Origin of the sequence: Achromobacter agilis (genome assembly GCF_900496965.1) — a bacterium.
In the GTDB taxonomy this organism is placed as follows: Bacteria; Pseudomonadota; Gammaproteobacteria; order Burkholderiales; family Burkholderiaceae_B; genus Achromobacter; species Achromobacter agilis.
The window spans coordinates 1-51,827 of the sequence record NZ_UFQB01000037.1; the positions used below are offsets into that span (position 1 = coordinate 1).

The window sequence follows — 51,827 nt, forward strand, 5'->3', positions numbered from 1 at the left end:
GGTTCGCTTGATCCTTGATTCCAATTGACTCTCCTTTTTTCTCTCAAAAAGGTGTCAACCAAATTCAGGACGGGTCAGCGAAGTAAAAAAAGCCCCCCACGCTGAGCGAGCTTCGCTTGCTTGCTGCCCCCCTCCCCCCGCCGAAGGGGCGCTTTTTTGTCTTGGGTGACCCGGCGACAAAAAAAGCCCCCGCGCAGCGCCTGTTGCGGCGGCGCCGTGGAGGCGCGCGCGGCTCGATGCCGCCCTTCACTTCACGTTTTCATCCAGAAACGCCCGAATGGCCGCCCCGATTTCTACGCCGTGCGTCTCCAGCGCCAGGTGGCCGGTGTCGTAGAAGCGCACGTCGGCGCCTGGGATGTCGCGCTTCCAGGCCTCGGCGCCAGCGGGCAGGAAGAACGGATCGTTCTTGCCCCAGACCGCCAGCAGAGGCGGCTGGTGCTTGCGGAAGTAGGCTTGAAATTCCGGATACTTTTCCACGTTGGACGCGTAGTCCAGGAGCAGATCGAGCTGAACCTCGGCATTGCCCGGCCGGGTCACCAGAAAGCTTTCCAGCTCGATGGCATCGGGCGCGACCAGGCTTGCATCCGGAACGCCTTCGAGATACTGCCACTTGATGGAGGCGGGAGCGGAAAAATCGCGCAGCGCGTCGCGGTTCGCTTGCGACGGCTCCTTCCAATACCTTTGGATCGGCGCCCAGCCCGGCCCCAATCCTTCCTCGTAGGCGTTCCCATTCTGCGAAACAATGGCACTCACGCGGGACGGATTCGCGATCGCAAGGCGCCAGCCCACCGGAGCGCCGTAGTCGAAGACTTGCAGCGCGTAGCGCTCCAGCCGCAACTGCTCGGTGAACTGGCCGATGGTCCTGGCAAGCTGATCGAACGTGTAGGCATACTGTCCGCGAGCGGGCGCCTCGGTAAATCCGAAGCCCGGCAGGTCCGGCGCGATGACGTAGTACCTGTCCGCAAGAAGCGGAATGAGGTTGCGGTACATGAACGACGAAGCCGCGTACCCGTGCAGCAACAGCACCGCCGGCGCCTCGCGGTCGCCCGCCACACGATAGAACACCTTCACGTCCCCCACCTGCTCGAAGCGATGGTGGACCTGGCGGCCGGGCGCCAGCGCTCCGCCCGTCAGCGAACCCGCAGCCGCGCCGGCTGCTCCCTTCAATTCATTCGTAGCCATAGCCAAATCTCCGCGTAACCTAATAAATTGGCTTTAAAGGTTACATGACACATGGGTAACTGGTAAACCTTTTTTTTTGGGTTACATTAACGAAATGGCAGAGAATGCAACGACCCAGAAATCGCCTCTGTTCGTGGGGGACGACCTCGCGCTCGACTTCATCAATAGCGAATTCGGCGTAGGGGCGGCGCATCACGAATGTTTCACCGACGACGACGCCGTGCTGGCATGGTTGAACCTGGCCGGCGTGCTTCCCGACGGCATCGAGGCGCCTCCCGAAGGCCTGATGACGCTCGCCCTTCAATTGCGTGAAGCCGCAAAATCCTTGCTGAACGCGGCCAGGCTGGGAAGAGAGGCTGACGCCAGCGTCGTTAACCACGTTCTCGAGGCCGGCCGTCGATCCAAGGAATTGAAGTGGGACACTGCGAACAACGCTTTCAAGGTGGTGAGGCGGCGTCTCCAGGAAAGCGCGGCCAGCCTGCTTGAACCTCTTGCTCAAGCCGTCGTCACGCTGCTGACCGACGCGCAGCTGGACCTTGTCCGGCAATGCGAAGCGCATGACTGCACGCTCATGTTTCATGACAAGACGAAGGCGCATCGGCGCCGCTGGTGCAGCATGGCGGTGTGCGGCAACCGGATGAAAGTGGCGGCGTTCCGGTCGCGCAAGAAGGGATAGCAGCACGCACTGGCGCAATGTGCCTAGGGCTCGACTGCGATCGCGATTTTTCCCTGGATACCGTTGTTGGAGCGCTCCAGCCGAGCATGGGCAAGCGGAATGTCGGCAAGCGAATAGACTGCGCCAACATGTGGCCGCAACTGGCCGCGCGCCACCAATGCGCTCAACTCATCGAGCTTGCCGCGGTTCTGTCTTGTGAACACGAAGTGATAACTCGCGTTCTTGCCCCAGGCCTGAAGCACGTTTTGTGGCTGTGCGATATCCACGATCGTAACGACGCGGCCTAGCTGCGCAAGCGCGTCCGGGCTGCGCGACAAGGCGTTGCCGCCAATGGTGTCGAACACGACATCCACTCCGTGGCCCCCGGTTTCCCGCAGGATGGCGTCGACATAATCTTCCTTTTCATAGTCGATGACGACATCGGCACCCACACTCCGGGCGAATTCGATGTTTGCCTCGCGCACGGTGGTGAACACCCTTGCTCCCATGGCTTTTGCGAGCTGGATCGCCACGTGGCCGACGCCTCCCGCGCCGCCGTGCACCAGAATGCGCTCCCCTACCCTCAGCGCCGCGCGCACGACAAGCGCTTCCCACGCCGTCCCGCCGACCAGGGTCAGGCTCGCCGCCTCAAGATGGCTCAGCGCGGGAGGCTTCTTCCCGACGATGCTTTCGGCAGCGATGTGGTACTCGGCATAACTTCCCGGCCCGTCGAATATTTGCGGGGTGTACCAGACTTCGTCTCCTGGCGAGAAGGCCGTAACACCCGGCCCGACCGCCTCGACAACGCCGGATACGTCGTGGCCGGTAATGGCCGGCAGCGGCACCAGGTCGGGATAATCGCCACGCCGGACCTGGTAATCCAAGGGATTGATGGAAGTGGCATGCACCCGGACCAGAACTTGTCCCGGCTGCGGCACGGGCTTGGGCACGTCGCAAAGCTCGAACGAATCCGGGCCGCCAAATGATTTCAGTACGATCGCTTTCATTGCACATCCTAATTTCGATAAAAAGGGATATCGGGAATTCTAGATATATAAGAACAAAAAATTTACAGCTCTTTCCCGATGATCTCGGCAAGAGCGCTGATGGTCGCCTCGTTCCGCTTGTAGTAGGTCCACTGGCCGATGCGTCTGGCCTCGACCAGGCCCGCCCGTTGCAGCGTTGCAAGGTAATCAGACACCGTCGACTGTGATAGCCCGACGCCTTCCTGGATGCTGCTGACACACACGCCCACCGTCAGCACGTCACCTTCGTCCTGCGGTGGGAAACTGTTCACGGGATCCTTCAACCCTTTCAGGATTTCAAGGCGCGTGCGGTTCGAGAGGGCTTTGAATATGTCGAGCAATTCCATGGCGTGATGATATCGAAATTTCCCGATATGTCAATTTTCCTTGGCTCCATCGGGTTTTTTCGCTCTGGGCCGGCCCAACAGCAAAAAAAAAGGGCGGGCCGCATGCGGTGACCGCCCTTCAAAGCACAGGAGAAAACCGGGCTGCCATGGCGGCAACCCCCTACCAACATCGGTACGCACCAGGCCGCTGTCGGCGGCCCAGCCATTCGCTGAATGGCATGAACTGTTCTCGATTCTTCTTCACCCGCTCTTGCGCAACAAGCTTATGCGTGTAAACCCTCGTATCAGACGCGGGGGCTTGCCCGCAGAGTCCGGCAGCCTGCCGACACACCGCCGAGCGCCCTGCGTTTTGATGCAAGAGCCGCATACCACAAGGCTGAGCGGCCTGTTCCCGATTTACCTGGGTCATGAAAATTAGGGGCATATGCAGATATGAATCGCAATACTGGCAGCATCAATTCGCAACACATGCCGAGCTTGAAACATATTTGGTTTCATCTAATGAACACTCGGCGGACGCACCACATTGAGCAACTCCCTGGTGCATGACGCACCGAATTGGTGCTGGCAGGCACAACTTGTGGGCCTTTCGTCTTTCCTTCCGGCGCTGCGCAACATGGCATGGAATTTGCTTGATACCGAGTGCCAACGTGCAACCATGAGAGGAAATGCCATGAAACTCATCATCGCCATCATCAAGCCCTTCAAGCTCGACGAAGTGCGGGTGGCTCTATCCGGGATCGGCGTCCAGGGCCTGACCGTTACCGAAGTCAAGGGGTTCGGCCGCCAGAAAGGCCACACCGAGCTGTATCGCGGCGCGGAATACGCCGTCGACTTCCTGCCCAAGCTGCGTGTCGAGGCCGCGGTGCCCGACCACCTCGTCGACCAAGTCATCGAGGCGATCGAAATGGCCGCGCGCACCGGCAAGATCGGCGACGGCAAGATCTTCGCCGCGCCGTTGGAACAAGTGATCCGGATCAGAACAGGCGAAGCCGGCGAAGCGGCGCTCTGAACAAATAAATAAAGACTCAATGGAGCCTGAAAATGGATAAAGCGGATATCTCCTGGTTGCTCGTCTCTACCCTGCTTGTATTGATGATGGCCGTACCCGGTCTGGCGATGTTCTATGGCGGCCTGGTACGCAGCAAGAACGTGCTGTCCGTACTGCTGCAAGTGCTGTGCACGTTCGTGCTGGGCCTGGTTCTCTGGTTCATCTACGGATATTCCCTCGCATTCACCGAGGGCAACGCCTTCTTCGGCGGCCTGTCCCGCGCCTTCTTCTCGGGCATCTTCAACCCGGCCGACGGCGCCTACGCCATGTCGAACACCCTGACGGAGCTGCTCTTCGCCTCGTTCCAGGCCACCTTCGCCGGCATCACCTGCGCGCTGATCGTCGGCAGCTTCGCCGAACGCGCACGCTTCTCGGCGGTGCTGGTGTTCACCGTGATCTGGTTCACGTTCGCCTACGTGCCTATCGCCCACATGGTGTGGTTTGCGTCCGAAACGGCGCCCGGGCTGCTCAACGCCAAGGGCGCGCTGGACTTCGCCGGCGGCACCGTGGTGCACATCAACGCGGGCGTGGCCGGCCTGGTGGGCGCCTATGTGGTGGGCAAGCGCGTGGGCTACGGCCGCGAAGCGATGCAGCCGCACAACCTGCCCATGACCTTCGTCGGCGCCGCCCTGCTGTGGGTGGGCTGGTTCGGATTCAACGCGGGTTCGGCGCTGGCCGCGAACGAAAACGCCACCCTGGCCTTCTTCAACACCATGATCGCCACCGCTGGCGCCGTGCTGGCCTGGCTGTTCACGGAATGGGCCGTCAAGGGCAAGCCCTCCATGCTGGGCGCCGCTTCCGGCGCGGTTGCCGGCCTGGTCGGCATCACCCCTGGAGCCGGCCTGGTCGGTCCGGTCGGCGCGCTGGTCATCGGCGTGGTCGCGGGTGCGATCTGCGTCTGGGGCGTGAACGGCTTGAAGCGCCTGCTGCGTGCCGACGATGCGCTGGACGTGTTCGGCGTGCACGGTGTGGGCGGCATCGTCGGCGCCCTGCTGACTGGCGTGTTCAACGCGCAGGTCCTCGGCGGGCCCGGCCTGGCCGAGCCCGGCATGATCGGCCATCAGCTGTGGGTCCAGCTGGAAGGCGTGCTGCTGACCATCGTCTGGTCCGGCGTCGTTGCCTGGATCGCCTACAAGATCGCCAACGCCCTATGCGGCATGCGCGTGCCGGAAGATCAGGAACGCGAAGGCCTGGACGTCACGAGCCACGGCGAATCGGCCTACCATAGTTAGGCCCGCCCCCGAGGCGCTTTGCGCCTCCCCCTCAAGGGGGCGCGGCGGATGGACCGGCGGAGCCGGATCCATCGCCGCCTCGATCGGGTCGGCAGCACTTGCTTGATTGCGGAATGGCAAAAGCCCGGACCTTGCGGTTCCGGGCTTTTCTTCGAGTGGGGCGAAGCCGTTCTTAGCCCGGGCCCAGGGCGTCCAGATCGACCGGCAAGGCGCGGTTCAGGGCCGTGGCCACCTTGACCCTCAGGGCATTGGAATGGGCCCGCCGCACCTCGCGTTTTACGTCCAGCAATTGCTGCGGGTGCATGGAGAACTCCGTCAGCCCCAAGCCCAGCAACAGCCGCGTCATGCGCGAGTCGCCCGCCATTTCGCCGCAGACGGCAACGGGCTTGCCTGCCCGTTCGCCGGCGTTGATGGTGTGCGCGACCAGGCGCAGTACGGCCGGATGCAGCGGGTCGTACAGGGCCGCCACGTCGTGGTCGCCCCGGTCGATCGCCAGCGTGTACTGGATCAGGTCGTTAGTGCCGATGGAAAGGAAATCCAGCGCCTGCGCGAACGGCTCGATGGCGATGGCGATGGCGGGTACCTCGACCATCGCGCCCACCTCCATGTGCGGCGCATAGGCCTGGCCGCGGGCGTCGAGCTCGCGGCGGGCCGATTCGATGGCAGCCTTGGTGGCCACGACCTCGTGCATGTGGGCGATCATGGGAATCAGCAGGCGCACCGGCCCATGGGCCGACGCCCGCAAGATGGCGCGCAGCTGGGTCGCGAACATTTCCGGGCGCGCCAGGCAATAGCGGATGGCACGCTGCCCCAACGCGGGGTTGGTGGCCACGGTGGCTTCGCCGTCCAGCGTCTTGTCCGAGCCGATGTCCAGCGTCCGGATCGTCACGGGACGGCCGGCCATCACTTTCACGACGGACGAATAGGCCTCGTACTGCTCTTCCTCGCCCGGCAAGTCCGGACGCCCCATGAACAGGAATTCGCTGCGGAACAACCCGATGCCGTGCGCGCCCGAGGCCAGCGCCAGGGCGGCCTCTTCCGGAAGTTCGATATTCGCGTGCAGGACGATGTCGATGCCGTCCAGCGTGACCGACGGTTCATCGCGCAGCAGGCTGAGCTCGGCGCGCTCGTCCGCGTAGGCGGCCTGGCGGCGGCGGTATTCCTGCAGAATGCGGTCGGACGGGTTCACGATCACCGCGCCGGCCGCGCCGTCGATGATCAGCATGTCGCCGTCACGGACCAGTTCGCGCACGTTGCCCATGGCCACGACGGCGGGCACGCCCATGCTGCGCGCCACGATCGCGGTATGCGAGGTGGGGCCGCCCAGGTCGGTCACGAAGGCCGCGAAACGCCCCCCACGCAGGCGCAGCATGTCGGCGGGCGAGATATCGTGCGCCACGACCACCAGCGCATCGTCTCCGCCCATATGGGACATGTCGGGCAGGATCGCTGAAGAGCCCGCCAGCACGTGCAGCACCCGTTCGATGACCTGGCGCACGTCGGCCCCGCGCTCGCGCAGGTACTCGTCCTCCATCGCATCGAACTGCTGCCCCAGGATCTGGCCCTGGGTCGTCAGCGCCCATTCGGCGTTGTAGTGGCGTTCGGCGATCAGGGCCAGCGTCTGCTCCGCCAGCAGCGGATCGCCCAACAGCAGGCCGTGCACGTTCAGCATGGCGCCCAGCTCGCGCGGCGCGTCGGCCGGCAAGGTGTCGGCCAGCTGCAGCAGTTCCCGTTGCGCCGAAGCCAGGGCGTCGGTCAGCCGGCTGCTTTCGGCCGGCACGTCCTCGGGCGAAATGCGGTAATGCGCCACCTCCAGCGCCGCGGCGCCCATGACGACGGCGCGCCCGATGGCATATCCCTTGGCGACACCTTTGCCATATAGACACACGACGGGGCTGGCAGAGCCAGCCCCGTCGTGTGTGGTGTCCATCAGGGTCGTAGACGAGCCGGCCTGGGCTGCGCTCAGGCCGGCCGATTCAGAAGAAGTTCTATTCCTGCTCACCGAATTTGCTGTCGAACAGTGTTTCAATTTCGGAAAGGGCTTGCTCGGCATCGTTGCCCGAAGCCTCCAGCCTGACCGTCACGCCCAGCCCGGCCGCCAGCATCATGACGCCCATGATGCTCTTGGCGTTCACGCGCTGCGCACCGCGCGAGATGAAGATCTCGCTTGAGAATTTGCTGGCCAGTTGCGTCAGTTTGGCGGCCGCCCGGGCGTGCAGGCCCAGTTTATTGCTGATGACGATGTCTGTATTAGGCATAGGAAATATTATGACCGCGGCTGGGCGCCCCGGTGTGGATTGCAGCAAAACGTCGAACCGGTCATCGGCCTGAAAAATATTAGCCGACATAATAGGGCAAATTTCCGCCCGTCAGTCTACACGCAAGACGCCCTGCACTCCCCCGGCCAGCGCCTTTTCGCGCGTTTCCGCCAAAGGCAGGCTGCGATAGGTCAAGGCCCGCAGCAGCATCGGGGTATTCAGCCCGGCCAGCACGCAGCACTGGATTCCCTGCGCCTGGGCGTCGGCGACGGCCCGCTTGGCGATGTTCGCGGGGGTGGCGCCGATCAGGTCGGTCAGCACCAGCACCCCGGCGCCGTGCTCTTGTTCCAGGATGTCCTTCAGGACGTCCGGCGCCAGATCGTCCGGCCGGTCTTCCGGCTGGATATCGTGAATGGCCAGCATGCCGTCGAGGTTGCCCATGACATGGCTGGCGCATTCGCGCATCGCCGCGCCCAGAGGCGCGTGCACGACGATGACAATACCCGTGGTCATGGCGGAGCGTCCTGGAGCTCAGGCCGCGGCGTTGGCCGCCACGGCTTTTTCCAGCGCCGAGACGAACATGCCCGCGACATCGAAGCCGGTCTGTTCTGCGATTTCCACGAAACAGGTGGGGCTAGTGACGTTGACTTCGGTGACGTAGTCGCCGATGACGTCCAGGCCGACCAGCAGCAAGCCGCGCGCGGCAAGCTTGGGCGCCACGGCCTCGGCGATTTCCCGGTCGCGCGGCGACAGTTCCTGGGCCACCCCGCGCCCGCCGGCTGCCAGGTTGCCGCGGGTTTCGCCGGCCAGCGGAATGCGGGCCAGCGAATACGGCACCGGCTCGCCGCCGATCAGCAGGATGCGCTTATCGCCCTTGACGATGTCGGGGATATAGCGCTGCGCCATGATGGTGCGCGTGCCGTTGTCGGTCAGCGTTTCCAGGATGGCGTTCAGGTTCGGGTCCTTGGGTTGGAGCCGGAACACGCCCGTGCCGCCCATGCCGTCCAGCGGCTTCACGATGACGTCGTGATGCGCGTCGTGGAACGCCTTGAGGCGGGCCATGTTGCGGGTCACGAGCGTGGGCGCCGTGAACTCGCTGATTTCGGTGATGGCCAGCTTTTCCGGATGATTGCGGATCGCCGCCCCGCCGTTGAACACCCGGGCGCCCTGCGCCTCGGCGTATTCGAGCAGATGCGTGGAATACACGTATTCCATGTCAAACGGCGGATCCTTGCGCATGACCACTGCGCCGAAATCGGCCAGCGGCAGATCCCGGGCGGCAGATTCGCGCCACCAGTCGTGGCCATGCAGATCGGCATCCGCGACCAGTTCGATGGGCGTGGTGACGGCCTTGACCGTGCCGGCCTCGATATAGAGATCGCCCTGCATGGCCACGCTAAGCGTATGGCCGCGCGCCACAAAGGCACGCATCATGGCGACTGAGCTGTCCTTGTACGCCTTCAGCAGCGGCAAGGGATCCAAAACGAACAAAACGTGCATCGCGACACCCTGAACGGACGCCGCCTTCCCTCGCGGGAAGGCGGCTTTATGACATCGTAGCGCAGAGCCGCCCAATAAGCGAACCCGCCGGTCCACGGAGCGGACGGCGGGTTGAATGAGCGGCTTGGCCTCGCGGGAGGCCAAGGCTGGAGCTCAGGCCGCCGATTCAGGCTTGCCCGCAGGCACGGCCTTCTTCTTGGGCGCCAGCACCATGACCATCTGACGGCCTTCGAGCTTCGGCATGGCTTCGACCTGGGCAAGTTCCAGCAGATCGTCGCGCACACGTTCAAGCACCCGCATGCCGAGTTCCTGGTGAGCCATTTCACGGCCACGGAAACGCAGCGTCACCTTGGCCTTGTCGCCTTCCTCGAGGAAGCGACGCAGGTTGCGCAGCTTGACCTGGTAGTCGCCCTCGTCGGTGGCCGGACGGAATTTGACTTCCTTGACCTGGATGACCTTCTGCTTGGAACGAGCTTCGGCTTGGCGCTTCTGCTCTTGGTACTTGAATTTGCCGTAGTCCATCAAACGGCAGACCGGCGGCTCGGCGTTCGGCGCGATTTCCACCAGATCCACGTCGTTTTGCTCGGAAAGACGGAAGGCGTCGGCGATCTTGACGATGCCAAGCTGTTCTCCGTCCAGACCTATCAGGCGCACCTCGGGGACGCGGATTTCACCGTTGATGCGATTGGCTTTTTCAGTGGCGATGTTGAAAGCTCCTAGAAATGTTAAGCAGCGCTGCTATCGGGTTGATTGACGTCGCGACGGGTGGAGACGTCCTCGGCCAATCGCGCGACGAACTCGTCGTATGCGATGGCGCCGAGGTCCAGGCCACCCAGTCCGCGTACGGCTACGGTGCCGTTTTGCTTCTCTTTGTCGCCGACGACAAGGATGTACGGCACCTTTTGCAGGCTGTGCTCCCGAATTTTACGAGTGATTTTTTCACCACGCAAATCGGACTCTACTCTAAAGCCTTGTTTTTTCAGGCTTTGCGTGATTTCAGCCGCATAATCGGCCGAAGGTTCGGAAATGCAGCATACGACGGCCTGCACCGGGGCGAGCCAGGGAGGCATCGCGCCGGCGTGGTTTTCGATCAACATGCCGATAAAACGCTCCAGCGAACCGAGGATCGCGCGGTGCAGCATGACCGGCGGACGGCGCTGGTCGTTCTGGTCCACGTACTCGGCGCCCAGGCGCACGGGCATGGAAAAATCGACCTGGATCGTGCCGCACTGCCAGTGGCGGCCAATGGCGTCCTTCAGGGTGTATTCCACCTTGGGGCCGTAGAAAGCGCCCTCGCCCGGCGAGATTTCGAATTCGCAACCGGTGCGGCGCAGGCTTTCCATCAGGGCGGCTTCGGCCGTATCCCAGACTTCGTCCGAGCCGATGCGTTTTTCGGGACGCGTCGCGACCTTGTACAGCACCTCGGTGAAGCCGAAAGCGCGGTAGACCTTCTGCAGCAGCGCCGTGAAGTCGGCGCATTCGTCCTGGAGCTGGTCTTCGGTACAGAAAATGTGGCCGTCGTCCTGCGTAAAGCCGCGCACGCGCATCATGCCGTGCAGCGACCCCGAGGGCTCGTTGCGGTGGCATTGGCCGAATTCGCCGTAACGCAGCGGCAGTTCGCGGTAGGAATGCAGGCCGGCGTTGAAGATCTGCACGTGGCCTGGGCAGTTCATCGGCTTCAGGCCGTAGACACGGTTCTCGGACTCGGTCGTGAACATGTTTTCACGGTAGTTGTCCCAGTGGCCGGTCTTCTTCCAGAGCGAAATGTCGAGGATCTGCGGCGCCTTTACTTCCTGGTAGCCGTTGTCGCGGTAGATGGAGCGCATGTACTGCTCCACCTGCTGCCACAGGGCCCAGCCCTTGGGGTGCCAGAAAATCAGGCCCGGGGCCTCGTCCTGGAAATGGAACAGGTCGAGTTCGCGGCCGATCTTGCGGTGGTCGCGGCGCTCGGCCTCTTCCAGCATGTGCAGATAGGCTTCCTGCTCTTCCTTGGTCGCCCAGGCGGTGCCGTAAATGCGCTGGAGCATCTCGTTCTTGCTGTCGCCGCGCCAGTAGGCGCCAGCCACCTTCATCAGCTTGAAGACCTTCAGCTTGCCCGTGGACGGCACGTGGGGGCCGCGGCAGAGGTCGATGAAATCGCCTTCGCGGTACAGGCTGAGGGTTTCGTTCGACGGGATCGAGGCGATGATCTCGGCCTTGTACTTTTCGCCGATGCCCTTGAAGAATTCGACGGCGTCGTCGCGCGACCACTCCTCGCGCGTGACGGCTTCGTCCTTCTTGGCCAGTTCGGCCATTTTCTTTTCGATGGCGGCCAGGTCTTCGGGCGTGAACGGGCGCTTGTACGAGAAGTCGTAGTAGAAGCCGTTATCGATCACCGGGCCGATGGTTACCTGGGCGTCCGGAAACAGCTCCTTGACGGCATAGGCCAGCAAGTGGGCCGTAGAGTGGCGGATCAGGTCCAGGCCGTCGGCGTCCTTGGCGGTCACGATCGCCAGACGCGCATCGCCTTCGATGCGGAAGCTGGTGTCGACCAGCCGGGATGCCGCGCCTTCAAACGTGACGCGCCCGCCCAGGGCGGCCTTGGCCAAGCCCGTGCCGATCGACTGCGCCACTTCGGCGACCGTTACCGGCCCCGGGAATTGGCGCTGCGAACCATCGGGCAATGTGATCTGTACCATCGGGAGTATTTCCTGGGAGGTTCTTGGAACTGAAAATCAAAAAACGAAAACGAAAAACGCGGCTTTGAAGCCGCGTTCTTTTGATTGTCTTGCTGAGTTCTGCCGCTGACCTGACACGGAGAAACCCGACGCACGAAAAAACTAACGCGACATAGGGCGAAAGTTCCGGGTCGTAGTTCGTGCCAGCGGGAAAAACATGGTGTGGGGCCTGTCCGGGACGCGCCTTGGGCGGCGCGAATCAAAATGGCGATATGCGCGGCTTGAGCGCGCAACAAAAGTTGCGTTTATCGTCTGCGATTGTAGCACTATTTACGTCTTGCTGTGGCGAAAGCGCGACAGTCCGGCGCAGCTACCTTATCCCGGGCTGCGGCTGCCGGCAAGGGCCGCCAGCGCATGGGCGACACCGTCTTGCCAGGGCGGCGCGTGGATGCCGAACACGCGGGCGAGCCGCCGGGTATCCAGACAGGAATTCAGGGGCCGGCGCGCCGCCGCCGGGTATTGGCCCGAGGACACCGCCTGGATGTCCTCCGGCCTCAGGTTGACCGGCAGCCCTGCGCGCCTGGCCTGCCCCGCGATGAAACAGGCGTATTCATGCCAGCTGGCCACCCCCGCCGCCGCCAGATGATAGAGGCCGAACGGAAAGCCGTCCCTGCCGTTCGCCAGGTAACGCGCCACCACCAGCGCCGTCGCATCGGCAATGAAAGACGCGCCCGTCGGCGCGCCGCGCTGGTCGTCCACGACGCGCAATGCCTCGGCCCGGCGCAGCGCCATCAGCACCGTCTTCAGGAAGTTGTCGCCGAACACCCCGTAGATCCATGAGGTCCGGAACACCAGGTGGGCGGGATTCATGGCCACGACCGCCCGCTCTCCCGCCAGCTTGCTGCGGCCGTACGCATTCAGCGGCGCGGGCGCGTCGGCCTCAGTGTAGGGGCCGGGCTTGTCGCCGTCGAATACGTAGTCGGACGAATAATGCACGATCAGCGCGCCGCGGCAGGCGGCAAGCGCGGAAAGCTCGCCTGCCGCCTCGCCATTGATCCGCATGGCGCGCACTGGATCCTCTTCGGCGCGTTCGACGGCGGTGAACCCCGCCGCATTGACGACGACGTCCGGTTTTTCCCGGCGGATCAGCCGCGCCAGTTGCAAAGGCTGGGTCAGATCTCCGTCGCGCCTGCCTGCGGCCATGACCACGCCCAGGGGCGCAAGGCTGCGCCGCAGCTCGAAACCCAGCTGGCCCTCCCTGCCCAACAGCAGAATCTTCCTGGTCATATGTCCCGCTCGCTTGCCGGCCAAGGGTGCAACAGTCTGATTTTGGCGCATTTCCTGTGCAGATCGTCCGATGAAAACGTAATCTGCCCACTCGATTCTAGGACCGATGGCGAATCTCAGCGCGGCGCCCGCCACCGGCACTCCGCCCAACCCGATCATGGAAGCACCGATGAAACCTGTCTCAGCGCCCTACACCGAGGCGCTTCCCTCTTCGACCACCGCGCGCTCCGAAGCAGGCGGCTATCCTGGCGTACGCCAGCACCTGCTCCTGTCGCGCACGCAACCCATCGTCAATGTCGCCATCCTGGACGACCACCCGGTGATCACCGTGGGCGTGGGCGCCTATCTGGAAAGCCGGTCCGGCTTCCGGGTTCTGCACCGGGAAACCTCCTCGCGAGGATTTATCGAGAAGCTGTCGCAGTCGCCCTGCGACGTTGCGCTGGTCGATTTCTACCTGCCGCAGGATCCCTGGGACGGCGTGAGCTACCTGCGGCGCCTGCGCCGCCATTACCCCCACATGCCCATCATCACGTTCTCGGCCGGCAACCGCCAGGAAACCCAGTACGCTGCCTATCGCGCAGGCGCGAACGGCTATCTGGCCAAGCAATGGGGCATGGGCCTGCTGCCGGAAATGATCCGGGGCGTGCTGAGCGGCAAGCACAGGTTCCTGTCGGTGCGCGACGGCAAGGTCATCGCCCAGGAGCCCACCGCCCCGCAGGCGGCGCTCACGGCGTCGGAAGTGGAAATACTGCGCCACATCAGCCTGGGCTTTTCGGTGACGCAGATCGCGGCGCGGCTGGTGCGCAGCAAGAAGACCATCAGCACGCACAAGCGCTGCGCCATGCAGAAGCTGCAGCTTTCCGACGACCTCTCACTGGCACTGTACCTGCGCGAGAAATTCGCGAACGAATGAAGGCGTGCGCCGGCCCGCGCCGCCGCGCGCGCCTAGATAATGCGCGAGTAGCTGGCTGCGCTGGCCGCCGATTGCAGATAACCGTCGAACGCCATGGCGACGGCGCGCACGAAGTACCAGCCCAGGCCGGTCACGTGCAGCTCGCCCGGCCGCAACTCGACCAGGCCCAGTTCGGCCAGGTTGGTCATCTGCTGCAGTTCCCGGCTGAAGTATTCGCCGAACCGCAGCTTGTGGCGCGCCTCGATCCGCGCAAAATCCACCCGCCCCTGGCACATGACGTCCATGATGACCTCGCGCCGCACCAGGTCGTCCGCGCTCAGCGCCAACCCTCTCTCGACGGCGAAGCGGCCCGCTTCGACGGCGGCGTAGTACTCGTCCAGCCCCTTGGCGTTCTGGCTGTAGGTGTCGCCGATGCGTCCGATGGCCGATACGCCCAGGGCGACCAGATCGCGGTCGGGCTGGGTGCTGTAGCCCTGGAAGTTGCGATGCAATTCACCGCGCTGCTTGGCGATCGCCAGCGTATCGGTGTCCAGGGCGAAGTGGTCCATGCCGATATAGGTGTACCCCTGCTTCAGGAAACCCTCGATCGCGGCGCCCAGCAGGCCGACCCGCGTGGCGCGCTCCGGCAGATCCGCCTCGTTGATGCGGCGCTGCGGCTTGAAGCGCGAAGGTAGATGGGCATAGGCGTAAAGCGCGATGCGGTCGGGGCGCAGCTCGATGACCTGCGCGATGGTGCGGGCAAAGGATTCCATGGTCTGCAAGGGCAGGCCGTAGATCAAGTCCACGTTGACCGAGGCGTAGTCCAGTTCCCTGGCGCTGCGCACCAGCGCCTGCACGTCCTCGAAGGACTGCACGCGATGCACGGCCACCTGCACGCGCGCGTCGAAATCCTGGACCCCGAAACTCAGGCGGTTGAAGCCCAGCCGGCGCAGGTAGGCCAGCCGTTCGGGCGTGGCCGTACGCGGATCCACCTCGATCGACAATTCCGCGTCGGGCTGGAACCGGAATGCGCGGCGCAGATCCCCCATCAGGCGATCGAGCTCGGCGTCGGATAGGAACGTGGGCGTGCCGCCGCCGAAATGCAGTTGCGAGACCGGCACGCCGTCGCCCAGTTCCTGCACGTGCAGGCCGATCTCGGCAGCGAGCGCGTCCAGGTAGCGGGCGGCGCGGTCATGGTGACGGGTCACCACCTTGTTACAGGCGCAGTAATAACAGACCGATTCGCAGAACGGGATGTGCACGTAGAGCGACAGCGGCTCGTCGGGACTGGCCGCTCGCCGTTGCCTCAGGGCCAGCCGGTAGTCCAGTTCGCCGAAGCCGGCGTGATACCGGTCCGCGGTGGGATAGGAGGTATACCGGGGCCCGTTCTTGTCCAGCCTTGCCAGCAGCTGGGGCGGGAAAAAGGGCTTGGCGACCGCGGGCGCCTGGGCTTCTGACGGTAAAGGACGTAGAGCGGCTTGCATACCCCGAATTATTCGCCTGTGCCGGCCTCCCCCATTTGATCTTGCGCAAACCTTGGCCCGTAAAATAAGGCCATTCAAGCCACACGACGAGGAAACCACAATGGGCACAGAACTGGATGGCCGCCTCCTGGCCATGCGCCAGGCCGTGGCGATCGCCATCGCCCTGTCCACCCGCAGCAGTCCCCAGGCCACCGGCATGGCGCTGGAGCTGCTCAACGACCTGAAGGCCGGCCTGGACGACGCCCCGTCGGACAGCCCCTTCGAGACACCCGAATGGGTGGTTGGCGCGCACGACGAACTCGACGGCATTGCCCGCCTGGTCCGCGCCTTCACCCAGACTCCCGAGCCGGACGGCGAAGCGCAGTAGGCCGCAACCGGGCGTAGCCGGCCTGGCCGGCGCGCCCATCCTCCCATTTCCCCTGCCGGATCACCCTGGCCCTAGCTGGCCTGACCACCCCTGCGAAAGAGGTGGAATCCCTGTGATCGTTTTCCCTCGAAGCGCGAAATTTCCCTTCTTATTCAATGAGGGGATGCCTATATTGGTGGCCTGACCACTGGCATGCGTTCTCGCTACCCCGACAGATGAGCACCTTCCAAGCCGTTGCCATCACCCGCCTCTATCGCGTGATTGCCGACCAGATCGCCGGCCGCATCCGGGCGGGCGAATTCCCTCGCGGCGGCAGGCTACCGTCCGAACGGGAATTGGCCGAGCAGCTCCAGGTGAGCCGTGCATCCATCCGGGAAGCCCTGATCGCGCTCGAAATCGAAGGCTACGTCGAAGTGCGGGTCGGCACGGGGGTTTTCGTCACCCGTGACGGCGCCGGATTTCCGGCCGCGCCCGGCGCCCCGGGCCCCGGACATGCCGCGCAGGAACACGACGACATCGGCCCGTTCGACCCGCTGGAAGCGCGCATGCTGATCGAACCCGAATGCGCCGGCATGGCCGCGCAGCAGGCCTCCCCAGCCCAGATCGCGGCCATCCGCGACGCCCATGAAGGCATGTCGCTGACCGACTCCCCCGGCCGCCACGATCGCGACTTCCACAACGCCATCGCGGCCGGCTGCGGCAATGCCGCGGTCGCGGCCGCCGTGGCCCGGCTGTGGGAACTGACACAGGCCAGCTCCGTGTACAGCCGCATGCAGGATTACTTCGTCAACACCAAAGTCTGGGCGGCGGCCCATGCCGAGCACCAGCGGATCCTGATCGCCATCCAGGCGCGCGACCCGATCCGCGCGCGCCACGCCATGCATGCGCACCTGCTCGGCATCCTGGCGCGCCTGCGGGAAGACTTCGGCGACGACAACCCCCACCGGTAACGCCCTTTCCACCCCCACGAGGTCATCGCCATGCCGCAGCGGATCCTTGACATTGTTGTAGCGGCTCCACCCGAAGTACCCCTGAAAACGCAGGTGGCATGAGGTTTGCTTGCCGGACATGGCATCCGCCGCGCACCGGCAGACACCTGTCACACCCTTTCCAGCCCGGAGGCTCGCAGTGAAATCACAAAAATGGTTCTCCCTGAAACTCGGCGCACTGGTCCTTGCGGCCGCGCTGCCCGCCACGCAGGCCCTGGCCCAGACCAAAGGCGGCACGCTGAACATGATCGTGCAGCCCGAACCGCCCGTGATCGTCACGGCCATCAACCAGCAGGGCCCGACGCAATTCGTCGCGGGCAAAATCTACGAAAGCCTGCTGACCTATTCAACCGAGCTGAAGCCGCAGCCCGGCCTCGCCAAATCCTGGGAGGCCTCGGCGGACGGCCTGACCTACACCTTCCACCTGCAAGAAAACGTCAAGTGGCACGACGGCAAGCCGTTCACCTCCGAAGACGTCGTGTTTTCGCTGGCGGACATGCTGCCCAAGACCCATGCCCGCGCCCGCGTGATCCTGAACAAGTTCGTGGATTCGGTGCAGGCGCCGGACGCGAAGACCGTCGTCGTCAAGCTGAAGTCGCCCTTCCCCGCCTTCATGCTGATGTTCGAACCGGGCTTTGCCCCCATCATGCCCAAGCATCTCTACGCGGGCACCGACTACATGACCAACCCCGCCAACCAGAAGCCGGTCGGCACGGGCCCCTTCATGTTCAAGGAGTGGAAGCGCGGCGAATACATCAAGCTGACCCGCAACCCCGACTACTGGAAGCCGGGCAAGCCCTATCTGGATGAACTGGTGTTCAACGTCATCCCCGATTCGGCCTCTCGCGCCGTGGCGTTCGAGCGCGGCAGCGTGGACGTGCTGCGCGGCGGCGACGTGGACAACGTCGACATCAAGCGCCTGCGCGCCTTGCCCAAGGTGGAATACACCACGGCCGGCTGGGAGATGTTTTCGCCGCAGGCCTACCTGATCTTCAACATGCGCAAGCCGCCCTTCGACAATCTGAAGGTACGCCAGGCCGTCATGGCGGCGATCAACCGCAAGATGATCGTCAACAACATCTTCTTCGGCCTGGGCAAGGTCTCCACCAGCCCCTTCGTCACCACCGAGATGTTCTACGACAAGAACATGCCGGCCCTGCCCTTCGACATGAAGAAGGCGCGCGCGTTGATCAAGGAATCCGGCATCAAGCCCGAGGACTACACGATCCGCCAGTTGAGCTTCCCCTATGGCTCCACCTGGGACCGGCTGGGCGAGTACACCAAGCAGGCCCTCGAGCAGCTGGGCTTCAAGGTGAACGTGGAGTCCACCGACGCGGGCGGCTGGGCCAGCCGCACCGGCAACTGGGACTTCGACATGACGACCACCTACACGTACCAGTACGGCGACCCCGCGCTGGGCGTGCAGCGGCTCTACATCACGTCGAACATCGTCAAGGGTTCGCCCTTCGCCAACGTGCAGGGCTACAGCAACCCCGAGACCGACAAGCTCTGGGAAGCAGCGGCCTCGGAAGTAGATCCCGCCAAGCGCCAGGAGATCTACACCACGCTGCAGACCACGCTGGTCAATGAGATCGCCAACGGCTTCCTGGTCGACATGGAGTTCCCCACGCTGTACCGCAACAACGTGAAGAATCTCGTCAAGACCGCGATCGGCCTGAACGAGACCTTCGACGACGTGTACATCGAGAAGTAAGCGCCGCGGGGAGCCGCCGTGGCGGCTCCCCATCGGCTGCGCGACGGACGCACGCCCCCCGCCCGTTCACGGAGGAGCCCAAGCATGAAATTCCTGTCTTTCCTCTTGTCCCGCGTCGGCAAGGCCCTGGTGGTCGTGCTGGGCGTGGTGATCATCAATTTCTTCCTGATCCGCCTGGCGCCCGGCGACCCCGCCGCCGTGCTGGCGGGCCAGGCCGGGGCCGGCGACGCCGCCTACGTCGAACAGTTGCGCGTCGCCTTCGGGCTGGACAAGCCCGTCCTGACCCAGCTGCTGCTGTACCTGAAAGGCGTGGCCCAACTGGACCTGGGCTTCTCGTACCGGAACCACGTCCCGGTGCTGGACCTGATCGTCGAGCGCCTGCCCGCCACGTTCCTGCTGATGTCCTGCGCCTTCGTGTTTTCCATCGTGCTGGGCGTCTTCCTGGGCGTCGTGGCGGCCAAGGCCCGCTACCGCAACAAGCGCCGCTGGATCGACAGCTCGGTCATGACGGGCGCCCTGCTGCTCTATGCCACGCCGCTCTTCTGGCTGTCGCTGATGGGTATCCTGCTGTTCTCTGTGGTGCTGGGCTGGCTGCCGGCCTTCGGCATGGAAACCGTGGGCGCCGGGCTGTCCGGATGGGCCCGCGCCGGCGACATCGCCCAGCACCTCATCCTGCCGACGGTGACGCTGGGCTGCTTCTTCATGGCCGTTTACGTGCGGCTGACCCGCGCCTCCATGCTGGAAGTGATCGGCATGGACTTCGTCAAGACGGCCCGCGCCAAGGGCGTGAGCCCCGGCCGCGTGATCCGCGCCCACGTGCTGCGCAACGCACTGCTGCCCGTCATTACGTTCGCCGGCATCCAGCTGGGCCAGATGGCCGGCGGAGCGGTGCTGACCGAGACCGTCTTCGCGTGGCCCGGCATCGGCCGGCTGATGTTCGACGCGCTGCTGCAGCGCGACTACCAGCTGCTGCTGGGCATTTTCCTGGTCACGTCGATCATGGTGGTGGTGTTCAACCTGCTGACCGACGTGCTTTACCGCCTCATCGATCCGCGCATCGCCGCGGGCGCGCAGCAAGGAGCCGCCGCATGAAGGCATTCGCCCAACGATATATGCGCAACTACGGCGCGGTGGCCGGCCTGGCCATCGTGCTGCTCGTGATCATCATGGCTCTGGCCGCGCCGCTGCTGTATGAAGAGTCGTCATGGATGATGGTGGCCGATCCGCTGATCCCGCCCTTCACCAACGCCGACTACCCCTTTGGCACCGACATGCTGGGCCGCGACATCACGGCCGGCCTGGTCTGGGGTGCCCGCGTATCGCTGATGGTGGGCTTGCTGTCGACCGCCGTGGCCCTGGTCTTCGGCATCCTGGTGGGCGCGGTCGCGGGCTACTGCGGCGGCCGGGTGGACGATGCGCTGATGCGCTTCACCGAATTCTTCCAGACCATCCCGCAGCTCGCCATGGCCGTCGTGCTGGTCGCCATTCTTAGCCCGTCCGTCTATTCGATCATGGGCGCCATCGCGATCGTATCGTGGCCGCCCGCGGCGCGCCTGGTGCGGTCGGAATTCATGACGCTCAAGCAGCGCGAATTCGTGCAGGCGGCCATCGTGATCGGACAGACGCCGGCGCGTATCGTCAGCACTCAGATCCTGCCCAACGCCATGTCGCCCATCATCGTATCCGCGTCCTTCATGGTGGCGACCGCCATCCTGACCGAATCGGCGCTGTCGTTCCTCGGCCTGGGCGACCGCAACCTGATGAGCTGGGGCTTCATGATCGGCGCGGCGCGCACCATGATCCGCGAAGCCTGGTGGATGAGCGTCTGGCCGGGCGTGGCGATCCTGCTGACGGTGCTGGCCATCAACCTGATCGGCGAGGGCCTGAACGATGCGCTCAATCCGCAGCTGCGCAAGCGCGGCGACTAGAGCCCGTGCGAGGCTCCTTTCAGTGCGAACCCGCCTTAGGATGACGACATGACCCAACCCACGCCTTTGCTGTCCGTCCAGAATCTCAGCATCGCGCTGCCCCGCGGCGGCGACCGCGCCTACGCCGTGCAGGACGTTTCCTATGACATCCGGGCCGGCGAAATCCTGTGCATCGTCGGCGAATCGGGCTCGGGCAAATCCATGAGCGCCAACGCCATCATGGGTCTACTGCCCGACTACCTGACGCCGCAGCAGGGCCGCATTCTGTTCCGCGGCCAGGATCTGCTGCGGCAGGACGAAACGGCCCTGCAAGCCATGCGCGGCAAGGACATGGCCATGATCTTCCAGGAACCCCTCTCGGCGCTGAACCCGCTGATGACGGTGGGCGAGCAGATCAGCGAGGTCATGCGCGTGCACAACGCCTATCCCGGCGCCCAGCGCATGGCGCGCACGCTGGAAATGCTTGCCTTCGTCGGCCTGCCCGATCCCGCCACGCTTTACCACGTCTATCCTTTCCGGCTGTCCGGAGGACAGCGCCAGCGCGTGATGATCGCCATGGCCCTGGCGCTGGAGCCCGCGCTGCTGATCGCCGACGAACCCACGACCGCGCTCGACGTCACCACGCAGGCGCAGATCTTGGCGCTCATCGCCCGCATCCAGAAAGAGAAAGGCATGGGCGTGATGTTCGTCACCCACGACTTCGGGGTGGTGGCCGAGATCGCCCATCGGGTCGCCGTCATGGAAAAAGGCATCCTGGTCGAACAGGGGCCGGCGGAGGAAGTGCTGAACCGGCCCCGCCACCCCTACACGCAGCGCCTGATCGCGGCGGTGCCGCACCGCCGTGGCGACGCGCGCGCCGCCACGGCGGACGAGCAGCCCGTGCTGGACGTCAGGGACCTGAAAAAAACCTACGTCGTCGGGCGGGGCTGGCTGGGCAACAAACGGGAAGTGCATGCGGTGGACGGCGTCAGCTTCAGCGTGAGGCGCGGCGAAACACTGGGCATCGTGGGCGAATCCGGCTCCGGCAAATCCACCATCGGCAAGTGCCTGCTCAAGCTGGTGAGCATCGACGGCGGCCAGCTCGTCTTCAACGGCCAGGACATCGCCGCCATGCCGGAAGCGCGCTTCCGGCCCCTGCGCCACGACATCCAGATGATCTTCCAGGATCCCTACGCCTCGCTCAACCCGCGCCATACGGTAGGCCGCATCATCAGCGACGGCCCGGCGGCCAATGGCGTGCCGCGGGCCCAGGCCGAAGCGCGGGCACGCGAATTGCTATCGCTGGTGGGACTGGACCCGTCCGCCTTCGACCGCTACCCCAACCAGTTCTCGGGCGGACAGCGCCAGCGCATCGGCATCGCCCGCGCGCTGGCGCTGGAGCCCAAGGTGCTGGTTGCCGACGAATCGGTATCGGCGCTGGACGTTTCCGTGCAGGCGCAGGTGCTGCAGCTGTTGCACGATCTGCAGCAACGGCTGAAGATCGCACTGGTGTTCATTACCCATGACTTGCGCGTGGCCGCTCAAATCTGCAATGCCGTACTGGTCATGCACCGGGGCAAGGTGGTCGAGCATGGGTCGCCCGCGCAGATCTTCGACAACCCGCAACATACCTACACGCGGCAGCTCATCGCCGCCGTGCCCGGCCAGCACTGGGATCCGTCCCATGCGCAAGCGGCCTGACCCGGACCTCGGCTTCCGTTTTTTCCCATCCCCATCCTGGAGAATCATCCATGCAACGTCCCGCAGCCAAACCGACCGTGCAGATCGACAATGAACAGGTCACCGTCACCGAATGGCGCTTCCCGCCCGGCGGAGAAACGGGATGGCACCGCCACGGCATGAACTACGTCGTCGTCCCGCAGACCACCGGCCCACTGCTGCTGGAAACGCCCGACGGCCAGGTCACCAGCCAGCTCACCACCGGCGTGGCCTATTACCGTCCCGTGGGTGTGGAGCACAATGTGATCAACCCCGGCGAATCCGAATTCGTGTTCGTCGAAATCGAACTCAAGCGCGCGTAGTGGAAGCGGCCGGGCCGCCACGCAACGGGTGCAACGGAGGTTCCCATGCCACAGACACCACGCAGGCTGCGCAGCCAGAAATGGTTCGACGACCCGGCCCACGCCGACATGACTGCCATCTATGTCGAGCGCTACCTCAACTACGGCCTGACCCGGCAGGAGCTGCAATCGGGGCGGCCCATCATCGGCATCGCCCAGACGGGCAGCGACCTGGCTCCCTGTAACCGCCATCACATCGCGCTGGCCGAACGGGTCCGAGCCGGCATCCGGGATGCGGGCGGCATCCCGATGGAGTTCCCCGTGCATCCGCTGGCCGAACAGGGACGGCGACCCACCGCCGCGCTGGACCGCAATCTGGCCTACCTGGGCCTGGTCGAGATCCTGCACGGCTATCCCCTGGACGGGGTGGTGCTGACCACGGGATGCGACAAGACCACGCCTGCCTGCCTAATGGCCGCGGCCACCGTAGACATCCCCGCCATCGTGCTCTCCGGCGGGCCGATGCTCGACGGCTGGCACGAGGGCCGGCGCGTCGGCTCGGGCACGGTCATCTGGCATGCCCGCAACCTGATGGCGGCCGGCAAACTGGACTACGAAGGATTCATGACCCTGGCCACCGCATCGTCCCCATCGATCGGGCATTGCAACACCATGGGTACCGCGCTATCGATGAATTCGCTGGCCGAGGCGCTGGGCATGTCGCTGCCCACCTGCGCAAGCATTCCGGCCCCTTACCGGGAGCGCGGCCAGATGGCTTACGCCACCGGCATGCGCATCTGCGACATGGTCCGCGCGGATTTGCGGCCCAGCCACATCCTGACCCGGCGCGCCTTCGAAAACGCCATCGTCGTAGCCTCCGCGCTGGGCGCCTCGACCAACTGCCCTCCCCATCTCATCGCCATCGCGCGGCACGCGGGTATCGACCTCGGCCTGGACGACTGGCAGCGGCTGGGCGAAGACGTGCCTCTGCTGGTCAACTGCGTCCCCGCGGGCGAATACCTGGGCGAAGGATTCCACCGCGCGGGCGGCGTTCCCGCCGTGCTCCATGAGCTCGCCGTCGCCGGCCGACTGCATGCCGACTGCCCCACGGTATCCGGACAGACCATCGGCGACATCGCCGCCGTGGCCCGGACCCGCGACACGGAAGTCATCCGCAGTTGCGACGCGCCGCTGAAGCATCGCGCGGGGTTCATCGTCCTGTCGGGCAATTTCTTCGACAGCGCGATCATCAAGATGTCGGTCGTGGGCGACACCTTCCGCCGCGCTTACCTTTCCGAACCGGGCTCGGAGAACGCCTTCGAAGCGCGCGCCATCGTGTTCGAGGGCCCGGAGGACTACCACGCGCGCATCGAAGACCCGGCCCTGCACATCGACGAACACTGCATCCTGGTCATCCGCGGCGCGGGCAATGTGGGCTACCCGGGCAGCGCGGAAGTCGTGAACATGGCTCCGCCGTCCTATCTGCTCAAGCGCGGCATCGATTCCCTGCCTTGCCTGGGCGACGGCCGGCAGAGCGGCACGTCGGCCAGCCCGTCCATCCTGAACATGTCGCCGGAGGCCGCGGTGGGCGGCGGCCTTGCGCTGCTGCGCACGGGCGACCGCATCCGTGTCGACCTGAACCAGCGCACGATCACCGCGCTGGTGGACGAAACGGAAATGGAGAGCCGCAGGCAGGCGCCCCCCTATCAGCCGCCCGAATCGCAGACACCCTGGCAGGAACTGTACCGGCAGCTGGTCGGCCAGTTATCGACCGGCGGCTGCCTGGAGCCCGCCACGCTCTACCTGAGGGTGGTGGAAACGCGGGGTGACCCGAGGCATTCGCATTGAGGCCGCGGGGGCCTATTGCCCGGGCTTGCGGTCCGGACCGGGTTCGCGTGGCGCCGGCCGGGTGAGCACGTAGGCGGCGCTGGCCAGAAAGAACACCCCGACGGCGGAAGCGAGCGGCCACGATGGATGCGCGCCCCACCAGAACAGGATGTACCCGACCGCCATGCCCAGGCAGGCGTAGGTCTTGCCCTTGCCCGACACCGCCCCCTGATCCCGCCAGGCGCGCAGCGCGGGGCCGTAGGTCGGGCTATCCAGCAGCCATTTTTCCAGCCGGGGCGACGAGCGCGAAAAGCAGGCCACCGCCAAGATCAGGAAAATCGTCGTAGGCATGACGGGCAGAAATGCGCCGATGACGCCCAACGCCAGCATCAGGCAGCCCAGGCATAGCCATAGCACTCTCATCATGATGGGCGGCGGGGTATCGCGGAGATGATGGACATTCCAAAGATGGCGCGCCCATTCAGGGCCGCGCGGGCTCCGGCATTTTCACGCGCAGCATTTCCACGAATTCCGGGCTGGGCTGGCCGCCGGCGGCGCGCGACTTGAAGATCATGGACCAGGCGTCCGCGTACTGGCCGCGCCGGTAGAACGCGGTCGCCCAGGAGGCGTAAAGATAGCCTTTGTCGTGTTCCACTGCTTCGCCCTTCCGGTACAGCGCGTCGGAGCGCAAGGTCGCCGCCACGCGCGCTTCGGGAGGCAAGGTTTTGTCCTCGGCGGCGCAGCGCGCGGCGGTCCGCCCCGCGTCCGCGTAAAGCCCCTGGAACGACGGCGGATCCAGGCTGAGCGCCCGGTCCATCATGTTCATGGCCTCGCAGAACTTGCCCTGATCGTGCAATACCGCGGCAAAGCCGGTGTAGACCTCGGGATTTTTGGAATTCAGCAGCCATGCCTGGTTGAACCGGCGCATGGCCATGCCCAGCTGGTCCTCCTGGTAGAAGCGGTAGCCCTGCTCCACCCAGGCCCGGGACGCGTTCTCGCGGGATCCGTAGGCCTGCGTCGCGTCGGCGATCAGCGTGTCGTCGGCGGCCCGCAGGTCGGCGGCGGCGGACCTGTCAGCGCCCCCGTACATCGGCGCCTCGTCGAGCTGGGCCTTGGGCACGGCCGTCCCTCCGCCCGCCGCGCAGCCGGCCAGCCACAGGACGGAGAGAAGGAAAATGGACCTGGCGGCCTGACCCATGGATTGCGAATCCGTATCTGAAGGAACACCGCAATATACCGTAGCCGGCCCCTCCGGCCCGGCGGATGGCCCGCAGCAATGCAATAGGTCAGGCTGAAGCCGGAAGCCTTCGCCCTCGCCCCACTTGCCGACCTTTCCCATCCAGCACGTGCCGCATTCGGAGCACCCGAAAAGCTTGTACTCGTGTCCGGCGCCCGTTCGAACGCGGCTGCGGAACACCAAATCGCCGTGCGGCTCTTTTTGCGTGACACCATCCAGGAGGCCCAGGCAGGCGTCGCAGAACGGGGATGGCCGGGTTTCATGACACCTCATCTCGCGACCTGCTTCCTCTGTCTTCATCAGCGGTCCAGAACCATCAGGACAGCAACAGCGGGCATCGTACGTTTTCCATCGGACGCCTCCCATCGGACTGATCCGAGAAAGCAGTGGAACGCGCGCGGTGCGCGCTTCGCCCCCTGCCCCGGGAACCCCGGCGATGAATGGCGGATGAACGGCGCCTTCAGACTGAGTTCATGGCCAGGCATCCAGAATGGTCCGCGACGTCCGGCTGACGGCCGGCGCCGCAACCCTCACAGGAAGAACATCATGCGTATCAGAATGGCGCTCGGCATCTGGCTGCTGGGCATTACCTTGGCATGGTTGGCGGTCGCGCCCTTCGATCCCGGCGTGCTGCCCCTCGTCGACCCGCAGGGCGCCGCGTCGGGCGGGTGGCGATTGCGCCAGCATGCCTTGTACCTTTCCGGACTGTGGAGCATTGGCCTGATGTGCCTGGCAATGCTGCTGTCGCTGCGCCTGCCTTGGCTGGAGCGTCCGCTGGGCGGCATGGACCAGGTGTATCGACTGCACAAGTGGGCCGGCATCGGCGCGGCCGTCACCGCCCTCCTGCACTGGGGCGCCAAGGAATCCAGCGGCGCGATCAAGGCATTGTGGGGAACCGCCGGCAGGTCCGGCCGCGATGCCGTGCTGCCTTGGCTTGCCGACTTCCGCGGCCTGGCCAAGGACCTGGGCGAATGGGCTTTTTACCTCCTGCTGGCCATGATGGCGCTGACGCTGCTGACCCGGCTGTTGTCCTACAGGCCCTGGCGGCTCCTGCACCGTGCCATGCCGCTTCTGTTCCTGGCGCTGGCGTTTCATACGGTGGCGCTGATGCCCCTGGACTTCTGGTCCTTGCCCCTGGGCCTGCTCATGGGCGCCCTGCTGTTGCTGGGCAGCGCCGCAGCATTGTGGTCGCTGGCGGGCTGGATCGGCCGGTCTCGCCGCCATGCGGGCCGCATCCAGTCGGTGCGCGTCCTGGGCGACGGCAGCGAGCGCGCGCCGGTCGAAGTGATCTGCGCCCTGTCTTCCCGCTGGCCGGGGCATCGCGCCGGGCAATTCGCGTTCGTGCGCTTTGACCGCAGCGAAGGCGCGCATCCCTTCACCATCGCCAGCGCGCCCGGCAGCCTGGGCACCAGCGAACAGGGCGAGCCCCTGCTGCGTCTGATCATCAAGCCGCTGGGCGACTACACCCGCAGTCTGGGCCAACGCCTGCGGGCAGGCCAGCATGTGGATATCGAAGGCCCCTATGGCCGCTTCGACGGCCAGGGCGGCCGCGGCCGCCGGCAGGTATGGGTCGCGGGCGGCGCAGGCGTGACGCCGTTCCTCTCGCTGCTCGAAGCGCGCCAGCCCGGCGTCGAACCCTCCCGCAGCCGTGCGTTGCCAGCGCACTTGCATTACTGCACCCGCGACGCCGCCGACGATCCGCTGTTGCCGCGCGTGCGCAGCCTGTGCGAACGCGCCCGGCCGCCGGTGGCGCTCACCGTGCACGACGACGCGCAGGGCCAGCGCCTGACGCCCCAGGCGCTGGAGGCCGGCGCGGCCGGGCCGCTGGACATCTGGTTCTGCGGCCCCCGGGGCCTGGGCGACGCGCTGCATGCCCACGCGCGCGGGCCGCGTCCCTGGCGGCTGCACCGCGAATCGTTCGCGATGCGTTGAACCGGAAATATCGCACACGGCATAAGCCGGCTTCGCGCTGCCTCCTCCCACGGCCCATCGGGCGCAGCGTTGCGCCCGGCGGGCCGGTGTCACGTCCATGCAATACCCCGGTGCGCTAATACGGCGCCAATGGCCGGACAGCGGCGCCCGCGCCGCTGCCGGTCCATCCCTACATTCCGGCAATCCGCAGCGATGCCGTCTCACCGGGCGACTCTCGACATGGACCGCAGAAAATTCCTCAAATGGGGTAGCTTCCTTACCGTCTCCACCGCCACCGCCGGCCTGGCGGGCTGCGGCGGCAGCGACGATGACGATGACGGCAACGCAGGCCCGAGCCCCGGCCCGGTCGACCCGGCGCGCTATCAGTACCCACAGGGCGTCGCGTCGGGCGACCCCAGGCCCGACAGCATCGTGCTCTGGACCCGCGTCATCGGCGAAAGCGCCGCGGCGGTGCCCGTGCGGGTGCAATTGGCACGCGACGAGGGCTTCTCGCAGCTGCTGGTCGATGCCGCCGTCAGCGCGGAACCCGAGTGGGACCACACGGTGCGCCACAAAGTCACCGGCCTGGACGCCGGCGCCAACTACTACTACCGCTTCGTGGCCGGCGCCAGCGCCAGCCCGGTGGGCCGCACCCGCACCGCGCCGGCCGAGAATGCCGCCGTCGAGCAATTGAAGTTCGCCTTCATCTCGTGCCAGGACTGGAGCGTGAACCACTGGGCGGCATTTGAAGAACTGGCGGCCCAGGACCTGGATTTCGTGGTGCATCTTGGCGACTACGTCTACGAAACCGTCAAGGCCGGATTCCAGAACGGCGCGGTGGAAAGCGCGCATGCGCCGCTGGCCCTGCCTGACGGCACGGCGCGCGCCGACGGGGCGGTCTACGCAACCACGCTGGCCGACTACCGGACCCTCTATCGCAGCTATCGCTCCGACCCGCGGCTGCAGGCCTTGCACGCACGCTTCCCCATCATCGCCATCTGGGACGACCACGAGTTCTCGGACGACTGCTGGCAGGACCGCCAGACCTATGCCGCCGCGGAAGACGAAATACACAATACCTCGCGCCGCCGCAGCGCCAGCCAGGCCTGGTTCGAATTCATGCCCGCCGACGTCGCGCTGGACATTGCGAACCCGTCTTTCGAGAACATCCGGATCTACCGGGACTTCCGCTTCGGCAGCCTGGCCACGCTGTTGATGACCGACGAGCGGCTGTATCGCGCCGACCACGTCATTCCCGAACAGCAGATAGGCAGCGAGATCGGCAGCCGCTACTTCGTGCCCAAGCGTGCGCTGTCGCAGGTGGAGGCGCAGAAGATGGCCGCCGCGGGCGGCCTGTTGAGCCCCGTCTCCATATTGGGGGATTCACAGCGCGACTGGTGGAAAACCCAGCTGCGCGCCAGTACCACGGCCTGGAATCTGTGGGGCAACGAAGTGTCGCTGTTGCGCATGCAATTCGATGGCGCGCAAGCGGTGGCCGGGCTGCTCGCCCAGGGCCTGGCGACAGCCCAGCCCGTGCTCGCTCCGCTGGTTCCCTCCATGGCGCAAGCGCTGGCGCAGGACCTGAAGGGCGCCGACCACGCGAGCGGCAAGCCCGTAACCGCCTACCCCACGCTCTCTGCCCTGTTGTCCGCCCAGGCCTCGATTCCTCCCGCCGCGTTCGCGGCCCAGATCAAGCCTGCCCTGGATGCGCAGTTGCCGCCATCGCTGCTGCTGGACGAATACCTGCTCAATGCCGACCAGTGGGATGGCTACAACGCGGAACGCAAAGACCTGATGGCTTTCGTGCGCGATACGGGGGTGCGCAACCTGGTGGCGCTGACCGGAGACATCCATGCCTTCTTCGCCGGCAGCGTGATGGACGACTACGATGCTGCGGCGCCAGAGCCGGTGATGGTCGACCTTGTGACGGCCGGCATTTCCAGCAATTCGTTCTTCAGCTACTTCAAGAACGTGGTCGACACGGATCCCAGCTTCGCGCCTGCCCGGCCGCTTGTCTATACCGAGCCCGATGGCGCCGTCCTGAACACCTTCAACAACACCTTGAAGCAGTTCAACGGCGATTGGCTGCGCTATGCCGATACGGATGCGCAGGGATTCGCGGTGGTGACGCTGACCCCGGGCGAATTGCGCTGTGTCTTCAACAAGCTCAAGCCGCTGGCGGGCAACCAAGCGCCGGCCTTGCCTGCCGTGGCCACGCAAACGGTACTGACCGTGGCGTCGGGCTCGCCCGCGGTGACCGTCGCAGGGTAAGCACGCCCGGTCCTGGCCGGCCCGCCGTCTGCTGCCGCTCAGGCGCGCTTGAGCGGCAGCAGACGGCGGTATCCCTCGGGCAGCGAATGCTGTGCGTGGTCTTGCGCGGCGCCGGCCAGCCGCGCCGCGACCTCGGCTGGAAACGGCTTGGCGCGGCGCGTTTCCAGGTCGACGTGCAGGGACAATTGCTCCATGGTGGAGGCCAGATAGCCGTCGCGCGCCTGTATCAATTCCATCAGGCAGAGCAGCCTCTTGTCGTCCGCTTCCAGCAGGCGAAGGCGCAGCTCCAGCGGGTCGCCCGCCAGCACCTCGCGCAGATAGGCGACGTGAATGTTCATCGTGTAGATACCGCAGCGCGTCTGGCGGGTATAGTCCGCGCCGACGCCGTAGCGGCCCAGCAGCTCGAAGCCGTGGCGGTCGAACACACCCACGTAGTGGGCGGCATTCATGTGGCCGTACTCGTCGATCCAGTCGGGTTTGACGGCCAGGGACATCGCTGGAAGTGCGGGCATGATGGTCAGCTTGGGTTGCGGACCTGCAAGCATACCTTTGTGGCGCGGTTGACGCCTGCCTAGCGCAGCTTTTGCTCGTAAAGATCCTGCGCCGCCCCGAGCGAGGCGCGCATGCCGTAAATCGTGCCGCCGCTGCCGCGGCTGAACCAGAGCTCGTACTGCCACATGCCCTCCACGAAGACACGGCAAATCGTCCAGCCAGGCGGCCCCTGCCAGTAGTACTCGTCCCGCTGCGTCCATTCCACGTCAGCCATGCTCCGTCCCCTATCGGCTGAAATCAGACCGAATCGCGTTGTATTGAGGGATGAAATATACTGTGTTTTTATACAGTATATTAGGCTGGCCGTGAACACCCGATGTACCGCCGGCGCAGCAGGCGCACAAGCGGCCTGCCCCGCGCCAGGCCGTCGGGCAGGACACAAACATCGGACCTGCTTACATCTTTATCAGTGTGGCCTATACACCAAAGGATTAGGCCACTCTAGAATCGGCTCACTATGCTTTCGACTGAGCAGGAGCCATCATGGATCACCCCACCGCCAAGCAATTTCTCACTGCCGCGATCTGCTGTCTGTTCCTGGCCGGCAACGCCCTGGCCGCCCCTCCTGAAGGAAAAGGCAAGCCCGACAATGCGGGCCAGGGCCAAGGCAACGGTAAGGGCAACAGCGGCGGCAATGGCTCGGGCAAAGGCAACAGTTCCGGCAAGGGCAATAGCGGCAACGGCGGTTCGTCCAAAGGCGGCGGAAACGATGCCGGCGACGTCAATGTGACGCTTCGCTACGCCGGCATCACCATCACCACCGCCAGGGGCTACGCGCAGGAATATGGGTTGTCGGGCTACGGTTCGCTGCCGCCGGGAATCCGCAAGAACCTTGCTCGCGGCAAGCCCCTGCCTCCGGGGATCGCCAAAAAGATGGTCCCGGGCCCCATGCTGGCACGCCTTCCTGTCTATCCTGGCTACGAATGGAGAGTTGCCGGTTCCGATCTCATTCTCGTAGCGGTCGCTACGGCGATCGTCGCCGACGTGCTTTTTGACGTTTTTGATTAACGCGCGGGTTCGGCGTCCCGGCGCTTTTAAAACACACGCCGGGCGATATTGGCCGCGACGCGGCAATAAAATGGATTAACACGTGGCAAGCGGCGCGTCCTGCCGTTTCAGTTCGGCATTTTCATCCCAGAACATGCCAATATTCCGGCTCGCTTGCGAACCTGGCACGCGCCTATCGACTGGGCCTCGGCTTCTACTGCCGTCAGTTTGCAGCGAAAACAAAAAAGCCGCTAAGTCAGTAACTTAGCGGCTTTCTTTTTGCCGTGCTTGACAGCACTTTGCAGGAATTTGGTAGGCGGTATTGGAATCGAACCAACGACCTCCACGATGTCAACGTGGCGCTCTAACCAGCTGAGCTAACCGCCTGCAAAGAAGAAGAATTATATAGTGCTTTTTTGAACTGTGCAAATCGTCTTGGAAGACTTTTTGCAGATTTCATTTCGTTCAAAGCGCCTTGGCCAACGTGCTTTATTTGCCGCCTGGCTGCGCCAAATGGCTTTCGCCGATGGCCGCTCCGAATCGCTTCTGCACTACTCAGTGCTGCTTATTCATCAGCACCGCTTCGCTCTTCAGTTTCGCGTCTGCGGCTTGCACCGCAGCAACGAAGAACGAGATTCTATCAGAACTTTTTATTCCTTGCTCGACTTCGACCCCACTACTGACATCGACGCCCCAAGGCTGCAGCAATTGCACGGCCTGGCCGACGTTTTCGGCGTTCAGGCCGCCGGACAAAATCAACGGGCGCGACATAGAATCGGCCTTCACGTCATCGAGCAGCGCGTAATCAAAACCGTGTCCGCTGCCGCCATAACCCGCGCTGTAACTGTCGAACAGCCAGCCCGCCGCTTCACCGTAGGCACGGCAGGTCGACGCCAGGTTTTCCGCGGTTTCCAGGCCAGGCGCGCCGGCCCGGAAGGCGCGCAGGAAGCGATGGCCGTAATGGGCGCAATCCTGCGGCGTCTCGTCGCCGTGGAACTGCAGCAGCTCCGGCCCGACCTGATCCAGCACGGTCTGCACTTCGTCCTGCGCCGGGTTCACGAACAACGCCACGACGTCGACGAAAGCCGGCACCATGCGGCGCAACTGCGCGGCGCGCAGCGGCGTCAGGCACCGCTTGCTCTTGGCGTAAAAAACAAAACCGATCGCATCGACGCCCGCCGCGACGGCGGCGTCGATATCCTGTTCGCGGGTCAATCCGCAGATCTTGATGCGTGTGCGCATGGAACTCATCACTTGCTTCGTCGCTCGACGCGACGGGTTGAATCAGTATATCCGGGGCGCGCGGCGCGCCTAGGCGGCCGGCTGCCCCAGGGTCGCCACGAGGTTGTCGAAGCTGCCCTCGGCCAGGCGGAACCACGGAACTTCCTTGTCGCGAAACGCCACCATGCTCTCGTAGAGTTTCTTGAACATTGGATCCTTCGCGCTCATCTCTTTATAGGCGGCGAGTGACGCTTCGTAGCTTGCCTGCAGGACCGGCTTTGGGAACGCCTTCAGTTGCGCGCCGCGCGACACCAGGCGACGCAGCGCGTCCGGATTGCCGGCGTCGTACTTGGCGATCATATTGCTCGTCGCCATGCGGCACGCGAGCGCAAGCGCGGACTGGTACGGCTTGGGCAGCTCGTCGTAGGCGTCCTGGTTCACGTAGAGCGACAACTGCAGGGTGCCCGCCCACCAGCCCGGGAAGTAGTAGTTCTTGGCCACCTTGTAGAGGGCCAGGCTTTCGTCGTCATACGGGCCGATCCAGGCCACCGCGTCCACGATGCCTTGTTCGAGCGCGGCGTAGGTTTCCGCAACCGGCACCGGGACGGGCGTCGCGCCCAGCCGCGCCAGCACGTGGCTGGCGAATCCGCCCGCCTTCACTTTCAGGCCGCGCAAATCGTCGACGGTCTTGATTTCGCCGCGGAACCAGCCGCCCATCTGGGCGCCGGTATAGCCGCAGGGAAAGTTCAGGATGTTGTACTTGTCGAACAGTACGCGTGTAAGCGCCTGGCCTTCGCCCTGCGTCATCCATGCGTTCATCTGCCGCGTATTCAGGCCGAACGGCACGCCGGCATCGAAGCAAAGCGCCGGGTCGGTATCGAAGTATCGGGTGGACGCCGTGTGGCCGCAGTCGACGACGCGGTACTGCACGGCCTCGAGCACCTGCCCCGGCTGCACCAGGTCGCCGGCGGGGTATATCTCGATACTGAAACGTCCATCGGTGACTTCGGCCACATAGCGGGCGACGTCCTCCGCGCCGGCAAACAGCGTGGGAGATTCATTGGGAAAACTGGAGGCCAATCTCCATGCGACCGTGGGGGCTTCCTGCGCGAAAACCGGGGCCGCCAGGGTGGCGCCGCCGGCGGCGGCGCCCAGGGCGGTCTGCTTCAAAAACGCGCGGCGTCGCATGGCAAAGGCCCTCCATCGTGCGCGGAAAGGTGTCGCCGTTGCCGGCGGCTTCCCTAGTATGTTTGAGTAAACGGCGACAGCAACTGCGATCCGCCGTCGAGTTCGTGCAGTCCGAACGCCTCGGGGTAATCAATGGCGGACAGGTAAAGCCCGTCGGGCGCGAACGTCGGCGCGCCAAGTTTGCGGTCGCGCCACGACAGGAGTTGCGCCATCCAGTCGACGGATTCCCTGCCCTGCCCGACCTGCAGTAGCGCTCCCATGATATTGCGTACCATGTGATGCAGGAAGGCATTCGCCTTCAGCGTAAACACCAGGAACGGACCGCGCTCTTCGATATCCAGCCGGTGCAGGTGGCGCACCGGATGCTTGGCCTGGCATTGCGACGAACGGAAGCTGGAAAAATCATGCTCGCCCAGCAAGGCGCTGGCCGCGGCGCGCATGGCATCCACGTCCAGCGGCTGGAAACACCAGCCCGCGCGGCCCGCCCACAGCGCCGGCCGCACCCGGCCGCGCCACAGCAGATAGACATAGGTACGGGCGCGCGCCGAAAACCGCGCGTGAAAATCATCCGATACCTGCTGCGCCCACTGAACGGAAATACTGGACGGCAGGAAAGCGTTCACACCCCGCACCCAGGACTCCATGCGCCGGTCCAACTCGGTATCCAGGTGGATCACCTGCATGGCGCCATGCACGCCGGTATCCGTGCGGCCCGCGCAAATCGTGGGCACGGAATCCGCTACGCCGCAAAAACGTCCCAGAGCGGCCTCCAGCGTATCCTGCACCGTCTGCCGATGCGGCTGCGTCTGCCAACCCTGCCAAGCGGAGCCGTCATACGCCAGCCCCAATGCAACTCTAGACATGTATCAAACCCGTGGACCGCCGACCCGGCGCGGTTCGTCCGTGGGCGGTTCGTCCAGGTCGAGATTGATGCTATTGAGCTTGCGGTTCAGCGCTGCCGTGTCCAACGCTGGCTCGTTAAATTCGTAGGTCTCCTCGTCGTCGTCTCCGCGCCTGGCGCCGGCCCTGCGCAACAGCCAGGCGATGGCAAACGCGATCAGCGCCAGCACGGCGGTGACGATAACGAGCAGATTGTCGGCCAGCCAGGCTGGCATGTTCGATTCGATGCCTTTGTTCGGCGGCGTGCCGGCGGGCTTGTCCGGCGAGTCGGCGCCCGGTGTGCCTGTTGCGCCCGGTGTGCCTGCCGCGCCCGGTGTGCCTGCTGTGCCCGGCGTACCTGCTGCACCCGGCGTGCCTGCTGCGCCCGGCGTGCCGGTTGCGCCCGGCGTGCCTGTTGCGCCCGGAGTGCCTGTTGCACCCGGCGTGCCTGCTGCGCCCGGCGTGCCTGCTGCGCCCGGTGTGCCTGTTGCGCCCGAGGTGCCCGCTGCTCCGGGCGTGCCTGCTGCGCCCGGCGTGCCTGCTGCGCCCGGCGTGCCTGCTGCGCCCGGCGTGCCTGCTGCGCCCGGTGTACCTGTTGCGCCCGGCGTGCCTGTTGCGCCCGGCGTGCCTGTTGCGCCCGGTGTGCCTGCTGCGCCCGGCGTGCCTGTTGCGCCCGGCGTGCCTGTTGCGCCCGGTGTGCCTGCTGCGCCCGGCGTGCCTGCTGCGCCCGGCGTGCCTGCTGCGCCCGGTGTGCCTGTTGCGCCCGGTGTGCCTGTTGCGCCCGAGGTGCCCGCTGCTCCGGGCGTGCCCGTTGCTCCTTGAGCGCCCGATGCGCCAGCGGCGCCCTGCTGCCCGACCGCCTTGTTCAAATCATCGACGTTGCTCTGCAACTGATCGACCCGCCCCTGGACGTCGGCCATGGCGCGCTCGTTGGAGGTCCGGGCGTCGGCCTGCGCTTCGGCCTGGGCCGCCGCGCTGCCCTGCGCCAGGCCGGCGGAAAGGCGTACACGGTCCTGAGGCGGCGTTGCCGTGGCGACGCCGCCATTGTCGTCGGGGCGGGCAACGCTACCCGACGCTCCGCCCTGCCCCTGGACCACGGAGGGATTCGCGGCGGACGCCGCGCCGATCCGCGAGCGGTATTTGGCGAAGGCCTCGGCGTGCTCGTTGAAGATTCGGCGCGCCTCGGCCGGATCCACGGCGCGCACGGTGGCCGCGTCCGGAATCGACAGCTTCTTTCCTGCGCGCACCAGATTCATGTTGTTCTGGATGAACGCTTCGGGATTGGCGCGCCACAGCGCCACCAGCATCTGGTAGACGGATGCATTGGGCACGGCATTGCGTTGCGCGATGGAGAAGAGATTGTCGCCAGACTTCACATTGACCGACCGGCCGCTGGCGGCACGGGACGGCGCGCCGACCGAGGCGGGCGCCACTTCGGCGCTGGTGCCGCGCAACGGCACCAGGATGCTGACCTGCACCTGCCGCTGCCCGGCGCTGGAGCTGATGTCCAGCAGCAGGTCCACCGCGCCGCTGGCGGGCGGTTGCGCGGCCCGCACGCGCAAGTTCTTGCGCGTGGCGTCCATGCCGTCCTCGATACGCACCACCATGCTGGCCAGGGGCACCGGCGGCTTCAGGCCCGCGCGCTGCCACGCGGCTTCGTCCGCCACCGATACCTTCAGCGACGACACTTCGTCAGGGGTCAGTTCCTGCAATCCCACCACCGCCTGCAGCGGCGCGCCCGGCACGGAAACCACCCGCGAATGCCCCACGCGCATGGCCATCGCCGAACCGCACACGCTTGAGCCAATCGCCAACGCAATCGCCCACTGCAGGGCTTTCAAACGGCGGGCATGCTTCACTTGGCGCGAACGCTGGGTCATAAGCTGGAATTCCGTTCTTGTAGTCGAATTACGGGCTGGCGCCCATTCACGCCAAACGGGCGTGAACCGGCACCAATTCACGGGAAAAGTGTAATGGATCAAGCGCATTTCACAAACCTGAAAGGCGCGCCGGCGTTCGCTGGCATGCGTATCCGCCACACATCGCCGGACTCTCGCAAACGGCAAGGGCACCCGAAGGTGCCCCTGCTTGCCTTGCCAGCATGACCGGACTGCGCCCCGCGCCGCCCGTCAGGGCATCAGGCTTCGGCCAGCGCGATGCGCAGCATGCGGCGCAGCGGCTCCGCGGCGCCCCACAGCAATTGGTCGCCCACGGTGAAAGCGCCTAGGTACTGCGAACCCATCGACAGCTTGCGCAGACGGCCCACCGGAATGTCGAGCGTGCCGGTCACGGCAACAGGGGTCAGCGCGGCAACGGTGGCTTCCTTGGTGTTCGGCACCACCTTGGCCCATTGCGTGCCCTGGGCGATCAGCGCCTCGATCTCGTCCAGCGGCAGATCGCGTTTGAGCTTGATGGTCAGCGCCTGGCTGTGGCAGCGCATGGCGCCGATGCGCACGCACAGGCCGTCGATCGGCGTGGCGGGCGTGCCGAAGGCGGCGCCGCGGCCGAGAATCTTGTTGGTCTCGACTTCGCCCTTCCATTCTTCCTTGGACATCCCGTCGCCCAGGTCCTTGTCGATCCAGGGAATCAGGTTGCCGCCCAGCGGCACGCCGAAATGCTCGTGGGGCAGCGCCGGATCCTTTTGCTTGGCCAGCACACCGCGGTCGATTTCGAGGATGGCCGACGCGGGGTCGTCCAGCAGCGGCTTGACCGACTGGTTGATCTCGCCGAACTGGGTCAGCAGCTCGCGCATGTGCTGAGCGCCACCGCCCGAGGCTGCCTGGTACGTCATGGTCGTCATCCATTCGACCAGATCGTTGTTGAACAGGCCGGCCAGGCCCATCAGCATGCAGCTGACCGTGCAGTTACCGCCGACGAAGTTGCGCACGCCACGCTTGAGCGCCGCGTCGATGACCGGGCGGTTGACCGGGTCCAGCACGATGATGGCGTCGTCGGCCATGCGCAGCGTGCTCGCCGCGTCGATCCAGATGCCGTTCCAGCCCGCGCCGCGCAGCTTCGGATAGATCTCGGACGTGTAGTCGCCACCTTGCGCCGTCACGATGATCGGCAGTTTTTTCAGAGCATCAATATCGTAGGCGTCCTGCAGCGGGCCCGCGCCGTCCGCCCAAGTGGGCGCAGCGCCGCCAGCATTGCTGGTGGAGAAGAAAACCGGTTCGATCAGTGCGAAGTCGTTCTCGTCGCGCATGCGTTGCATGAGCACCGAGCCGACCATACCGCGCCAGCCGACAAGGCCTACTGCTTGATTCATTTCAATCGCTCTTTAAAGGTGGAGACAAGGTCCGGGGGAAGAAAAAGCCGTGCAATTCAACAATTTATCAGAATGCACGGAGAGATGTTGCGGCGCAGCTAGAAAAAATAGGGGCCACAATGGGCGCGAGCGGCTTTCGCGGCGCCTCGACAACAGGAAAAACAAAGGGCCGTCCGCTGGACGGCCCTTGCCGGAAGCGGACTGGATCAGGCCAGGGCTTTCAGGACCGCGTCGCCCATTTCAGCCGTGCCGACCTTGGTCGTGCCCGGCTCGAATATGTCGGCGGTGCGCAGCCCATCGGCCAGCACGCGGCGCACGGCGGCTTCGATGCGGTCGGCCTGGGGCGCCAGGTTCAGCGAATAGCGCAGCAGCATGGCGGCGGACAGAATCGTGGCCAGGGGGTTGGCGATGCCCTTGCCCGCGATGTCGGGCGCCGAACCGTGGCTGGGCTCGTACAGGCCCTGGCCGCCGGCGTTCAGCGAGGCCGACGGCAGCATGCCGATCGAGCCGGTCAACATGGCCGCTTCGTCCGACAGGATGTCGCCGAAGAGGTTGCCGGTCACGATGACGTCGAACTGGCGCGGGTTGCGCACCAGCTGCATGGCGGCGTTGTCCACGTACATGTGCGACAGCTCCACGTCGGGATAGTCGCGCGCGACTTCAATGACGACGTCCCGCCAGAACTGCGAGGTTTCCAGCACGTTCGCCTTGTCCACGCTGCACAGCTTCTTGTTGCGCTTGCGGGCCGATTCGAAGCCAATGCGCGCGATGCGGCGTACTTCCGATTCGGCATAGCGCATGGTGTCGTAGCCTTCGCGCTCGCCCTCGAAGGCGCCATCGGGCGACGAGCGCACGCCGCGCGGCGTGCCGAAATAGATGTCGCCAGTCAGTTCGCGGATGATCAGGATATCCAGGCCGGACACGATCTCGGGCTTCAGCGACGACGCGCTGGCCAGCTCGGGATACAAGATGGCCGGACGCAGGTTGGCGAACAGGCCCAGCGCCTTGCGCAGGCCCAGGATGGCCTGTTCCGGGCGGAATTCGCGCGGCAGGCTGTCGTACTTCCAGTCGCCCACGGCGCCGAACAGCACGGCGTGCGATTCCTTGGCAAGCTTCAGCGTGGCCGGCGGCAGCGGGTGCTCGAAGGCGTCGAACGCCGCGCCGCCCACGGGCGCTTCCTTGATGTCGACGGAGACGTCCAGCGCCTTCAGGACGCGCACGGCCTGTTCGACGATTTCCGGGCCGATGCCGTCACCCGGCAAGACTGCGATGTTGTGAGTCATACGAAAACGATCCTGTAATCGAAAAAATAAAGGCGTCAGACGATCGGACGGCTTTCCAGCCACGGATGGCGGGCCAGGCGCTCGGCCTCGAACGCGCGGATCTTGTCGGATTGGCGCAGGGTCAGGCCGATATCGTCGAATCCGTTGAGCAGGCAGTACTTGCGGAACGGTTCGATATCGAAGCCCATCGCGCGGCCGTCCGCCGCCACCACGACCTGCTGATCAAGGTCGATGCGCAGCTTGTAGCCGGGGAAGGCCTTCACTTCGTCGAACAGGCGCGACACTTCCAGCTCGGACAGCACGATGGGCAGCAGGCCGTTCTTGAAGCTGTTGTTGAAGAAGATGTCCGCGTAGGACGGCGCGATGATGGCGCGGAAGCCGAACTGCGTCAGCGCCCACGGCGCGTGCTCACGGCTGGAGCCGCAGCCGAAGTTCTTGCGCGCCAACAGCACCGAAGCGCCCTGGTAGCGGGACTGGTTCAGCACGAAGTCCGGGTTCAGCGGACGCTTGCTGTTGTCCATGCCCGGTTCGCCGTGGTCCAGGTAGCGCAATTCGTCGAAAAGATTCGGCCCGAAGCCGGTGCGCTTGATGGACTTGAGGAACTGCTTGGGAATGATGAGGTCCGTGTCGACGTTTTCGCGATCGAGCGGGGCCACCAGGCCTTCGTGAGTGGTGAATGCTTGCATGATGTCGGTACTCGGTGCTTAACGCTTAACGGAACGTGCGGACGTCGACGAAGTGGCCGGCGACCGCGGCGGCGGCGGCCATGGCCGGGCTCACCAGGTGCGTGCGCCCGCCCTGCCCCTGGCGGCCTTCGAAGTTGCGGTTCGAGGTGGAAGCGCAACGCTCGCCGGGTTCGAGGCGGTCGGCATTCATGGCCAGGCACATGGAACAGCCCGGCTCGCGCCATTCGAAGCCGGCCTCGATGAAGATCTTGTCCAGCCCTTCGCGCTCGGCCTGCTGCTTGACCAGGCCCGAGCCCGGCACCACCATGGCCTGGCGCACGTTGGACGCCACGTGCTTGCCGCGCGCCACGGCGGCGGCGGCGCGCAGGTCTTCGATGCGGGAATTGGTGCAGGAGCCGATGAACACCCGGTCCACCCGGATATCGGTCAGCGGCGTATTGGGCTTCAGGCCCATATATTGCAGGGCGCGCTCCATGCCGCTGCGGCGCACGTCGTCTTTTTCGCGATCGGGGTCCGGCACGCGGGAATCCACCGGCAGCACCATTTCCGGGGACGTTCCCCAGGTGACTTGCGGCTTGATATCGCGGGCGTTGACTTCCACGACCGAGTCGAACTTGGCGCCCTCGTCGGTATGCAGCGTGCGCCAGTAGCCGACCGCCTGGTCCCAGAGCACGCCCGCGGGCGAGAAGGGACGGCCGCGGAAGTATTCGATGGTCTTGTCGTCCACCGCCACCATGCCGGAACGGGCGCCGGCCTCGATGGCCATGTTGCAGACCGTCATGCGGCCTTCCACCGACAGGCCGCGGATCGTGCTGCCGGCGAACTCGATGGCGTGGCCCGTGCCGCCGGCCGTGCCGATGATGCCGATGATGTGCAGGACCACGTCCTTGGCCGTACAGCCGAAGGGCAGTTCGCCTTCGACCTTGATCAGCATGCTCTTGGCTTTCTTCATGAGCAGCGTCTGGGTGGCCAGCACGTGCTCGACTTCGGACGTGCCGATGCCGAAGGCCAGCGCGCCCAGCGCACCGTGCGTGCTGGTATGCGAATCGCCGCAAACCACGGTCATGCCGGGCAGGGTCGCGCCCTGCTCCGGGCCGATCACGTGCACGATGCCCTGGCGCAGGTCATTCATGCGGAATTCGGTAATGCCGTACTTGTCGCAGTTGGCGTCCAGCGTATCCACTTGCAGGCGCGAGATCGGATCGTCGATACCCTGTGCACGGTTCAGCGTGGGCACGTTGTGATCAGCCACCGCCAGATTGGCGCCAGTGCGCCACGGCTTGCGGCCGGCGATCGCCAGGCCTTCGAACGCCTGCGGGCTGGTGACTTCATGCACCAGGTGGCGATCTATATAGAGCAGACAGGTGCCGTCTGATTCCTGGTGGACGACGTGGGCGTCCCAGAGTTTGTCGTAAAGGGTTTGGGCCATGGATGCGCTCTGCAAATAGACAATCCGGCTCGTGCCTCGCGCGGTTGAAAGCAAAACGCTCCCGCGCCGGCCACTGCGGCATGAAGGAATTATGCACAGGGTCTGAACCTAGTACAACCACACCACATATACCAGTACCACCACTACCATGCTAGGCCGCGGACGCGGCCCCGAACGATCCTGTTTCAAGCCCGCGCCGCAAGCCTGCAGCGAATGTATTCACAGATACAAATTGGGGCCTGAAATTAGATACAAAATTATCAAAACGATATAATCACGCAACGCTGTAGCAATGCTATTTACGAAATAAAACGAAATAAATGGCATAAAAGCCGCATTAAATCAGCATATTAAAGCGAATCAGAGCGAAGTTCGTGCAAATTCAATTGAATTAAGAGATGATGCGCGACGAAATTCAAATAATGGCCTCGGAAATCTCATCAAGAATTAACAAATATTGACTCGTCAAAACTGACATTTCCACACAATATTCGGCCATTCATTCTCAACTCGACTCGCGAATAATCACTATGGCTTCGTTTTTGCTCAAAAGCACGACTTCGGTCCTTGCCCTGGCATTCGTTCCAGCGGCATTTGCTCAGTCTTCCGCTCCGGCTGCGACACAGCCCGCAGTCACGATGAACCAGATCGTCGAACAGACGTTACTCGGCAATCCGGAAATCCAGGCCAAGTACCATGATTTCCAGGCGTCGCTGGAAGGCCAGAACGTCGCGCGCGCTGCATTCTTCCCGCAGATCAACGCGCAAGGCTATGTGGGTCGCGAGTACCGCCGCAATGTGCCTGGCGTGGGTTCGCAGGACTGGAGCCGCCCTGGTTACAGCGTCGAGTTGCGTCAGTTGATTTTTGACGGCTTCCGCACGAGCAATGACGTCAAGCAGACCGGCTTCGACAAGCTGGCGAAGTTCTACGACCTGCTGGCCACGAGCGACACCACGGCGCTGGCTGCCGCGCAGGCCTACATCGACCTGCAGCGCTACCGCGACATGGAATTGCTGGCGCGCCAGAACTATTCCCTGCACGAGGAAACGCTCAAGCAGATCAATGAGCGCGCCGAATCGGGCGTGGGCCGCCGGGTCGACCTGGAACAGGCGGGCGGACGCCTGGCCCTGGCCCAGACCAACCTGATGACCGAGACCGCCAACCTGCTGGACGTGCAACAGCGCTTCCAGCGCGTGACCGGCGCCCTGCCCCCCGAATCGATGCAACCGCCGCCCGACATCAGCGGCAAGCTGCCGGTCAAGCCGGGTGACTTCAATCAGTCGCTGCGCCGCAACCCCAGCTTCCTGTCCAAGCAGGCCGGCCTGCAGGCGGCGGAAGCCGGCGTGGCATCGTCCAAGGGCGCGTTCTCTCCGAAATTCGAGTTCGTGGCCTCGACGGGCCGCGACCAGAACGACCCGACGCCTCAGAACCGCGACATCCAGAGCTCCAGCGTTCAGCTCGTCATGAGCTACAACCTGTACCGCGGCGGCGCCGATTCCGCCCGGGTGCGCCAGACCGCCGCGCAGTCCTATGCCGCGCGCGATATCCGCGACTACACCTGCCGCAATGTGCAGCAGGACCTGGCCGTCGCCTGGAACAACGTTGTCAGCCTGAACCAGAAGCTGCCTTTCCTGCGCGACCACGAAGTGGCCACCACGAAGGTGCGCGAAGCCTACCGCCAGCAATTCCAGATCGGCCAGCGGTCGCTGCTGGACTTGCTCGACACCGAAAACGAACTGTTCGAATCGCGCCGCGCCCTGACCAACGCGCTGTATGACCTGCAGATCGCGCAGTACCGCTGGCTGGCCCTGTCGCACGCCCTGCTGCCCGCCCTGGCGCTGCAGCCCGCGCGCAACGAAATGCCCGAGGAAAACGGCAAGCTGGTGGTATCCGACGACGTGATCAAGCTCTGCAACTCGACGGTTCCCGACACGGCCCGCCTGGCCCCCGTGCGCGTGCAATACAACGAAGGCGCGCTGCCCCCCACGCTCATCCCCATGAACGCGCCCAGCGCCAAGCCCTGAGCGCCCTCAAGCGCAAGGAGACCCCATGCCGAAACAGGGCAAAGACTTCTCGCAGTTGGACGCGGACTTCGTCCGCGTTCTGGAAGACCTGATCGACGCACTGATCGCCAATGGCACCTTGCGCATGACAGACCTGCCGATACAGGCGCAACAGAAACTCACCCAGCGCAAGCAACAGCGCGCGCGGCTCTCGGAACACCTGGACCTGCTGGATGACGAAGATGGACAAGTTATCTGAATTGGCCGCCCGGGAGTGGCGCGCGGATGCGCGCGCCGCGCACGATGATCCGCTGCTGGATTGCCTGGTTGAAATCACCCGGCTGCATGGTGTCACGGCCACGGCCCAGGCCTTGTCCTCGGGCCTGCCGTTGGAAGAACACCGGCTGACTCCCGCCCTGCTGCCGCGCGCGGCAGCGCGCGCGCAATTATCCGCGCGCGTGGTCAAACGCGCGCTGGACAGCATCTCGCAGGACCTCCTGCCCGCCATCCTGCTGCTGCACGGCGAACGCGCCTGCCTGCTGCTGAAGAAAGACGGCGGCAAGTATGTCGTCAGCCACCCCGAGCTGGGCGGCAGCTCGATCGAAATGTCCCCCGAGGAGCTCGCCGCGCAGTACACCGGGCTGGTGTGCTTCGTGCGCCCGCAGTTCCGCTTCGACGCGCGCGCGCCCGAAGTCGCCAAGGTGCGCCAGCGCCACTGGTTCTGGGCCGCGATCATGGAAAACCGGCGGCTGTACCGAGACGCGCTGATCGCCGCCCTGCTGATCAACGTCTTCGCGATGGCGATGCCGCTATTCACGATGAACGTCTATGACCGCGTCGTGCCCAACAATGCCATCGAAACGCTCTGGGTGCTGGCCATCGGCATCACTCTGGTCGTGATCTTCAACATGATCCTCGGCACGGCTCGCGCGCATGTGGTGGACAGCGCCAGCAAGCGGGTCGACGTGCGCCTGTCGGCGCAGATCATGGAACGGGTGCTGGACCTGCGGCTGGAGGGCCGGCCGGTCTCGGTCGGCTCCTTCGCCGCCAATCTCCGTTCTTTCGAATCCATCCGAGATTTCATCGCCTCGGCCACGATCACCACGCTGGTCGACCTGCCGTTCATCCTGTTGTTCCTGCTCGCGCTGGCCTGGATATCTCCGTGGATGATCCTGCCGCCGCTGGTCGCCATCGTGCTGATCCTGCTGGTATCGCTTGCGGCGCAGGCGCGCATGGAATCGCTGACGATGGCGACGTTCCAGGCCTCGTCGCAGCGCAACGCGACCCTGGTGGAGGCGCTGACCGGCCTGGAAGCCGTCAAGACTCTCAACGCCCAGGGCTCCATCCAGCGCAACTGGGAACGCGCCACTGAATTCATCGCCCTGACAGGCGGCAAGCTCAAGCTGATCTCGTCCTCCACCGTCGGTTTCGTCCAGGCCATCCAGCAGATGGTCTCGATCTCCGTGGTGATCATCGGCGTGTACCAGGCGCAGGAATCCGCCATTTCCATGGGCGGCATCATTGCCGCGTCCATGATCGCGGGCCGCTGCCTAGCGCCCCTGGGCCAGGTGGCTGGCTTGCTGATGCAGTACCAGAACGCCCGCACCTCGCTAGGCTCGATCGACAACTATATGAAGCTGCCGGTGGAGCGCCCCGCCGAGGCCGAGTTCCTGCATCGCCCCGTCTTTCACGGCGGGATCGAATTCCGCGACGTGAGCTTCACCTATCCGGGCGCCGCGCAGCCGGCGCTGAAGAAGGTATCGTTCAAGCTCAAGCCCGGTGAAAAGGTCGGGGTCATCGGCCGCATCGGGTCGGGCAAGACCACCCTGGAAAAGCTGGCGCTGGCGCTCTACCAGCCCACCGAAGGCGCGGTCCTGCTGGACGGCATCGACGTGCGCCAGATCGATCCGGCCGATGTGCGCCGGGCCATCGGCCACGTGCCGCAGGATCCGCTGCTCTTCTACGGCAGCCTGAAGCACAACCTGGCCATGGGCGCGCCCTACGCCGACGACGCCAGCATCCTGGCGGCGGCCAACCTGGCCGGCGTCTCCGATTTCGCCAATCTGCACCCCAACGGGTTCGACATGGTGATCGGCGAGCGCGGCGAGTCCCTGTCGGGCGGCCAGCGCCAGTCGGTGGCCGTGGCGCGGGCCCTGATCAACGATCCGCCCATCCTGCTGCTGGACGAGCCCAGCAGCAACATGGACCACCAGAGCGAAGCCCAGCTGCGCAAGCGCCTGGGCGAGGCCAGCGAGACCAAGACGATCCTGCTGGTCACGCACCGCACCGCGCTGCTGGATCTGGTCGACCGGCTGATCGTGATCGATAACGGCCATATCGTGGCCGACGGCCCCAAGGAACAAGTCGTCGAAGCCCTGCGTCAGGGACGCGTTGGACGCGGAGGCTGAGGTCGCCATGCTGAACAACCCAGCCGAAACCAGGCACGGCCTGTTTGGAACCCTGTGGCGCAAGCTGCGCGGCGTCTTCGTGTTCTTTTTCGATCGCCTGCTCGACGGCACCGAAAAGGGCAAGCCCCAGCACCGCTCCGACTACGTCGGCAACGCGGAATGGGTCATTCATGAATCGCAGGCCAGGGGCTCGCGCATCCTGCTGTGGGTGAGCCTGCTGGCCACCGGCGGGCTGCTGGTCTGGGCCGGCACCGGCAGCATCGACGAAGTCGTCCGGGGCGAAGGCAAGGTCGTGCCGTCGCGCCAGGTCCAGGTCATCCAGAGCCTGGACGGCGGCATCGTCGAGGAAATCCTGGTCCGACCCGGGCAGGAAGTCGAGGCCGGCGAGATCCTGCTGAAGATCGACTCTACCCGCTTCGCGTCGTCGCTGGGCGAGAACAATGCCGAATACCTGTCCCTGCTCGCCCGCGCGGCCCGCCTGAAGGCGCTGGCCACGGGCGACCCCTTCGTCGCGCCCGAAGAGGCGCTCGCGCAGGCGCCCGGCATGGTGGAAATGGAACGCAACGCGTGGCAGGCGCGCACCACCGAATTGAACGCCACCGTCAACGTTGCCCGCGAGCAGCTCAAGCAACGCCAGGAAGACCTGCGCGAAACCATCGCCAAGCGCGATCAGGCCGCCACCAGCTGCGGCCTGACGTCGCGCGAATTGCAAGTGACCCGCCCGCTGCTCAAGAGCGGCGCAGTCTCCGAAGTGGACCTGCTGCGCCTGCAGCGCGACGTGGCCCGCTATTGCGGCGAACAGAAAGGCGCGGAAGCCCAGATCGACCGCTTCCAGGCGTCCATCAAGGAAGCGGAAAGCAAGATCCAGGAAGCCGAGCTCAACATCCGCAACCAGGCCCGCAACGAGCTGTCCGAAACCAACACCAAGCTGTCGACCCTGCGCCAAGGCAAGCTGGCGCTGGTCGATCGCGTCAAGCTGGCCGAAGTCCGCGCGCCGGTGCGCGGCACCGTCAAGACGCTGTTCAACAACACCGTCGGCGGCGTGGTGCAGCCGGGCAAGGACATCATCGAGATCGTGCCCAAGGACGACACCCTGCTGCTCGAGGTGCGCATCCTACCGCGCGACATCGGCTTCCTGCACGCCGACCAGGAGGCGGAAGTGAAATTCACCGCCTACGACTTCGCCATCTACGGCGGCCTGAAAGGCAAGGTGGAACAGATCGGCGCGGACACCGTGACCGACGAGAAAGGCAATTCCTACTATGTGGTGCGCGTCCGCACGGACCGCAGCACGGTAGGCGACAAACTGTTGCCCATCATCCCCGGGATGGTGGCGGAGGTTCATATCCTGACTGGCAAGCGCACGGTATTGCAGTACCTGCTCAAGCCGATACTGCGCGCCAAGGCGAATGCCTTTACCGAACGTTAAAGGAGGGCTGCAAGGCTTTATGAAACCCGTTCCCGTCCTGTTGATTACGCACGACGACCTGTTGTGGCAGCATTGGCGCGCGCTGGACCCGGCGCGCTGGCTGGCAGCCCGCGGCCGCGGATTGGCCGACCTGCAGCGCTGGCGCGAACAGGGCCGTGCGCTGGCGGTGCTGGACACCGGCCTGCCTCGGCTGCCCTCCTGGCAGGATCCCATCTGGGCCACTACCCTGGCGGACATGCACGTGGTCGTCGCCAGCCCCAGCCCGAACGACGAAGAAGGCACCCGGGCGCTGGGCGCCGGCGCCCATGGCTATTGCCACGGCTATGCGCCCGCCGCGTCGCTGTCGCAAACGCTGGAAGTCGTGGCGTCGGGCGGCATCTGGATGGGCAGGTCCCTGGTGTCGCGGCTGCTCAAACTGGTTGCCGAACGCGCCCAGGACACGCAGTCCTGGGATGGCGGCCTGCTGACCGACCGCGAGATCACGGTCGCGCGCTATGCGGCCAACGGCCAGGCCAACGCGCCGATCGCGGAGGCGCTAGGCATTACCGAGCGCACGGTCAAGGCCCATCTATCGGCCGTTTTCGAGAAGCTGGGCGTCACGGACCGCCTGCAGCTCGCCTTGCTCGTCCACGGCATTTCTGCCCCCGCCGACAACCGGATGAAAATTACCTCCTGATACTGTCCTTGAGGACAATATCCCGCGCCGGCGGCGCCATCTAGTATCTGGCCATCTTGGATAACTCCCTGAAACGGAACCAACATGGCCAACACCACACCTGCAGTCGTCAACGAAATCACGGGTCGCGCGTGGATACGCAATAGCGACGGCTCTTTGACCGAACTGCATCAGGGCAGCAAAGTCCCCGCAGGCAGCGACGTCGTCACTGCCTCGGGCGGCACGGTGTCCCTCCAGGTGGGTGACGGCATGCCGATCGTCATCGGCGAAGGCCGCGAAGTCGCGGTGAATGGCGACATCGGCGGCCCTCTGGCCGATCCGTCCGAAGCCGCGGTGGCGCCTCCCAGCAGCACCGACTCCGACCGCCTCCTGGCCGCCCTGCGCGACGGCCGCGACCCGTTCGACGAATTGGACCCCACCGCCGCCATCGTGGCCGGCGGCGGCGATGCCGGCGGCAGCAGCTTCGTGCGCCTTGCCCGCATCCTTGAAACCACCAGCCCGCTGGACCTGGCCTACCCGAACCCGGCCCGCGCCAACGACGACCTGCCCCGCATGTCCGCCACCGGCGCCGGCGACGACGACGACGATGCGGCCGTCACCCCGACCACCGTCAACAATGCGCCCAATGCGCTGGACGACGCGGGCCGCGGCGACCAGAACAGCCTGGTGCGCGGCAACCTGCTGCTCAACGACTCGGACCCCGACGGCGACCCGCTGGCGATCACCTCGATCAGCGGCCGCCCGATGACGCCTGGCGGCGTTACGGTCACCGGCAGCAACGGCGGCACCTTCACCGTCCAGCCGGACGGCAGCTACGTCTTCAACCCGGGCGGAAACTACACTCACCTGGCCGAAGGCGAGACGACGACCACCACCATTTCGTACACGATCACGGATCCCAGTGGCGCCACCTCGACCGCGACCGCGGTCGTGACGGTTACCGGCACCAATGACGGCCCCGTGTCGACCTCCATCTCGGACACGAGCGGTATCGACGCCGAAGCGGGCGTGAGCTACGACGTCTCCGGCCACTTCTCGGATCCGGACACCAGCGACAAGCTCACCTATACCGCCACCGGCCTGCCGCCCGGCCTGAGCATCGACCCGAACACGGGCCTCATTACCGGCACCATCGACCACTCGGCCTCGCAAGGCGGAAACAACGGCGTCTACACCGTCACCGTCACGGCCACGGACCCCTCCGGCGCAACCACCTCCCAGAACTTCGACTGGGACGTGACCAACCCGGCCCCCACCGCCGCCGACGACGCCGGCACCACCGACGAAAACACCACCCTGACTGTCGACGCCCAGAACGGCGTGCTGTCCAACGACAACGATCCGGACGGCGATACGCTCTCCGTCTCGCAGGTCAACGGCAATCCGGCCGGCGTGGGTTCGGCCGTGACCGGCTCCAACGGCGGCACCTTCACCCTGAACGCCGACGGTTCCTACACCTTCAATCCGGGTTCGACCTTCCAGAACCTGGCCGCCGGCCAGACGGCGACCACTTCCATCACCTACGTCGTCTCCGACGGCGAAGGCGGCACCAGCACGGCCACCCTGACCGTTGAAATCACCGGCACCAACGACACGCCCATCCTGACCCCGGACGTGACGCTGGACAACCAGAACAGCAACGACGGCCAGACCATCGCCCCGATCGACATTTCCGGTCAGTTCAGCGACGTGGACGACGGCGACGTACTGACGTACTCGGCCAACGGCCTGCCGCCGGGCCTGACCCTCGACCCGGCCACCGGCATCATTTCGGGCACGCTGGACCGCTCCGCCTCGCAAGGCGGCGCCGACGGCGTCTACACCGTTACCATCACCGCCACCGACAAGAGCGGCGCCACCGTTACGCAGGACTTCTCCTGGGACGTCAAGAACCCGGTGCCGACCGCCGTCGCCGACAACGGCGCGACCGACGAAGACACCTCGCTCAACGTCAGCGCCCAGAACGGCGTGCTGGCCAATGACACCGATCCGGACGGCGACACGCTGTCGGTCTCCCAGGTCAACGGCAACGCGGCCAACGTGGGCAATGCCATCGCCGGCTCCAACGGCGGCACGTTCACGCTGAACGCCGACGGCTCCTACACCTTTAACCCGGGCTCGGACTACCAGAGCCTGGCGGCGGGCGAGAAGACCACCAGCTCGGTCACCTACACCGTCTCCGACGGCGAAGGCGGCACCAGCACGACCACGCTGACGGTCGAGATCACCGGCACCAACGATACGCCCACGGCCATCGCGCTGGACAACCAGAACAACATGGATGGCGACGTCGTCGACTACAACCTGTCCACGTTCTTCAGCGACGTAGACAACGGCGACGTACTGACCTATTCCGTCGACCACGTGCCGGGCGGCCTGTCGTTCGACCCGGCCACGGGCACCTTCACCGGCCAGTTCGCCAACTGGGCGTCCGACCATACCAATACGGGCGTGAAGGGCGAATACCTGATCACCGTGACGGCCACCGACAAGTCCGGCGCCTCCGTCTCGCAGACCTTCCTGTGGAAGGTGGGCAACCCCGAACCGGTCGCCGCCAACGACACCGGCAACACGGGCGAAGACAATATCCTGATCGTCGATCACCGCACCGAAGGCGTGCTGGGCAACGACAACGATCCGGACGGCGACGCGATCTCCGTCTCGCACGTCAATGGCAACGCAGCCGGCGTAGGCACGGCCGTGACCGGCTCCAACGGCGGCACTTTCACGTTGAGCGCCGACGGCACCTACACCTTCAACCCGGGCTCGGCCTTCCAGTACCTGGCCGCCGGCCAGACCGCGACCACCTCCATCACGTACACGGTGTCCGACGCCCAAGGCGCAACGGATACGGCCACGCTGGTCATTACGGTCACCGGCAGCAACGACGGCCCGATCCTCACGCCGGACGTCATCCTCAGCGATCTGAGCAGCAATGACAGCGACGTCATTACCTCCGTCGACATCGCCAAGCAGTTCCAGGACGTCGACGCGGGCGATACCCTGACCTACAGCGCCACCGGCCTGCCGCCGGGACTGACGCTCGATCCCGTCACCGGCCTCATCTCCGGCAAGATCGACTCTTCGGCCTCCCAGGGCGGCCACAACGGCATCTACGACGTCGTCGTCACCGCCACCGACTCGTCGGGCGCCAAGGTCAGCCAGACCTTCGAATGGGACGTCAAGAACCCCGCGCCGAAGGCCGTCGACGACAATGGCGCCACGGACGAGGAAACCTCCCTTACGGTCGACGCCCAGAACGGCGTGCTGAACAACGATAGCGACCCCGACGGCGACACCATCAAGGTTTCGCAGGTCAACGGCAACGACGCGGACGTCGGCAAGCCGATAGCCGGTTCGCACGGCGGCACGTTCACCCTGAACGCCGATGGGTCCTACTCGTTCAACCCGGGCAGCGACTTCCAGTATCTGAACGACAACCAGTCCGCCACCACCTCGATCACTTATACGGTCACCGACGCGGACGGCGCCAAGACCACCGCCACGCTGACCGTGACCGTGACCGGCCAGACGGATGCCCCGCCGGTCATCACCCCGGAAGACAGCGACGGCAACGTCACCGGCGCGCACAACAGCGTGGTCGAAGGCACCGGCGACACCGTGACGGGTTCCATCACTGTCTCCGCGGAAGCCGGCATCGCCGGCGTCACCGTGGGCGGCCTGGACATCACCGGCGCCACGGCCGCCGATCCGGTCGTCATCACCACCGGCAAGGGGGTGCTCAGCATCACCGGCTACGATGCCGCCACCGGCACCATCACCTACGCCTACCAGGAGACCGGCGGCGCCGACGACCACAGCGCGGGCGATGACTCCGTGCGTGACCTCTTCCAGGTCTCGGTCAAGGACCTGGCCGGCCAGACCCACAGCGATGACCTGGTCATCCAGATCATCGACACCGTCCCCGAAGCCAAGGACGACAACGGCGGTACGGTCACCGAAGATGCAGCTGTGGATACCCTCAGCGGCAACGTCGTGGACAA

General features: G+C 65.0%; 44 protein-coding genes and 1 tRNA gene. 21 read left to right on the forward strand and 24 right to left on the reverse strand.

Annotated elements, in window-relative coordinates:
* Nucleotides 1–246: 246 nt before the first annotated feature.
* Nucleotides 247–1,182, reverse strand: a complete 936-nt coding sequence (locus AGI3411_RS28145; protein WP_129530607.1) for an alpha/beta fold hydrolase — start codon at nt 1,180–1,182, stop codon at nt 247–249.
* A gap of 94 nt (nt 1,183–1,276) precedes the next feature.
* On the opposite strand from AGI3411_RS28145, the gene AGI3411_RS28150 reads away from it, so the two are divergent.
* Entirely contained in the window at nt 1,277–1,858 is a 582-nt protein-coding gene (locus AGI3411_RS28150; RefSeq protein ID WP_129530608.1) for a CGNR zinc finger domain-containing protein, read from the forward strand.
* Nucleotides 1,859–1,881: 23 nt separating this feature from the next.
* On the opposite strand, the gene AGI3411_RS28155 is transcribed toward AGI3411_RS28150, so the two are convergent.
* Nucleotides 1,882–2,844, reverse strand: a complete 963-nt coding sequence (locus tag AGI3411_RS28155; RefSeq protein ID WP_129530609.1) for a zinc-dependent alcohol dehydrogenase family protein — start codon at nt 2,842–2,844, stop codon at nt 1,882–1,884.
* A gap of 62 nt (nt 2,845–2,906) precedes the next feature.
* Nucleotides 2,907–3,209, reverse strand: coding sequence for an ArsR/SmtB family transcription factor (locus AGI3411_RS28160; protein WP_129530610.1), 303 nt, complete (start codon nt 3,207–3,209; stop codon nt 2,907–2,909).
* Between the two features lie 673 nt (nt 3,210–3,882).
* On the opposite strand from AGI3411_RS28160, the gene AGI3411_RS28165 reads away from it, so the two are divergent.
* Entirely contained in the window at nt 3,883–4,221 is a 339-nt protein-coding gene (locus tag AGI3411_RS28165) for a P-II family nitrogen regulator (protein WP_043545226.1), read from the forward strand.
* A 32-nt stretch (nt 4,222–4,253) separates the two neighbouring features.
* A complete protein-coding gene (amt, locus tag AGI3411_RS28170; RefSeq protein ID WP_129530611.1) occupies nt 4,254–5,492 on the forward strand; it encodes an ammonium transporter in 1,239 nt (412 codons plus the stop codon).
* A gap of 172 nt (nt 5,493–5,664) precedes the next feature.
* Here amt and ptsP read toward each other — a convergent pair whose 3' ends face one another.
* The 7 genes from ptsP to rfbD all read right to left on the reverse strand — a co-directional run bounded on the left by ptsP (nt 5,665) and on the right by rfbD (nt 13,194).
* Nucleotides 5,665–7,422 carry a phosphoenolpyruvate--protein phosphotransferase gene (ptsP, locus tag AGI3411_RS28175; protein WP_165359297.1) on the reverse strand — a complete coding sequence of 586 codons (1,758 nt, stop codon included), beginning with the start codon at nt 7,420–7,422 and terminating at the stop codon, nt 5,665–5,667.
* 58 nt (nt 7,423–7,480) lie between these two features.
* Nucleotides 7,481–7,750 (reverse strand): HPr family phosphocarrier protein, encoded by a 270-nt coding sequence (locus AGI3411_RS28180; RefSeq protein WP_043545224.1) that lies wholly within the window; start codon nt 7,748–7,750, stop codon nt 7,481–7,483.
* A gap of 111 nt (nt 7,751–7,861) precedes the next feature.
* Nucleotides 7,862–8,263 carry a PTS sugar transporter subunit IIA gene (locus tag AGI3411_RS28185; RefSeq protein WP_129530612.1) on the reverse strand — a complete coding sequence of 134 codons (402 nt, stop codon included), beginning with the start codon at nt 8,261–8,263 and terminating at the stop codon, nt 7,862–7,864.
* A gap of 18 nt (nt 8,264–8,281) precedes the next feature.
* Nucleotides 8,282–9,250 carry a glutathione synthase gene (gene gshB / locus AGI3411_RS28190; RefSeq protein WP_129530613.1) on the reverse strand — a complete coding sequence of 323 codons (969 nt, stop codon included), beginning with the start codon at nt 9,248–9,250 and terminating at the stop codon, nt 8,282–8,284.
* A 153-nt stretch (nt 9,251–9,403) separates the two neighbouring features.
* On the reverse strand, nt 9,404–9,955 hold the full coding sequence (gene infC, locus AGI3411_RS28195) for a translation initiation factor IF-3 (protein WP_076812461.1): 552 nt from the start codon (nt 9,953–9,955) through the stop codon (nt 9,404–9,406).
* Nucleotides 9,956–9,975: 20 nt separating this feature from the next.
* On the reverse strand, nt 9,976–11,928 hold the full coding sequence (gene thrS, locus AGI3411_RS28200) for a threonine--tRNA ligase (protein WP_129530614.1): 1,953 nt from the start codon (nt 11,926–11,928) through the stop codon (nt 9,976–9,978).
* 354 nt (nt 11,929–12,282) lie between these two features.
* Nucleotides 12,283–13,194: a dTDP-4-dehydrorhamnose reductase gene (gene rfbD / locus AGI3411_RS28205; protein ID WP_129530615.1), complete on the reverse strand. Its 912-nt coding sequence runs from the start codon at nt 13,192–13,194 to the stop codon at nt 12,283–12,285.
* 169 nt (nt 13,195–13,363) lie between these two features.
* Between rfbD and AGI3411_RS28210 the strand changes: the two genes are divergently transcribed.
* On the forward strand, nt 13,364–14,107 hold the full coding sequence (locus AGI3411_RS28210; protein WP_129530616.1) for a response regulator: 744 nt from the start codon (nt 13,364–13,366) through the stop codon (nt 14,105–14,107).
* 32 nt (nt 14,108–14,139) lie between these two features.
* On the opposite strand, the gene hemN is transcribed toward AGI3411_RS28210, so the two are convergent.
* A complete protein-coding gene (gene hemN / locus AGI3411_RS28215) occupies nt 14,140–15,570 on the reverse strand; it encodes an oxygen-independent coproporphyrinogen III oxidase (RefSeq protein WP_129530617.1) in 1,431 nt (476 codons plus the stop codon).
* 100 nt (nt 15,571–15,670) lie between these two features.
* On the opposite strand from hemN, the gene AGI3411_RS28220 reads away from it, so the two are divergent.
* From AGI3411_RS28220 to AGI3411_RS28255, 8 genes are all read left to right on the forward strand, one after another.
* On the forward strand, nt 15,671–15,937 hold the full coding sequence (locus tag AGI3411_RS28220; RefSeq protein ID WP_129530618.1) for a hypothetical protein: 267 nt from the start codon (nt 15,671–15,673) through the stop codon (nt 15,935–15,937).
* Nucleotides 15,938–16,152: 215 nt separating this feature from the next.
* Complete coding sequence (locus AGI3411_RS28225; RefSeq protein WP_129530619.1) at nt 16,153–16,887, forward strand: FadR/GntR family transcriptional regulator; 735 nt, start codon at nt 16,153–16,155, stop codon at nt 16,885–16,887.
* A gap of 178 nt (nt 16,888–17,065) precedes the next feature.
* Nucleotides 17,066–18,640, forward strand: coding sequence for an ABC transporter substrate-binding protein (locus AGI3411_RS28230; RefSeq protein ID WP_129530620.1), 1,575 nt, complete (start codon nt 17,066–17,068; stop codon nt 18,638–18,640).
* Nucleotides 18,641–18,724: 84 nt separating this feature from the next.
* Nucleotides 18,725–19,732 carry an ABC transporter permease gene (locus AGI3411_RS28235; RefSeq protein WP_129530621.1) on the forward strand — a complete coding sequence of 336 codons (1,008 nt, stop codon included), beginning with the start codon at nt 18,725–18,727 and terminating at the stop codon, nt 19,730–19,732.
* Nucleotides 19,729–20,568: an ABC transporter permease gene (locus tag AGI3411_RS28240; protein ID WP_129530622.1), complete on the forward strand. Its 840-nt coding sequence runs from the start codon at nt 19,729–19,731 to the stop codon at nt 20,566–20,568. Before AGI3411_RS28235 ends, AGI3411_RS28240 begins: the two co-directional genes overlap by 4 nt.
* Nucleotides 20,569–20,616: 48 nt before the next feature.
* Nucleotides 20,617–22,248 carry an ABC transporter ATP-binding protein gene (locus tag AGI3411_RS28245; RefSeq protein ID WP_129530623.1) on the forward strand — a complete coding sequence of 544 codons (1,632 nt, stop codon included), beginning with the start codon at nt 20,617–20,619 and terminating at the stop codon, nt 22,246–22,248.
* A gap of 50 nt (nt 22,249–22,298) precedes the next feature.
* A complete protein-coding gene (locus tag AGI3411_RS28250) occupies nt 22,299–22,589 on the forward strand; it encodes a cupin domain-containing protein (RefSeq protein WP_129530624.1) in 291 nt (96 codons plus the stop codon).
* A 45-nt stretch (nt 22,590–22,634) separates the two neighbouring features.
* Entirely contained in the window at nt 22,635–24,416 is a 1,782-nt protein-coding gene (locus AGI3411_RS28255; protein WP_129530625.1) for an IlvD/Edd family dehydratase, read from the forward strand.
* 12 nt (nt 24,417–24,428) lie between these two features.
* On the opposite strand, the gene AGI3411_RS28260 is transcribed toward AGI3411_RS28255, so the two are convergent.
* Both AGI3411_RS28260 and AGI3411_RS28265 read right to left on the reverse strand, forming a co-directional pair.
* Nucleotides 24,429–24,821, reverse strand: a complete 393-nt coding sequence (locus tag AGI3411_RS28260; protein ID WP_129530626.1) for a YbaN family protein — start codon at nt 24,819–24,821, stop codon at nt 24,429–24,431.
* Nucleotides 24,822–24,876: 55 nt separating this feature from the next.
* The gene (locus tag AGI3411_RS28265; RefSeq protein ID WP_129530627.1) at nt 24,877–25,593 is read right to left on the reverse strand and encodes a tetratricopeptide repeat protein; all 717 of its coding nucleotides are present in this window, start codon (nt 25,591–25,593) and stop codon (nt 24,877–24,879) included.
* A 585-nt stretch (nt 25,594–26,178) separates the two neighbouring features.
* Between AGI3411_RS28265 and AGI3411_RS28270 the strand changes: the two genes are divergently transcribed.
* Nucleotides 26,179–27,564: a ferredoxin reductase family protein gene (locus AGI3411_RS28270; RefSeq protein WP_129530628.1), complete on the forward strand. Its 1,386-nt coding sequence runs from the start codon at nt 26,179–26,181 to the stop codon at nt 27,562–27,564.
* Between the two features lie 219 nt (nt 27,565–27,783).
* Nucleotides 27,784–29,814: an alkaline phosphatase D family protein gene (locus AGI3411_RS28275; protein WP_129530629.1), complete on the forward strand. Its 2,031-nt coding sequence runs from the start codon at nt 27,784–27,786 to the stop codon at nt 29,812–29,814.
* A gap of 38 nt (nt 29,815–29,852) precedes the next feature.
* Here the strand turns inward: AGI3411_RS28275 and AGI3411_RS28280 are convergent, their stop codons facing one another.
* Complete coding sequence (locus AGI3411_RS28280) at nt 29,853–30,326, reverse strand: thioesterase family protein (RefSeq protein WP_129530630.1); 474 nt, start codon at nt 30,324–30,326, stop codon at nt 29,853–29,855.
* 59 nt (nt 30,327–30,385) lie between these two features.
* A complete protein-coding gene (locus AGI3411_RS28285) occupies nt 30,386–30,580 on the reverse strand; it encodes a hypothetical protein (RefSeq protein WP_129530631.1) in 195 nt (64 codons plus the stop codon).
* 269 nt (nt 30,581–30,849) lie between these two features.
* On the opposite strand from AGI3411_RS28285, the gene AGI3411_RS28290 reads away from it, so the two are divergent.
* Nucleotides 30,850–31,374 (forward strand): anti-virulence regulator CigR family protein, encoded by a 525-nt coding sequence (locus tag AGI3411_RS28290; protein WP_129530632.1) that lies wholly within the window; start codon nt 30,850–30,852, stop codon nt 31,372–31,374.
* Between the two features lie 289 nt (nt 31,375–31,663).
* Here AGI3411_RS28290 and AGI3411_RS28295 read toward each other — a convergent pair.
* The 9 genes from AGI3411_RS28295 to leuC all read right to left on the reverse strand — a co-directional run bounded on the left by AGI3411_RS28295 (nt 31,664) and on the right by leuC (nt 41,307).
* Nucleotides 31,664–31,740, reverse strand: a tRNA-Val gene (locus AGI3411_RS28295).
* Nucleotides 31,741–31,908: 168 nt separating this feature from the next.
* On the reverse strand, nt 31,909–32,604 hold the full coding sequence (locus AGI3411_RS28300; protein ID WP_129530633.1) for a phosphoribosylanthranilate isomerase: 696 nt from the start codon (nt 32,602–32,604) through the stop codon (nt 31,909–31,911).
* 60 nt (nt 32,605–32,664) lie between these two features.
* A complete protein-coding gene (locus AGI3411_RS28305) occupies nt 32,665–33,762 on the reverse strand; it encodes a TRAP transporter substrate-binding protein (protein ID WP_129530634.1) in 1,098 nt (365 codons plus the stop codon).
* Between the two features lie 53 nt (nt 33,763–33,815).
* Nucleotides 33,816–34,625, reverse strand: a complete 810-nt coding sequence (gene truA / locus AGI3411_RS28310; RefSeq protein WP_129530635.1) for a tRNA pseudouridine(38-40) synthase TruA — start codon at nt 34,623–34,625, stop codon at nt 33,816–33,818.
* Nucleotides 34,626–34,628: 3 nt separating this feature from the next.
* On the reverse strand, nt 34,629–36,521 hold the full coding sequence (locus AGI3411_RS28315; RefSeq protein WP_129530636.1) for a type IV pilus assembly protein FimV: 1,893 nt from the start codon (nt 36,519–36,521) through the stop codon (nt 34,629–34,631).
* Nucleotides 36,522–36,778: 257 nt separating this feature from the next.
* Entirely contained in the window at nt 36,779–37,909 is a 1,131-nt protein-coding gene (gene asd / locus AGI3411_RS28320) for an aspartate-semialdehyde dehydrogenase (RefSeq protein ID WP_043542661.1), read from the reverse strand.
* 206 nt (nt 37,910–38,115) lie between these two features.
* Entirely contained in the window at nt 38,116–39,192 is a 1,077-nt protein-coding gene (gene leuB, locus AGI3411_RS28325; RefSeq protein ID WP_129530637.1) for a 3-isopropylmalate dehydrogenase, read from the reverse strand.
* A gap of 35 nt (nt 39,193–39,227) precedes the next feature.
* On the reverse strand, nt 39,228–39,878 hold the full coding sequence (leuD, locus tag AGI3411_RS28330) for a 3-isopropylmalate dehydratase small subunit (protein ID WP_129530638.1): 651 nt from the start codon (nt 39,876–39,878) through the stop codon (nt 39,228–39,230).
* Between the two features lie 25 nt (nt 39,879–39,903).
* A complete protein-coding gene (leuC, locus tag AGI3411_RS28335) occupies nt 39,904–41,307 on the reverse strand; it encodes a 3-isopropylmalate dehydratase large subunit (protein ID WP_129530639.1) in 1,404 nt (467 codons plus the stop codon).
* A 530-nt stretch (nt 41,308–41,837) separates the two neighbouring features.
* On the opposite strand from leuC, the gene AGI3411_RS28340 reads away from it, so the two are divergent.
* The 6 genes from AGI3411_RS28340 to AGI3411_RS28365 form a co-directional block, all read left to right on the forward strand.
* The gene (locus AGI3411_RS28340) at nt 41,838–43,331 is read left to right on the forward strand and encodes a TolC family outer membrane protein (RefSeq protein WP_129530640.1); all 1,494 of its coding nucleotides are present in this window, start codon (nt 41,838–41,840) and stop codon (nt 43,329–43,331) included.
* Nucleotides 43,332–43,356: 25 nt separating this feature from the next.
* Nucleotides 43,357–43,569: a hypothetical protein gene (locus tag AGI3411_RS28345; protein WP_043542665.1), complete on the forward strand. Its 213-nt coding sequence runs from the start codon at nt 43,357–43,359 to the stop codon at nt 43,567–43,569.
* A complete protein-coding gene (locus AGI3411_RS28350) occupies nt 43,553–45,718 on the forward strand; it encodes a type I secretion system permease/ATPase (RefSeq protein WP_165359298.1) in 2,166 nt (721 codons plus the stop codon). The genes AGI3411_RS28345 and AGI3411_RS28350 overlap by 17 nt, the downstream gene beginning before the upstream one ends.
* A 7-nt stretch (nt 45,719–45,725) precedes the next feature.
* Entirely contained in the window at nt 45,726–47,147 is a 1,422-nt protein-coding gene (locus AGI3411_RS28355) for an HlyD family type I secretion periplasmic adaptor subunit (protein WP_129530642.1), read from the forward strand.
* Nucleotides 47,148–47,166: 19 nt separating this feature from the next.
* Entirely contained in the window at nt 47,167–47,823 is a 657-nt protein-coding gene (locus tag AGI3411_RS28360) for a helix-turn-helix transcriptional regulator (RefSeq protein ID WP_129530643.1), read from the forward strand.
* Nucleotides 47,824–47,907: 84 nt separating this feature from the next.
* On the forward strand, nt 47,908–51,827 hold a 3,920-nt coding region (locus AGI3411_RS28365; protein WP_129530644.1), incomplete at its 3' end, for a retention module-containing protein.

What these genes read in the sequence shown, in the direction of transcription:
- AGI3411_RS28265 (WP_129530627.1), bottom strand. Translation starts at nt 25,593, where the DNA reads ATGGGTCAGGCCGCCAGGTCCATTTTCCTTCTCTCCGTCCTGTGGCTG.
- AGI3411_RS28165 (WP_043545226.1), top strand. Translation starts at nt 3,883, where the DNA reads ATGAAACTCATCATCGCCATCATCAAGCCCTTCAAGCTCGACGAAGTG.
- leuC (WP_129530639.1), bottom strand. Translation starts at nt 41,307, where the DNA reads ATGGCCCAAACCCTTTACGACAAACTCTGGGACGCCCACGTCGTCCAC.
- thrS (WP_129530614.1), bottom strand. Translation starts at nt 11,928, where the DNA reads ATGGTACAGATCACATTGCCCGATGGTTCGCAGCGCCAATTCCCGGGG.
- AGI3411_RS28285 (WP_129530631.1), bottom strand. Translation starts at nt 30,580, where the DNA reads ATGGCTGACGTGGAATGGACGCAGCGGGACGAGTACTACTGGCAGGGG.
- AGI3411_RS28345 (WP_043542665.1), top strand. Translation starts at nt 43,357, where the DNA reads ATGCCGAAACAGGGCAAAGACTTCTCGCAGTTGGACGCGGACTTCGTC.
- AGI3411_RS28155 (WP_129530609.1), bottom strand. Translation starts at nt 2,844, where the DNA reads ATGAAAGCGATCGTACTGAAATCATTTGGCGGCCCGGATTCGTTCGAG.
- leuB (WP_129530637.1), bottom strand. Translation starts at nt 39,192, where the DNA reads ATGACTCACAACATCGCAGTCTTGCCGGGTGACGGCATCGGCCCGGAA.
- AGI3411_RS28250 (WP_129530624.1), top strand. Translation starts at nt 22,299, where the DNA reads ATGCAACGTCCCGCAGCCAAACCGACCGTGCAGATCGACAATGAACAG.
- AGI3411_RS28225 (WP_129530619.1), top strand. Translation starts at nt 16,153, where the DNA reads ATGAGCACCTTCCAAGCCGTTGCCATCACCCGCCTCTATCGCGTGATT.
- AGI3411_RS28255 (WP_129530625.1), top strand. Translation starts at nt 22,635, where the DNA reads ATGCCACAGACACCACGCAGGCTGCGCAGCCAGAAATGGTTCGACGAC.
- rfbD (WP_129530615.1), bottom strand. Translation starts at nt 13,194, where the DNA reads ATGACCAGGAAGATTCTGCTGTTGGGCAGGGAGGGCCAGCTGGGTTTC.
- AGI3411_RS28220 (WP_129530618.1), top strand. Translation starts at nt 15,671, where the DNA reads ATGGGCACAGAACTGGATGGCCGCCTCCTGGCCATGCGCCAGGCCGTG.
- AGI3411_RS28245 (WP_129530623.1), top strand. Translation starts at nt 20,617, where the DNA reads ATGACCCAACCCACGCCTTTGCTGTCCGTCCAGAATCTCAGCATCGCG.
- AGI3411_RS28145 (WP_129530607.1), bottom strand. Translation starts at nt 1,182, where the DNA reads ATGGCTACGAATGAATTGAAGGGAGCAGCCGGCGCGGCTGCGGGTTCG.
- AGI3411_RS28270 (WP_129530628.1), top strand. Translation starts at nt 26,179, where the DNA reads ATGCGTATCAGAATGGCGCTCGGCATCTGGCTGCTGGGCATTACCTTG.
- AGI3411_RS28350 (WP_165359298.1), top strand. Translation starts at nt 43,553, where the DNA reads ATGGACAAGTTATCTGAATTGGCCGCCCGGGAGTGGCGCGCGGATGCG.
- leuD (WP_129530638.1), bottom strand. Translation starts at nt 39,878, where the DNA reads ATGCAAGCATTCACCACTCACGAAGGCCTGGTGGCCCCGCTCGATCGC.
- AGI3411_RS28340 (WP_129530640.1), top strand. Translation starts at nt 41,838, where the DNA reads ATGGCTTCGTTTTTGCTCAAAAGCACGACTTCGGTCCTTGCCCTGGCA.
- AGI3411_RS28305 (WP_129530634.1), bottom strand. Translation starts at nt 33,762, where the DNA reads ATGCGACGCCGCGCGTTTTTGAAGCAGACCGCCCTGGGCGCCGCCGCC.
- AGI3411_RS28185 (WP_129530612.1), bottom strand. Translation starts at nt 8,263, where the DNA reads ATGACCACGGGTATTGTCATCGTCGTGCACGCGCCTCTGGGCGCGGCG.
- AGI3411_RS28260 (WP_129530626.1), bottom strand. Translation starts at nt 24,821, where the DNA reads ATGATGAGAGTGCTATGGCTATGCCTGGGCTGCCTGATGCTGGCGTTG.
- AGI3411_RS28235 (WP_129530621.1), top strand. Translation starts at nt 18,725, where the DNA reads ATGAAATTCCTGTCTTTCCTCTTGTCCCGCGTCGGCAAGGCCCTGGTG.
- gshB (WP_129530613.1), bottom strand. Translation starts at nt 9,250, where the DNA reads ATGCACGTTTTGTTCGTTTTGGATCCCTTGCCGCTGCTGAAGGCGTAC.
- AGI3411_RS28180 (WP_043545224.1), bottom strand. Translation starts at nt 7,750, where the DNA reads ATGCCTAATACAGACATCGTCATCAGCAATAAACTGGGCCTGCACGCC.
- AGI3411_RS28280 (WP_129530630.1), bottom strand. Translation starts at nt 30,326, where the DNA reads ATGCCCGCACTTCCAGCGATGTCCCTGGCCGTCAAACCCGACTGGATC.
- hemN (WP_129530617.1), bottom strand. Translation starts at nt 15,570, where the DNA reads ATGCAAGCCGCTCTACGTCCTTTACCGTCAGAAGCCCAGGCGCCCGCG.
- AGI3411_RS28355 (WP_129530642.1), top strand. Translation starts at nt 45,726, where the DNA reads ATGCTGAACAACCCAGCCGAAACCAGGCACGGCCTGTTTGGAACCCTG.
- AGI3411_RS28160 (WP_129530610.1), bottom strand. Translation starts at nt 3,209, where the DNA reads ATGGAATTGCTCGACATATTCAAAGCCCTCTCGAACCGCACGCGCCTT.
- AGI3411_RS28300 (WP_129530633.1), bottom strand. Translation starts at nt 32,604, where the DNA reads ATGAGTTCCATGCGCACACGCATCAAGATCTGCGGATTGACCCGCGAA.
- AGI3411_RS28360 (WP_129530643.1), top strand. Translation starts at nt 47,167, where the DNA reads ATGAAACCCGTTCCCGTCCTGTTGATTACGCACGACGACCTGTTGTGG.
- ptsP (WP_165359297.1), bottom strand. Translation starts at nt 7,422, where the DNA reads ATGGACACCACACACGACGGGGCTGGCTCTGCCAGCCCCGTCGTGTGT.
- AGI3411_RS28275 (WP_129530629.1), top strand. Translation starts at nt 27,784, where the DNA reads ATGGACCGCAGAAAATTCCTCAAATGGGGTAGCTTCCTTACCGTCTCC.
- AGI3411_RS28150 (WP_129530608.1), top strand. Translation starts at nt 1,277, where the DNA reads ATGGCAGAGAATGCAACGACCCAGAAATCGCCTCTGTTCGTGGGGGAC.
- asd (WP_043542661.1), bottom strand. Translation starts at nt 37,909, where the DNA reads ATGAATCAAGCAGTAGGCCTTGTCGGCTGGCGCGGTATGGTCGGCTCG.
- amt (WP_129530611.1), top strand. Translation starts at nt 4,254, where the DNA reads ATGGATAAAGCGGATATCTCCTGGTTGCTCGTCTCTACCCTGCTTGTA.
- AGI3411_RS28290 (WP_129530632.1), top strand. Translation starts at nt 30,850, where the DNA reads ATGGATCACCCCACCGCCAAGCAATTTCTCACTGCCGCGATCTGCTGT.
- AGI3411_RS28240 (WP_129530622.1), top strand. Translation starts at nt 19,729, where the DNA reads ATGAAGGCATTCGCCCAACGATATATGCGCAACTACGGCGCGGTGGCC.
- truA (WP_129530635.1), bottom strand. Translation starts at nt 34,625, where the DNA reads ATGTCTAGAGTTGCATTGGGGCTGGCGTATGACGGCTCCGCTTGGCAG.
- AGI3411_RS28315 (WP_129530636.1), bottom strand. Translation starts at nt 36,521, where the DNA reads ATGACCCAGCGTTCGCGCCAAGTGAAGCATGCCCGCCGTTTGAAAGCC.
- AGI3411_RS28210 (WP_129530616.1), top strand. Translation starts at nt 13,364, where the DNA reads ATGAAACCTGTCTCAGCGCCCTACACCGAGGCGCTTCCCTCTTCGACC.